Origin of the sequence: Leisingera sp. ANG59, assembly GCF_013317235.1 — a bacterium.
Classification (GTDB): Bacteria; Pseudomonadota; Alphaproteobacteria; order Rhodobacterales; family Rhodobacteraceae; genus Leisingera.
Genome location: NZ_WLCM01000011.1, coordinates 52512 through 107023 on the forward strand (window position 1 = coordinate 52512; position 54512 = coordinate 107023).

Annotated in this window: 59 protein-coding genes, 1 tRNA gene and 1 pseudogene (2 of these 61 cut by a window edge); 22 read left to right on the forward strand and 39 right to left on the reverse strand. The window is 63.8% G+C overall.

What is annotated here, in order from left to right; genetic code table 11:
* Window positions 1–305, forward strand: the 3' end of a protein-coding gene (locus GKC28_RS12060; RefSeq protein ID WP_174147144.1) for an L-malyl-CoA/beta-methylmalyl-CoA lyase. It extends 655 nt beyond the left edge of the window; the window shows 305 of its 960 coding nt (coding positions 656–960); its start codon lies beyond the left edge, outside the window; it ends in the stop codon at window positions 303–305.
* 66 nt (window positions 306–371) lie between these two features.
* Window positions 372–986: a hypothetical protein gene (locus GKC28_RS12065; RefSeq protein WP_174147146.1), complete on the forward strand. Its 615-nt coding sequence runs from the start codon at window positions 372–374 to the stop codon at window positions 984–986.
* Window positions 987–1467: 481 nt separating this feature from the next.
* Here GKC28_RS12065 and GKC28_RS12070 read toward each other — a convergent pair whose 3' ends face one another.
* A complete protein-coding gene (locus GKC28_RS12070; RefSeq protein WP_174147148.1) occupies window positions 1468–1920 on the reverse strand; it encodes an Lrp/AsnC family transcriptional regulator in 453 nt (150 codons plus the stop codon).
* Window positions 1921–1993: 73 nt separating this feature from the next.
* Here GKC28_RS12070 and GKC28_RS12075 point away from each other — a divergent pair, with 73 nt between their 5' ends.
* Entirely contained in the window at window positions 1994–2590 is a 597-nt protein-coding gene (locus GKC28_RS12075) for a LysE family translocator (RefSeq protein WP_174147149.1), read from the forward strand.
* Between the two features lie 30 nt (window positions 2591–2620).
* On the opposite strand, the gene GKC28_RS12080 is transcribed toward GKC28_RS12075, so the two are convergent.
* The gene (locus GKC28_RS12080) at window positions 2621–3454 is read right to left on the reverse strand and encodes a GyrI-like domain-containing protein (RefSeq protein WP_174147151.1); all 834 of its coding nucleotides are present in this window, start codon (window positions 3452–3454) and stop codon (window positions 2621–2623) included.
* A gap of 126 nt (window positions 3455–3580) precedes the next feature.
* On the opposite strand from GKC28_RS12080, the gene GKC28_RS12085 reads away from it, so the two are divergent.
* Window positions 3581–4543, forward strand: coding sequence for an acetyl-CoA carboxylase carboxyltransferase subunit alpha (locus GKC28_RS12085; RefSeq protein WP_174147152.1), 963 nt, complete (start codon window positions 3581–3583; stop codon window positions 4541–4543).
* A 248-nt stretch (window positions 4544–4791) separates the two neighbouring features.
* Here the strand turns inward: GKC28_RS12085 and GKC28_RS12090 are convergent.
* A tRNA-Ser gene (locus GKC28_RS12090) sits at window positions 4792–4881 on the reverse strand.
* 142 nt (window positions 4882–5023) lie between these two features.
* Here GKC28_RS12090 and GKC28_RS12095 point away from each other — a divergent pair.
* Window positions 5024–5407, forward strand: a complete 384-nt coding sequence (locus GKC28_RS12095; RefSeq protein WP_174147154.1) for a hypothetical protein — start codon at window positions 5024–5026, stop codon at window positions 5405–5407.
* A gap of 308 nt (window positions 5408–5715) precedes the next feature.
* Here the strand turns inward: GKC28_RS12095 and GKC28_RS12100 are convergent, their stop codons facing one another.
* From GKC28_RS12100 to GKC28_RS12110, 3 genes are all read right to left on the reverse strand, one after another.
* Window positions 5716–7014 (reverse strand): dicarboxylate/amino acid:cation symporter, encoded by a 1299-nt coding sequence (locus tag GKC28_RS12100; protein ID WP_174147156.1) that lies wholly within the window; start codon window positions 7012–7014, stop codon window positions 5716–5718.
* Window positions 7015–7181: 167 nt separating this feature from the next.
* Window positions 7182–8615, reverse strand: a complete 1434-nt coding sequence (locus GKC28_RS12105; protein WP_174147157.1) for an amino acid racemase — start codon at window positions 8613–8615, stop codon at window positions 7182–7184.
* A complete protein-coding gene (locus GKC28_RS12110; protein WP_174147159.1) occupies window positions 8615–10012 on the reverse strand; it encodes an aspartate ammonia-lyase in 1398 nt (465 codons plus the stop codon). The genes GKC28_RS12105 and GKC28_RS12110 overlap by 1 nt, the downstream gene beginning before the upstream one ends.
* Window positions 10013–10195: 183 nt before the next feature.
* Here GKC28_RS12110 and GKC28_RS12115 point away from each other — a divergent pair, with 183 nt between their 5' ends.
* On the forward strand, window positions 10196–11089 hold the full coding sequence (locus tag GKC28_RS12115) for a LysR family transcriptional regulator (RefSeq protein WP_174147160.1): 894 nt from the start codon (window positions 10196–10198) through the stop codon (window positions 11087–11089).
* Window positions 11090–11104: 15 nt separating this feature from the next.
* On the opposite strand, the gene GKC28_RS12120 is transcribed toward GKC28_RS12115, so the two are convergent.
* Window positions 11105–12013, reverse strand: a complete 909-nt coding sequence (locus GKC28_RS12120; protein WP_174147162.1) for a LysR substrate-binding domain-containing protein — start codon at window positions 12011–12013, stop codon at window positions 11105–11107.
* A 289-nt stretch (window positions 12014–12302) separates the two neighbouring features.
* Between GKC28_RS12120 and GKC28_RS12125 the strand changes: the two genes are divergently transcribed.
* From GKC28_RS12125 to GKC28_RS12140, 4 genes are read left to right on the forward strand one after another with little or no spacing between them, the layout of a single operon-like run.
* Window positions 12303–12920 carry a paraquat-inducible protein A gene (locus tag GKC28_RS12125; RefSeq protein WP_174147163.1) on the forward strand — a complete coding sequence of 206 codons (618 nt, stop codon included), beginning with the start codon at window positions 12303–12305 and terminating at the stop codon, window positions 12918–12920.
* Window positions 12887–13531 carry a paraquat-inducible protein A gene (locus GKC28_RS12130; protein WP_174147164.1) on the forward strand — a complete coding sequence of 215 codons (645 nt, stop codon included), beginning with the start codon at window positions 12887–12889 and terminating at the stop codon, window positions 13529–13531. The genes GKC28_RS12125 and GKC28_RS12130 overlap by 34 nt, the downstream gene beginning before the upstream one ends.
* Complete coding sequence (locus tag GKC28_RS12135; RefSeq protein WP_174147165.1) at window positions 13518–15602, forward strand: MlaD family protein; 2085 nt, start codon at window positions 13518–13520, stop codon at window positions 15600–15602. The genes GKC28_RS12130 and GKC28_RS12135 overlap by 14 nt, the downstream gene beginning before the upstream one ends.
* 1 nt (window position 15603) lies before the next feature.
* Complete coding sequence (locus tag GKC28_RS12140; protein ID WP_174147166.1) at window positions 15604–16161, forward strand: membrane integrity-associated transporter subunit PqiC; 558 nt, start codon at window positions 15604–15606, stop codon at window positions 16159–16161.
* 31 nt (window positions 16162–16192) lie between these two features.
* Here GKC28_RS12140 and GKC28_RS12145 read toward each other — a convergent pair whose 3' ends face one another.
* From GKC28_RS12145 to GKC28_RS12175, 8 genes and pseudogenes are all read right to left on the reverse strand, one after another.
* Window positions 16193–16531 (reverse strand): RidA family protein, encoded by a 339-nt coding sequence (locus GKC28_RS12145; RefSeq protein ID WP_174147167.1) that lies wholly within the window; start codon window positions 16529–16531, stop codon window positions 16193–16195.
* 9 nt (window positions 16532–16540) lie between these two features.
* A pseudogene (locus GKC28_RS26830) lies at window positions 16541–16690 on the reverse strand (FAD/NAD(P)-binding oxidoreductase); the annotation flags it as partial.
* Between the two features lie 12 nt (window positions 16691–16702).
* Complete coding sequence (locus GKC28_RS12150; RefSeq protein ID WP_368041115.1) at window positions 16703–17935, reverse strand: FAD-dependent oxidoreductase; 1233 nt, start codon at window positions 17933–17935, stop codon at window positions 16703–16705.
* Window positions 17922–18233 carry a (2Fe-2S)-binding protein gene (locus GKC28_RS12155; RefSeq protein WP_174147168.1) on the reverse strand — a complete coding sequence of 104 codons (312 nt, stop codon included), beginning with the start codon at window positions 18231–18233 and terminating at the stop codon, window positions 17922–17924. Before GKC28_RS12155 ends, GKC28_RS12150 begins: the two co-directional genes overlap by 14 nt.
* Window positions 18208–19308: an FAD-binding oxidoreductase gene (locus tag GKC28_RS12160; protein ID WP_174147169.1), complete on the reverse strand. Its 1101-nt coding sequence runs from the start codon at window positions 19306–19308 to the stop codon at window positions 18208–18210. Before GKC28_RS12160 ends, GKC28_RS12155 begins: the two co-directional genes overlap by 26 nt.
* A 69-nt stretch (window positions 19309–19377) precedes the next feature.
* Window positions 19378–20370 carry a TRAP transporter substrate-binding protein DctP gene (dctP, locus tag GKC28_RS12165; protein WP_174147170.1) on the reverse strand — a complete coding sequence of 331 codons (993 nt, stop codon included), beginning with the start codon at window positions 20368–20370 and terminating at the stop codon, window positions 19378–19380.
* Window positions 20371–20415: 45 nt separating this feature from the next.
* Complete coding sequence (locus GKC28_RS12170) at window positions 20416–21714, reverse strand: TRAP transporter large permease (protein WP_174147171.1); 1299 nt, start codon at window positions 21712–21714, stop codon at window positions 20416–20418.
* Complete coding sequence (locus GKC28_RS12175) at window positions 21711–22181, reverse strand: TRAP transporter small permease (protein ID WP_174147172.1); 471 nt, start codon at window positions 22179–22181, stop codon at window positions 21711–21713. Before GKC28_RS12175 ends, GKC28_RS12170 begins: the two co-directional genes overlap by 4 nt.
* A 112-nt stretch (window positions 22182–22293) precedes the next feature.
* Between GKC28_RS12175 and GKC28_RS12180 the strand changes: the two genes are divergently transcribed.
* The gene (locus GKC28_RS12180) at window positions 22294–23256 is read left to right on the forward strand and encodes a LysR family transcriptional regulator (RefSeq protein WP_174147173.1); all 963 of its coding nucleotides are present in this window, start codon (window positions 22294–22296) and stop codon (window positions 23254–23256) included.
* Between the two features lie 84 nt (window positions 23257–23340).
* Here GKC28_RS12180 and GKC28_RS12185 read toward each other — a convergent pair whose 3' ends face one another.
* From GKC28_RS12185 to GKC28_RS12195, 3 genes are all read right to left on the reverse strand, one after another.
* A complete protein-coding gene (locus tag GKC28_RS12185; RefSeq protein WP_174147174.1) occupies window positions 23341–24891 on the reverse strand; it encodes a TRAP transporter large permease subunit in 1551 nt (516 codons plus the stop codon).
* The gene (locus GKC28_RS12190; protein WP_174147176.1) at window positions 24888–25385 is read right to left on the reverse strand and encodes a TRAP transporter small permease subunit; all 498 of its coding nucleotides are present in this window, start codon (window positions 25383–25385) and stop codon (window positions 24888–24890) included. The genes GKC28_RS12185 and GKC28_RS12190 overlap by 4 nt, the downstream gene beginning before the upstream one ends.
* Before the next feature lie 66 nt (window positions 25386–25451).
* A complete protein-coding gene (locus GKC28_RS12195; RefSeq protein WP_174147177.1) occupies window positions 25452–26537 on the reverse strand; it encodes a TRAP transporter substrate-binding protein in 1086 nt (361 codons plus the stop codon).
* 198 nt (window positions 26538–26735) lie between these two features.
* On the opposite strand from GKC28_RS12195, the gene GKC28_RS12200 reads away from it, so the two are divergent.
* A complete protein-coding gene (locus tag GKC28_RS12200) occupies window positions 26736–27437 on the forward strand; it encodes a GntR family transcriptional regulator (protein ID WP_174147179.1) in 702 nt (233 codons plus the stop codon).
* Window positions 27438–27491: 54 nt separating this feature from the next.
* Here the strand turns inward: GKC28_RS12200 and GKC28_RS12205 are convergent, their stop codons facing one another.
* Entirely contained in the window at window positions 27492–28910 is a 1419-nt protein-coding gene (locus GKC28_RS12205) for a PLP-dependent aminotransferase family protein (RefSeq protein WP_174147181.1), read from the reverse strand.
* Between the two features lie 118 nt (window positions 28911–29028).
* On the opposite strand from GKC28_RS12205, the gene GKC28_RS12210 reads away from it, so the two are divergent.
* Complete coding sequence (locus GKC28_RS12210; protein ID WP_174147183.1) at window positions 29029–29889, forward strand: DMT family transporter; 861 nt, start codon at window positions 29029–29031, stop codon at window positions 29887–29889.
* Between the two features lie 23 nt (window positions 29890–29912).
* Here the strand turns inward: GKC28_RS12210 and GKC28_RS12215 are convergent, their stop codons facing one another.
* The 8 genes from GKC28_RS12215 to GKC28_RS12250 form a co-directional block, all read right to left on the reverse strand.
* Window positions 29913–30833 (reverse strand): nucleoside hydrolase, encoded by a 921-nt coding sequence (locus GKC28_RS12215; RefSeq protein ID WP_174147184.1) that lies wholly within the window; start codon window positions 30831–30833, stop codon window positions 29913–29915.
* Window positions 30834–30864: 31 nt separating this feature from the next.
* Window positions 30865–31548 (reverse strand): aminoacyl-tRNA hydrolase, encoded by a 684-nt coding sequence (pth, locus tag GKC28_RS12220; RefSeq protein WP_174147185.1) that lies wholly within the window; start codon window positions 31546–31548, stop codon window positions 30865–30867.
* A 76-nt stretch (window positions 31549–31624) separates the two neighbouring features.
* Window positions 31625–32866, reverse strand: coding sequence for an FAD-binding oxidoreductase (locus tag GKC28_RS12225; protein WP_174147186.1), 1242 nt, complete (start codon window positions 32864–32866; stop codon window positions 31625–31627).
* Between the two features lie 156 nt (window positions 32867–33022).
* The gene (locus GKC28_RS12230) at window positions 33023–33664 is read right to left on the reverse strand and encodes a 50S ribosomal protein L25/general stress protein Ctc (RefSeq protein WP_174147187.1); all 642 of its coding nucleotides are present in this window, start codon (window positions 33662–33664) and stop codon (window positions 33023–33025) included.
* A 147-nt stretch (window positions 33665–33811) separates the two neighbouring features.
* Window positions 33812–35554, reverse strand: coding sequence for a di-heme-cytochrome C peroxidase (locus tag GKC28_RS12235; RefSeq protein ID WP_174147188.1), 1743 nt, complete (start codon window positions 35552–35554; stop codon window positions 33812–33814).
* A 98-nt stretch (window positions 35555–35652) separates the two neighbouring features.
* On the reverse strand, window positions 35653–36819 hold the full coding sequence (locus GKC28_RS12240; RefSeq protein WP_174147190.1) for an alpha-hydroxy acid oxidase: 1167 nt from the start codon (window positions 36817–36819) through the stop codon (window positions 35653–35655).
* A 144-nt stretch (window positions 36820–36963) separates the two neighbouring features.
* Window positions 36964–37755 carry a tryptophan synthase subunit alpha gene (gene trpA, locus GKC28_RS12245; protein WP_174147192.1) on the reverse strand — a complete coding sequence of 264 codons (792 nt, stop codon included), beginning with the start codon at window positions 37753–37755 and terminating at the stop codon, window positions 36964–36966.
* Window positions 37756–37840: 85 nt separating this feature from the next.
* The gene (locus GKC28_RS12250) at window positions 37841–38338 is read right to left on the reverse strand and encodes an acyloxyacyl hydrolase (protein WP_174147194.1); all 498 of its coding nucleotides are present in this window, start codon (window positions 38336–38338) and stop codon (window positions 37841–37843) included.
* 221 nt (window positions 38339–38559) lie between these two features.
* Here GKC28_RS12250 and ychF point away from each other — a divergent pair, with 221 nt between their 5' ends.
* Together ychF and GKC28_RS12260 are read left to right on the forward strand one after the other, a co-directional pair.
* Complete coding sequence (gene ychF, locus GKC28_RS12255) at window positions 38560–39657, forward strand: redox-regulated ATPase YchF (RefSeq protein ID WP_174147196.1); 1098 nt, start codon at window positions 38560–38562, stop codon at window positions 39655–39657.
* Between the two features lie 151 nt (window positions 39658–39808).
* Complete coding sequence (locus GKC28_RS12260) at window positions 39809–40186, forward strand: DUF2237 family protein (RefSeq protein WP_174147197.1); 378 nt, start codon at window positions 39809–39811, stop codon at window positions 40184–40186.
* A 73-nt stretch (window positions 40187–40259) separates the two neighbouring features.
* Here GKC28_RS12260 and trpB read toward each other — a convergent pair whose 3' ends face one another.
* The 4 genes from trpB to ihfB all read right to left on the reverse strand — a co-directional run bounded on the left by trpB (window position 40260) and on the right by ihfB (window position 43358).
* The gene (gene trpB / locus GKC28_RS12265) at window positions 40260–41519 is read right to left on the reverse strand and encodes a tryptophan synthase subunit beta (RefSeq protein ID WP_174147199.1); all 1260 of its coding nucleotides are present in this window, start codon (window positions 41517–41519) and stop codon (window positions 40260–40262) included.
* 504 nt (window positions 41520–42023) lie between these two features.
* Window positions 42024–42677, reverse strand: coding sequence for a phosphoribosylanthranilate isomerase (locus GKC28_RS12270; RefSeq protein ID WP_174147200.1), 654 nt, complete (start codon window positions 42675–42677; stop codon window positions 42024–42026).
* A gap of 7 nt (window positions 42678–42684) precedes the next feature.
* Window positions 42685–43035 carry a lipopolysaccharide assembly protein LapA domain-containing protein gene (locus tag GKC28_RS12275; RefSeq protein WP_174147201.1) on the reverse strand — a complete coding sequence of 117 codons (351 nt, stop codon included), beginning with the start codon at window positions 43033–43035 and terminating at the stop codon, window positions 42685–42687.
* Window positions 43035–43358: an integration host factor subunit beta gene (ihfB, locus tag GKC28_RS12280; RefSeq protein ID WP_368041117.1), complete on the reverse strand. Its 324-nt coding sequence runs from the start codon at window positions 43356–43358 to the stop codon at window positions 43035–43037. The genes GKC28_RS12275 and ihfB overlap by 1 nt, the downstream gene beginning before the upstream one ends.
* A gap of 493 nt (window positions 43359–43851) precedes the next feature.
* On the opposite strand from ihfB, the gene GKC28_RS12285 reads away from it, so the two are divergent.
* From GKC28_RS12285 to GKC28_RS12295, 3 genes are all read left to right on the forward strand, one after another.
* Entirely contained in the window at window positions 43852–45213 is a 1362-nt protein-coding gene (locus GKC28_RS12285) for an ammonium transporter (RefSeq protein ID WP_254604214.1), read from the forward strand.
* Window positions 45214–45331: 118 nt separating this feature from the next.
* Window positions 45332–45529, forward strand: coding sequence for a hypothetical protein (locus tag GKC28_RS12290; protein WP_174147203.1), 198 nt, complete (start codon window positions 45332–45334; stop codon window positions 45527–45529).
* 229 nt (window positions 45530–45758) lie between these two features.
* Window positions 45759–46415 (forward strand): metal-binding protein ZinT, encoded by a 657-nt coding sequence (locus tag GKC28_RS12295; protein WP_174147204.1) that lies wholly within the window; start codon window positions 45759–45761, stop codon window positions 46413–46415.
* A gap of 33 nt (window positions 46416–46448) precedes the next feature.
* Here the strand turns inward: GKC28_RS12295 and GKC28_RS26385 are convergent, their stop codons facing one another.
* Entirely contained in the window at window positions 46449–46667 is a 219-nt protein-coding gene (locus GKC28_RS26385; protein WP_254604215.1) for a GDCCVxC domain-containing (seleno)protein, read from the reverse strand.
* Window positions 46668–46671: 4 nt separating this feature from the next.
* Window positions 46672–46995 carry a hypothetical protein gene (locus GKC28_RS12300; protein ID WP_174147205.1) on the reverse strand — a complete coding sequence of 108 codons (324 nt, stop codon included), beginning with the start codon at window positions 46993–46995 and terminating at the stop codon, window positions 46672–46674.
* Between the two features lie 86 nt (window positions 46996–47081).
* Here GKC28_RS12300 and GKC28_RS12305 point away from each other — a divergent pair, with 86 nt between their 5' ends.
* Window positions 47082–47471 carry a MerR family transcriptional regulator gene (locus GKC28_RS12305; RefSeq protein ID WP_174147206.1) on the forward strand — a complete coding sequence of 130 codons (390 nt, stop codon included), beginning with the start codon at window positions 47082–47084 and terminating at the stop codon, window positions 47469–47471.
* Window positions 47472–47558: 87 nt separating this feature from the next.
* Here GKC28_RS12305 and rpsA read toward each other — a convergent pair whose 3' ends face one another.
* The 3 genes from rpsA to GKC28_RS12320 all read right to left on the reverse strand — a co-directional run bounded on the left by rpsA (window position 47559) and on the right by GKC28_RS12320 (window position 50876).
* Window positions 47559–49238 (reverse strand): 30S ribosomal protein S1, encoded by a 1680-nt coding sequence (rpsA, locus tag GKC28_RS12310; RefSeq protein ID WP_065269590.1) that lies wholly within the window; start codon window positions 49236–49238, stop codon window positions 47559–47561.
* Between the two features lie 299 nt (window positions 49239–49537).
* A complete protein-coding gene (locus GKC28_RS12315; protein ID WP_174147207.1) occupies window positions 49538–50026 on the reverse strand; it encodes a hypothetical protein in 489 nt (162 codons plus the stop codon).
* A 208-nt stretch (window positions 50027–50234) separates the two neighbouring features.
* A complete protein-coding gene (locus GKC28_RS12320; RefSeq protein WP_174147208.1) occupies window positions 50235–50876 on the reverse strand; it encodes an NAD(P)H-dependent oxidoreductase in 642 nt (213 codons plus the stop codon).
* A gap of 124 nt (window positions 50877–51000) precedes the next feature.
* Between GKC28_RS12320 and GKC28_RS12325 the strand changes: the two genes are divergently transcribed.
* Window positions 51001–51378 carry a helix-turn-helix domain-containing protein gene (locus GKC28_RS12325; protein WP_174147209.1) on the forward strand — a complete coding sequence of 126 codons (378 nt, stop codon included), beginning with the start codon at window positions 51001–51003 and terminating at the stop codon, window positions 51376–51378.
* Window positions 51379–51396: 18 nt separating this feature from the next.
* Here the strand turns inward: GKC28_RS12325 and GKC28_RS12330 are convergent, their stop codons facing one another.
* Both GKC28_RS12330 and GKC28_RS12335 read right to left on the reverse strand, forming a co-directional pair.
* Window positions 51397–51666 (reverse strand): DUF6525 family protein, encoded by a 270-nt coding sequence (locus GKC28_RS12330; RefSeq protein ID WP_174147210.1) that lies wholly within the window; start codon window positions 51664–51666, stop codon window positions 51397–51399.
* Window positions 51659–52861: a GTP-binding protein gene (locus GKC28_RS12335; RefSeq protein ID WP_174147211.1), complete on the reverse strand. Its 1203-nt coding sequence runs from the start codon at window positions 52859–52861 to the stop codon at window positions 51659–51661. The genes GKC28_RS12330 and GKC28_RS12335 overlap by 8 nt, the downstream gene beginning before the upstream one ends.
* Window positions 52862–53188: 327 nt before the next feature.
* Between GKC28_RS12335 and GKC28_RS12340 the strand changes: the two genes are divergently transcribed.
* Together GKC28_RS12340 and GKC28_RS12345 are read left to right on the forward strand one after the other, a co-directional pair.
* A complete protein-coding gene (locus GKC28_RS12340; protein WP_254604216.1) occupies window positions 53189–54028 on the forward strand; it encodes a sulfatase-like hydrolase/transferase in 840 nt (279 codons plus the stop codon).
* Window positions 54029–54081: 53 nt separating this feature from the next.
* A complete protein-coding gene (locus GKC28_RS12345; protein WP_174147212.1) occupies window positions 54082–54474 on the forward strand; it encodes a hypothetical protein in 393 nt (130 codons plus the stop codon).
* Window positions 54475–54492: 18 nt separating this feature from the next.
* On the opposite strand, the gene GKC28_RS12350 is transcribed toward GKC28_RS12345, so the two are convergent.
* Window positions 54493–54512: the end of a reductive dehalogenase domain-containing protein gene (locus tag GKC28_RS12350; protein ID WP_174147213.1), read on the reverse strand. The gene runs 3178 nt beyond the window's last position; only the last 20 of its 3198 coding nucleotides appear in the window; the start codon falls outside the window, past its right edge; the stop codon is at window positions 54493–54495.

Sequence of the window (54512 nt, forward strand, 5' to 3'; positions counted from 1 at the left end):
CGGTCGACGGCCCGTTCGGCGACTTCTCCGACGAGGACGGCTATATCGCACAGGCGAAACGCTCCGCGACGCTGGGCATGGTCGGCAAATGGGCGATCCACCCCAGCCAGATCGCGCTGGCCAACCAGGTCTTCACCCCGTCGGATGAGGCCGTGGCAGAAGCCCGCGAGATCCTGGCGGCGATGGAAGAGGCCAAGGCCTCCGGCGCCGGCGCAACCGTGTACAAGGGGCGCCTTGTTGACATCGCCTCGATCAAGCAGGCGGAAGTAATTGTGGCACAGGCCGAGCTGATCGCGGGCAGCTGACGCCGGTCCGCGACGAGAGGTTCCAAGGGCGTCCCCAGGGGGCGCCCTTTTTGATTGGAGGAAGAGATGCCGGATTTGACCTTGCTGCATACGGCTGAGGTGCATGTGGAGACCTTCCGGGCGCTGGCGCCGGAGGCTGATCTGGACCAGCAGGTGCGCGCCGACTGGCTGGAACGGGCACAAAGCGGGATTGATGCCGCGCTTAAGGCCGAGATTGCCGAGGCAGTTGAGGCCGCGGACGGGCCGGTCTTGTGCACCTGTACCACCCTTGGCCCGGCGGCGGAGGAAGCGGGCGCCATCCGCATCGACTGGCCGATGATGCAGGAAGCGGCGCGCACCGGCGGGCCGGTTCTGATGGCCTATTGCCTAGAGAGCACCGCCGCGCCCTCGGAAGCGCTGCTGCGCCGCGCCTTCGGGGCGCGTGATCCGCAGCTCATCTGCCTGAAGCTGGGTCTGCACTGGCCGCTATTTGAGGCCGGGGACAGCGCCGGCTTTGCCGCGGGTATCGCCGGGAATGTCGCCGAAGCAATGGAGTCGACAGATTTTGCCTGCGTGGTGCTGGCACAGGCCTCGATGGCCGGGGCGGCTGAGCGGTTGCGCGGTCAGACAGAGGTCCCGGTACTGGCCTCGCCGGAGATTGCCATACAAGTCTTGCTCAAGGAACAAAAGGGCGGCGCCTGACCTTGGGGAGGCGAGCAGTGCCTTCCCGGCGGAAGGTCAGGCGCTGCCCGTGCCGCAAGCGGCACGGCATGTGTTTTTCCCGGCCAAGGCCCCTGCCCTGCCGGTGTATACGCTCCGTTTCTGCCTGTTTCCATATTCCGCTTCAGCGGAGGCATTAGGGACTGGCGGCGCCGCCAGAATGGCGGAGATGGACGGGCATATCCGCCCGCGTGCTGAACGTTGTCTCTGCACGGCCCCGCTGCCAGGCGGGAGTCCGGTTCCAGGGGGGCCGGGGAGCCAAGCCCCGGCGGGTGATCGCGACCGGGGCCAAGACTGCCACCGGCAGCTTAAGATCCGGTGAGGCCAGCGTACGCAGGATGCGCAACACCCTCAGCCGCGCGCCGGTGGATACCCTGGTGCAGTGAGTATTTTGACAAAGAAGAAGGGGCGGAACCTGTGCTTCTTCTTTGCCCAAATACTCAAATTCCAACCGGGCCGGGGATCACGCCCGCAGATCCTTGGGCGAGCCCATCACCACATAGGTGGTGATCGCCGTGACATAAGGCGAAGTGCCGAGGATATCGGTGTGGAACTTCTTGTAGCTTGGCAGATCGGCGCATTCGACTCGCAGCAGGTATTCGATTGTGCCGGTGATATTGTGGCATTCCACCACCTCCGGCGCCGCCTGCATGGCGCGCTCAAACGCCTCCTGCGCCTCCTTGGTGTGCTCGCCCAGGCCGACGCCGATATAGGTGGCAAAACCCACCCCCAGCTTCTGCCGGTCCAGAACCGCGCGGTAGCCGGTGATGACGCCTGCGCGCTCCAGCTCCTGCACCCGGCGCAGGCAGGCGGAGGGCGAGAGGCCCACGCGCTCCGCCAGTTCCAGATTGCTGATGCGGCCGTCGCGGGAAAGTTCCTGCAATATCTGCTGATTTATTTTGTCATTTTTCGCCATTAGTTGCGAAACTAAAGGCATCTGCTGGCAAAACGCAATTTCATTTGGCCGGTTTGGCGCAATGATTTTGCGCATGACCTATGAACTCCTCACCGCGCTGGCGCTTTTTGCCTTTGTCTCCTCGATCACCCCGGGGCCGAACAACCTGATGCTGATGGCCTCGGGCGCCAATTTCGGCTTCCGCCGCACTATCCCGCATATGCTGGGGGTGGCGCTGGGGTTCGTGTTCATGGTGCTGCTGGTCGGCGCCGGGCTGGTGCAGGTGTTTGATGCCTTCCCGGTCAGCTACACGGTGCTGAAGGCGGTCTCGGTTCTCTACCTGCTGTGGCTGGCCTGGAAGATCGCCAATGCGGCGCCGGTGCAGGCCAAGGGGGCTGAGGGGCGTCCTATGACCTTCTTGCAGGCGGCGGCATTTCAATGGGTGAACCCCAAGGCCTGGGCGATGGCCCTCACGGCGATCAGCGCCTACACGCCGGATCAGACCCTGACGGCAATCCTGCTGGTGGGGGTGATTTTCGGCGCCATCAACCTGCCCTCGGTCGGTTCCTGGACGGTGCTGGGCCAGCAGATGGCGCGGTTCCTGACCAGCCCGCGCCGCCTGGTGTTGTTCAACTGGACCATGGCGGTACTGCTGGTGGCCTCCCTCTACCCAGTGATCTGGCCGCAGTAATGCCGGGCATTCCCGCGGTGCGGAGGGGCGCTATTTCAGCGGCAAGCAGATCTCTGTCAGCAGGTCCTCCGGTGCCGTTTCGCGCGGGTTGTTGAGGTAAATCTCGTAGCAAGGCTGGTCGGCGGGCTCTTCGCCCGACTGCGGCAGCCAGTTGCCGAACAGACTGTGGTAGGCGGCGTGGATGCCGGAATACGGCCCCTTGTAGGTGAGGACCGCGGCGCGGCCGCCGGGCAGGCTTACTTCCTCCATTCCTTCCGGCAGCGCTTCACCCGCAAACTCCCCCCCGGCAAAGCTGCGCAGATCGGCCTCGGCCACCTCGTCGGGGCTGTCGAAATAGACCCCCAGCACCGCGCCCAGCTGCGGCCTCAGCTGGCGGGTTTCGCAGAGGGCGCCGAAGGCCTCGAAGCTTTTGCCGATTTCATGGTAGGCGCCCTTGTGCGGCAGGCCGGCCAGGCGGCGGGCGGGGTCGGTGCGGGTGATCACGTCATACATGGGATAGCTTCCTGTTCTGAGGGCTGGGTTGGGCAGCCGCACCTGGCCGTCGCGGCGGAAGGCCGCCGGGCTGCTGCCGTAAGCATCCGAGAACGCGCGGGAGAAGCTGTTCTGGTTCGGGTAGCCTGCGCGGGCGGCCACCTGAGCGATGGGCATGTCCGCCATCACCAGCCAGACCGCGGCGCGGTGCAGCCGGATCCGGCGCACGGCTTGCGCGCAGGTTTCACCGGTCAGAGCGCGGAACACCCGGTGCCAGTGGAACCGCGACATCGCCGCCACGTCCGCCAGCCTGTCCAGCGACAGGTCGCCATCCGTATTATCATGGATATAGGCCAGAACCCGCAGGATTCGGTCTTCGTAGCTGGCGGCCATTTGCGGCGTCTTCTTCGTGTCTCTCTGCTCTCAGGTGATGGCATAAGCCTAGATCACAAATCTTGCTGAGTTGCATCTTGGCGCAGCTAAGGCCATATAGCTGCAAACCTGCAGAGCAGAGGCAACATGACCCAGTATCTGGAATTCGAAAAACCGCTGGCCGAAATCGAGGGCAAGGCGGAGGAGCTGCGGGCGCTGGCGCGCGCGAATGAGGAAATGGATGTGGCGGATGAGGCCAAGGCGCTGGACGCCAAGGCCGCCCAGCTGCTGCAGGACCTCTACAAGAATCTGACGCCCTGGCGCAAATGCCAGGTGGCGCGCCATCCGGAGCGCCCGCATTGCAAGGATTACATCGAGGCGCTGTTCACTGAGTACACGCCGCTGGCCGGCGACCGGAACTTTGCCGATGATCTGGCGGTGATGGGAGGCCTTGCGCGCTTCAACGACCAGCCGGTGGTGGTGATCGGCCATGAGAAGGGCTCGGACACCAAGTCCCGGATCGAGCGCAACTTCGGCATGGCCCGCCCCGAGGGCTACCGCAAGGCGGTGCGGCTGATGGAGATGGCGGGCCGCTTCAAGCTGCCGGTGATCACCCTCGTCGATACCGCCGGCGCCTACCCCGGCAAGGGCGCCGAGGAGCGCGGCCAGTCCGAGGCGATCGCGCGCTCGACCGAGATGTGCCTGAAGATCGGCGTGCCGCTGATCTCGGTCATCATCGGCGAAGGCGGCTCCGGCGGCGCGGTGGCCTTCGCCACTGCCAACCGCGTGGCGATGCTGGAGCATTCGATCTACTCGGTGATCAGCCCTGAGGGCTGCGCCTCGATCCTGTGGAAGGACGCCGAGAAGATGCGCGAAGCGGCAGAAGCGCTGCGCCTGACCGCGCAGGACCTGAACAAGCTGGGAGTCAACGACCGGATCATCCCGGAGCCGCTGGGCGGCGCCCACCGCGACCCGAAGGCGGCGATCAAATCCGTCAGCGGCGCGATCCAGGAGATGCTCGACGAGCTGAAGGGCATGGACGCCGCCGCGCTGGTCCAGGACCGGCGCCAGAAGTTCCTGGATATCGGTTCCAAGGGGCTGGCGGCCTGAGCCTCAGCTTGCTCGAAAACAGGCAAACCCGGCTGCGAGGCCGGGTTTTTTGCATCTCTGCTTTTACATAGCTGATTTCAGAGGTTGTATCGGCGGAGACACTTCCGGGAGAAAGGGCTGCAAATTTCGCAGGATTGCGCCACCGCGCGTCACGGGCCGGGTGCCAAAGCAGATCGCCCAACCGTTGCCGAACAGCTTGGCAAGCAAGCCTTCCGTTGGCCAGCATCGCGGAAGAATTCAATGCATGATGGCGGAGACGATGGGATTCGAACCCACGAGACGGTTTCCCGCCTACTCCCTTAGCAGGGGAGCGCCTTCGACCACTCGGCCACGTCTCCGCTGACCCGTATATGTGCCGCAACCCAGAGAAACAAGGCGTTTTTTCAATTTTTTTCCGCGCCAGCAAAACAGGGAGTTTCCCCGGTTTTCCGAGAACTTTTGCGGAACTGCACGTTATGCACGTGCAGCCGTGTTCGCTTAATGTTCACAGTAACCGGCCTGAACTTGATTCCCCCTGCTCCGGCCGCAATGAGCGCCGCCGAATTACCATGCCGCATTCTAACGGCCGCACGTGAAGGCGAAAAACTATTCCCTCGCGGTATTGGAAATCGCATGCCGTCACTGCGCTTCGGCAGGAATCTGGAGCGCACCGGCACCGGTGAAGGCAAGCATGCCGACTGCGCGATTGCTGGCGGCCGACACGTGGAAATTTTGGAAGCTGGCCCGATTGGAGCCATGGCTTTATTGAAGCTCCCGGAGCGAGAGCCGGCGCTCGCCTGTGTCAACGACCCGGAACCGGCCGAGGTTCGTGACTCGCGAAACAAGGCATCAATATCAACGACGATGCTGTTGCCTGCTCTATGATCAGACAGAGGGGGGCCGAATTTCAGGGCCACACGCGGCAATTGCCGAGCGGAAAACCAAATATGTGATGCAAAAGTCTTTCCGGCTTCCTCATTGGCGGGAACTTTGCAAGCCGTTAGAAAACCTCTTTGACTGAGGGAAGCCCAGAAATGGGCTCGACAGCCAACGGCTGTTTGCAGAAGGCATTCCTGTTGCAGTGGGAACCCGAGGCAACCTGGCGTGGAGGACGGTTGTTCCGTCAATGCAGCTTTATCAGCGGAAATACCGGCCGCACCTTCCGGTGCGGCCGCAGTGATGCGCTTGGAGTGTTACGCCCGCGAAACGTCGGGAGTTTTCAGCACATGGGGAGTATCATAGGCCTCCAGATCAATTTGATTTTCTGACTTCGCAATAAGCACAGTGCAGGCTGCGTCTCCCGTCACATTGAGCGACGTGCGCGCCATGTCGAGAATGCGATCGATGCCTGCAATGATGGCAACACCTTCCAGAGGCAAGCCGACGGAGGTCAGAACCAGCGACAGCATCACGAGCCCGGCACCAGGAACGCCGGCGGTGCCGATAGAGGCAAGAGTCGATGTCAGAATAATTGTGACATACTCAGACATGCCCAGCTCTACCCCGAAGGCCTGCGCCACAAAGAGAGCGGCAACACCCTGATACATGGCGGTTCCGTCCATGTTGATCGTCGCGCCAAGGGGCAGAGTGAAACTCGCAACTGACCGGTTCACACCCAGGTTCTGCTGCACAGCAGTCATCGTGACCGGAAGTGTCCCGGAAGAGGACGTGCTGGTGAAAGCCACGATCTGCGGTTCAATGATGCCCTGGAAAAAGCGGACCGGGTTCAGGCGGGCGAAGACCGAAACTAGACCGCCATACACAATCAACGCATGCAGGACGCAGCCGATATAAAGCGCGGCAATGACGGTTCCCAACGGCAACAGAAGATCAAGCCCGTAGGTTCCGGCGACCCAGGCCATCAGCGCAAACACGCCATAAGGGGCAAAACTGATCACAATCTCCGTCAGCTTCAGGATAACTGAATTCAGGGCTTCAAAGAACTCCCGCACCGGCTTGCCTGCTTCGCCAACCAGGTTGATGGCCAGGCCGAACATGATTGCGAAAAAGATGATCTGCAGAACGTTTCCGTCTGCGGCGGCGGCAACCGGATTCTTCGGGACGATCCCGATGAGCTGCTGAATGAAGGGCGGAGCGGTCTTGGGTTCCATTGCGGCGGCGGTGCTCAGGTCGATGCCCGCGCCAGGTTGCATCAGCAATCCCAAAACCAGGCCGATCGTGATCGCAAATGCGGTGGTGCCCAGATAGAAAACGATCGACTTCAGGCCAATTCGCCCCATGCGCGCCATGTCGCTGACGGATGTCATGCCGCACACGAGCGACACGAAGATCAGCGGGACAATCAGCATTTTGATGAGCGACAGGAACAAGGTCCCGATGTTCTTGATCATGCCGGCAATTGCCTGGTTGCCGGTTGCGTTCAGCAGAACGCCTGTAATCACCCCAAGGACAAGTGCGATCACGATTTGCTTCCACAAAAGCATGTTTCTCCAAGGTGCCAAAAACCCTGTTTTTTGACTGGTATTCGCCATAAGGACCTCCCTTTCCAAGGCAGCCAACCGGATCGGGCTGCCGGCAGTCGCAGCATGGTACCAGTTCGATGACAGGCAGCGTCGCGCAAACATGGAAAGGGCGTTGCAAACTTTGCAACGCCCTTTCGGCTTCCAGGAAGAAACCGCTTTCAGCCAGGGTCAGGACCCTAGGCCTTTGCCAGGTGCACGCATTTACGGGCCAGCACATCGGTTGGGTCAACGGCCAGCACCCCCAGATCGCCGGCGCCCGCTGTCACAAGGATAGGGAGTTCCGTGCAGCCGAGAATGACCGCCTCGGCGCCGCGCCCAACCAGATGGGAAAAGGCCCTTGTTATCTGCTCCTTGCAAAGACCCTCGGTGTGCCCAGCCTTGACGCCGGCCGGGCCGTATATGCACTCCATGACCAAGTTTTGATGCTGCTCATCGGGAACGATATGGCAAAGGCCAGCCTCCTCAAGCGCCTGCTGATACAGGCCGCTTCGGATTGTTCCATCGGTGCCGAGAATCCCGACCGTGCGCGTCCCGGGAGAGTTTTCCCTGATGTGGTCAGTAGCCGCTGACAGAATACTAATGATCGGTATGCCTAGATGGCGCTGGATACGATCGACATAGGCGTGAGCAGTGTTGCAGGGGATGACCAGAATATCGGCCCCGCCGCGTTCCAGCTTCTTGCAGGTGGAATAGAGGGCGACCGTCGGATCGGTTCCTGATCCCACCAGGTTTTCAGTCCGGTCAGGGATTTGCGGATTTTGTTCGACCAGCACCTTGATGTGATCCTGATCGCAGGCGGCCTCTGTTCCCTTGACCAGTTTGGAAAGGAAATCCACCGTCGCGGCAGGTCCGACACCGCCAACCACCCCGACCTTGAACCGGCGGCGGCGGCCTGGATGCGTCTCCTTCAGCGCATGTTCTGCATAAACCGCCGCCGTGTCGATGGCTGTCATCCCGTCCGGCAGGTCAAGCTGATCAAGCAGCAGGGGCAATTCGGAAAGCCCGGGCACAAAAACCGCCGCCCCCTGCTCCGAAAGGCTGGCAAGGGCTGCGTTGATAGGTTGCAGCACCTCCTGCCTGCGGTTGCCTGTTTTGAAGCCGTTGCCGCCATAGACCGCCTCCATCACTGCGCTTTCCAAATCCGCGGCGGGATAGACAACCTGTACATCCTCGCCGAACAGGTTCTCGAACAGGCCGTTTTCCCTGACAAAAGGCGTTGCGATGACGCCAATTTTCTCCGGTTGGGGACTCAGTTTCGCGACGGCAGCTGTGATTGCCCCGGTCATGCTGATCAGCTTCAGCTCCAGCTCATCTTCCAGCTCATGCAGGAAACTATGCGTGACAAAACAAGGGAGCAGTGCCGCATCGCATCCATCCCGCTCCATACGTGACAGCGTATCAAATACGTAAAGCTTCCGGTGGGTGGGGATGTAGGCCGGCTCCTGGGGGGAGACAGGTTCGCGCAGCGGTTTCTGGTGGAATATCAGCTCCCGGTGATCCTCCTCCGACCTGACTGGGGTCATCTGCACAATTCTGTTCAGCAGGTCGGCCCCGGCGAGGGCGCCCAGGCCTCCGACAATTCCCAGGCGGAGAGACTGGTTTCTGTTCATCAGGCGTTCTCCGGTATCCTGCCCTGAAGATGTTTCAGGGCTGTCTCGGCCAATTCTTCCGGCAATGCCGGCAGTGCAGCGGATTGCAGACTCAGACCGTTTGCCTGCGCATATTTTGCAAGTTTGGTCGCCGCTTCATAGCCGATTACGGGGGCGAGCGCAGTTACTTGCACAAGACTATTACTCAGCAGAAACTGGCATCTTTCCTCATCTGCGACGATACCATCCACGCACCGGGTCCGCAGCACGTTCATTGCGCTGGTCAGAGATCCCATTGTTTCCAGCACCTTATGGATAATGACAGGTTCCATCGCGTTGAGCTGAAACTGGCCTGCCTCGGCGGCCATCGTGACAGTCAGATCATTGCCGATCGCCTGGTAGCAAACTTGATTGACCACTTCCGGAATGACCGGGTTCACCTTTCCAGGCATAATCGAAGACCCCGCCTGGACCGCCGGCAGAATGATTTCGCCAATCCCCGCCCGTGGCCCCGAGGACATGAGGCGCAAATCGTTGCAAATCTTGGACAGTTTGATGCCAACCCGCTTGAGCGTGCTGGAAAACATCACAAAGGCGCCCAGATCAGAGGAGGCCTCGATCAGGTCCGGGGCCAGTTGAAGCGGCTCCCCCGTTATTTCGCGCAGGTGCGCAACAGCTGCTTCGCCAAAGTGCGCAGGGGCATTGATGCCGGTGCCAATTGCCGTGCCGCCAAGGTTCACTTCTGTCAGAAGGCGGGAAAGGTCGCAGAGCCGGTCTGCGTCCTCGTTTATCGTCGTGGCATACCCCCGGAACTCGGCGCCAAGCGGCATCGGCACAGCATCCTGAAGCTGCGTGCGCCCGACTTTCGTGATATGTTGAAACTCGGATGCCTTGATGCCGAATGAGTTGGTCAGCCCATGCATTGCCTCAATGAGAGGGGTGATCCGCGAGAGGACGGCAAGCCGGATTGCGGTGGGATAAACATCGTTTGTGGATTGCGAGCGGTTCACGTCATCATTCGGGTGAAGCCGGCCGTAGGCGCCAAAATCCGCACCGAGCATCTTCAGCCCGAGATTCGCAATGACCTCGTTGACATTCATATTTGTCGATGTGCCAGCTCCGCCTTGCATGACATCGATAACAAACTGATCGTGATGGCGGCCGCCGATGATCTCATCGCAGATACCGGCAATGGCTGCCGCCTTCTCGGCGGGCAAGGCGCCGAGATCCCGGTTCGCCAGCGCACAGGCCTTTTTGACGGAGGCCAGGCCAGTGATCAATTCCGGATAATGGCTGATTGACACTCCGGTAATCGGGAAATTCTCCAGCGCCCGCTGGGTCTGACTGCCCCAAGCGGCTGCCAGCGGGATCTTCACCGGGCCAAGACTGTCGGACTCTGTTCGGAATTTGCTCATCATCTGGGACCTTTTTCTGCGGTCTTGCAGCCAGCAACTGGAAACGCGGAGCCGGGAGACCGTTATAGTGCAGGCCGGAACTTACTGCTGCCCATCCCATGCAGCCATGACAACTGGCGCAAGGATGTTGCAAACTTTGCAACCAATTCCTACCATTCAGGGACCCCTTTCAGATGGAGAAGACAGGTGGAAATCGACTGGCTGGAAGACTTCTTGGCCCTTTCGGCCGCGGGTGTGTTTGCCCGCGCCGCGGATGCGCGGAACATAAGCCAGTCAGCTTTTACGCGACGGATCAAAAACCTGGAAAACTGGACGGGGACACCATTGTTTGACAGGAGCGTGCACCCTGTCGAATTGACCGCGGCAGGCAAGGCTTTCAAGCAAACCGCCATCGACACAGTTGCGGCGCTGAAGCAATCCAAAAGCGATATCCGCAGCCTGTCCCGCCAGGAAGCTTCCGTGCTGGACTTCGTCGCGCTTCACACCCTGGCCATTTCCTTCTTTCCGGCGTGGCTCACGCGCATGTCCAGTCACCTTGGACCCATCAAATCCAGGCTGGTTGCGGAAAACTTCTCAGGCTGCGCGGAGGCCATACTGTGCGGAAGCGCAGACTTCATGCTGTGCTACTACCATCCCGCTGTCCCCACGATTTCTGATGAGAGCCGGTACCCGTCCTCGACGATTGCCAAAGACCGGATCATAGCTGTCAGCAGTGCCGATGCTGACGGGCGCGCCAAGTTCAGCTTGGAGGGCGATGACCCGGTGCCGCTACTATCCTATTCCCCCGACACCTTTTTGGGCCGGGTGTCCCAGGTTTGCCTGGAACGGGGACACTTAAGCGGCAAAGTGGAGCCCATCTACGAGAACTCGGTTGCTGAAGCGCTCAAATCCGCCTGTCTCGCCGGGCTGGGAATTGCTTTCCTGCCCGAAGGGGCCGCGGAGCGGGAGCTGAAAGACGGAACACTGCACAAAATCAGCCGGCCGGAATTCGAACTCGTCATTGACATAAAGCTTTACCGTTCAATCGAACGTTCCAGAGCAGAACTGGAACGCTTCTGGATGCTGGCCCAAAACCTTTGAAAACCGCAGCAGAGTTTACCGCGCTGCTGAGGCTGCGCTTTCTGCCAGCGTCCAAAACCGCTCCACGGACGGGCGGCTTCTTTCAATCGATCGGTACAGCTTGATGGTCATGCGGCGTTCAGAAGCGTCGTCGCTGATGCGCGCAAGCTTACCCTCATTAAGCATTGGCAGGATTGTCATCCTTGGCAGCCAGGCAATTCCCAGCCCTTCCGCACAGGCTGCTTTCTGAGCCTCAGCCACCGAGTTTTCGCAGCGGATCTCCAGTTTTTCTGCCACCCCCGCCCGCTTTATGGAAATCTCGCTCAGCCGCCCCAGAAAGCTCTCCGGGGAATACGCCAGAAACGGCAGTTTGCCTTCCTGATCGAAACGGTAGAGCGCGTTGCCGGAATTGTCGGTGCCGGACACGGCAACAAGCCTGTCCTCCGCGATCTTAACTGACGGGTAACGGTCATCTTTGGTCATAGTGGCGATGGACGGATGATCGTAACACAGCATGAAATCTGTTGTTCCGGCCATAAGCGTTTCTACACAGTCCGAAAAATTCTCAACCGCAAATTTGGTGTTGATCGGTCCGATGGCGGCAGAGAGGCTTTTTATCCACGCTGGGATGAAGGAAATCGCAAGTGTGTGCAAAGCGGAAATACTGATGACGTCCCCCTCCCGTCGTGCAAGCTGCTTCAAGTCCTGCCGGGCAAAACGGAGCGCATTCACGGTCTCATGGGCCGTCGGCCGGAAAGCCTCTCCGGCTGCCGTCAGAACCACCGGATGCACGCTTCTGTCAAACAGGGCAGCTCCCACCCAGTGTTCCAGATTCTTGATCCTGCGCGTGAATGCAGACTGGCTGATGTTCCTGGCGCTAGCGGCCTTAGCAAAGATTCCTGCTGAGGAAAGCGCGAGGAAATCCTCCAACCAATCAATTTCCATACCTGCTCTCCTTCGGGCGCAATTGACTGTAGCCGCGAACAAAGACTGAAGGCGTTGCAAACCTTGCAACTCCCTTGCAAATTACATGTGGAAGTCTGACATCAGTACCTGTGGGCCTGGATGGCTGCTAACGGGAAGTTCACCGCTCTGCCGCCGCAGTCCAGGCTCTGCGCGGCCGCGAAGCGCGCCATGTTCGCATTGATATGGCCCGCATTTTCGTCATCATAAGCACCAGCTGCCGCTCAAACACGCAGCATCTGGTCAGACGGCGAAAACGGACAGCGGAGACATGCATACAGATCAGCTCATTGCCTGCCCGACCTGCGACGTGCTGAACCGCGACCAGGACGTTAAGCCCCGTACGGTTGCCCGCTGCGCCCGCTGCGGCACGGTGCTGGCGGCGCCCAAGTCGGGCGCCATGACACGGATCGCGATGCTGTCGCTGACCGCGCTGATTCTACTGGCTGCCGCGGCCGGTTTCCCGTTCCTGGAGCTGAGAGCACAAGGCCTGTCGCATCAGGCGTCGGTCCTGGACGCTGTGCTGGCCTTTTCCAGCGGGCCGATGGCGCCCCTGTCCCTGGCGACCGGCCTGCTGATTGTGCTGCTGCCCGCGGCACGCTATTGCGCGCTGATCTATACTCTGGCGCCGATGGCCCTGGGCTGGCACCCCGCGCCGCACGCCGCCACGGCCTACCGCTGGGCAGAGCGGCTGAAACCCTGGGCCATGGCCGAGATCTTCATCATCGGCGTGGCGGTGGCCCTGGTCAAAGTCTCCGGCCTGGCGCGCGTCGGGCTAGGGCCGGCCTTCTGGGCCTTTGCCGCGCTCCTGGTGGTAACCATTCTGACCGACAACGCAATTTGCAGGCTGACCGTATGGAAAACTCTGAGAGCCCGCAGCGCTTCCTGACCGCGGCAGCCGCCGGGCTGGCTGGCTGCCGCGCCTGCGGGACCGCCAACCCTGGCGGTGCCCGGGCCTGCACTTGCTGCGGCAGCCCGCTGGCAGCTGCCGACCCCGCCAGCCTGCAGCGCGTCTGGGCATGGCTGGCGGCGGGGCTGATCGCCTATGTGCCCGCCAATGTCTACCCGATGCTGCGCACCACGACCTTTGGCCGCACGTCCGAGAACACGCTGATCGGCGGCATTGCCGAACTGTTCAGCCACGGCTCCTATGGCGTTGCTTTGATCGTTTTCTTCGCCAGTATCGTGATCCCGGTGGCCAAGTTCCTGGCCATCGCCTATCTGGCGGTATCCGTCCGCAGGCCGGCAGCCCTTGGCAGCCATGGCCGGCTGATGCTTTATGAGGTGGTCGAATTTATCGGGCGGTGGTCGATGATTGATGTCTTTGTGGTGGCAATCCTGACCGCCCTCGTCCAGCTTGATTTCGCCGCTGCCATCGCCCCCGGTATTGCAGCGGTCAGTTTTGCAATGTCGGTTGCCTTCACCATGCTGGCGGCCCAGAGTTTTGATCCGCGCCTGATCTGGAACGCGGAAAGCGAGAATTTGAATGACCACGCCTGATCCCGCCCGGATGAACATCACGGCCCGCCGCCCGTCGCCGTGGCGCAACCTGTCACTGGTCTGGCTGGTGCCGCTGGCGGCGCTGGCGGTTTCTCTCGGGGTGGCCTGGAAGGCCTATTCCGAGCGCGGCGCGCTGATCACCATCAGCTTTGAAAACGCCTCTGGCATTGCTGCCAATGAAACCACCGTGCGCTACCGCGACGTGGTGATCGGCCGGGTCGAGAAAGTCGGCTTTGCCGGCGACCTGAGCAAGGTCTCCGTCCAGGCCCGCATCGACAAGGACATCGCCCCCTACCTGGATGCAGACGCCGTCTTCTGGGTGGTCCGCCCGGAAGTGTCGGCACGCGGCATATCGGGGCTCAGCACTGTGCTATCCGGCGTCTATATAGAAGGCAGCTGGGACCAGAACCCAGGTTTCGCGCAAACCAGCTTCGAAGGTGCCGACCGGCCGCCGCTTGCGCAGCCCGGCCGCGGCGGCCGGCGGATCACCCTGCGCACCGATGACGGGCGGATGATCTCCGAAGGCGCACCAGTGCTGTTCCGCGGCATCGAGGTCGGCCGGCTGGAAAAGCCGCGCCTGACGGTCAGCGGCGACAGCATCGTCGTTGATGCCTTTATCGAAGCCCCCCACGACCGGCGCATCAACTCTGCCACCCGGTTCTGGGACAGCTCCGGCTTCTCGGTCTCGATCGGACCCGGCGGGCTGTCGCTCGACGTAGACAGCATTGCCTCGCTGGTGGCCGGCGGCATCGAATTCGGCTCCGTGTTCGACGGCGGGCAACCGGTCGGGCCGGGCACGGTCTTCGACGTCCACACCGACGAGGCCGCCGCCCGCCGCACCGCCTTTGCCCGCACCCTGTCCGGCGGAGTTGCTGTCTCAGTCGCCTTTGACGAGTCCGTGGCCGGACTTGCCAGCGGCGCCGCGGTCAACCTTCGCGGCGTCAAGGTCGGCGAAGTCAGCAGCCTCAATGCGGCCATTCAAAGCGGCAGCGACGAAGCCGAAGTGCAGCTGATCGCCAAGCTGCTGCTTGAACCCGCGCTGATGGGACTGCCGCCCGGATCCGGCGAGGCCGAGGCTCTCGATTTCCTGGAGCAGGCAGTGGAGGGAGGCCTGCGCGCCCGGCTGGCCTCCGCCAGCCTGTTCAGCTCTGAGCTGATCGTCGAACTGGTGACGCTGGAGAGCGCGGGGCCAGCGCAGTTTGCCCGCGAGGCCGAGCCGTTTCCGCAACTGCCCAGCGCGCCGTCAAACCTACCGGATTTCACCGCGACCGCCGAAGGCATGCTGGAACGCATCAGCGAACTGCCGGTCGAAGAGCTGATGGCACAGGTCATCGCGACGCTTGCCAGCATCGAAAGCCTGGCCTCTGCCGAAAGCACTCGCCAGACACCGGCGGCGGCCGTCGCCTTGCTGGAAGACGCCCGCGCCCTGGTGACCGACCCTGGCACCCGTGCCCTGCCGGGCGAGCTGCACGCTGCTATCGCGGACTTGCGCGCAATGGTGGCAGAGCTGCAGCAAGGCCGGGCAGCGGCCAATTTGGCCGCAGCACTGGAAAAGGGCAGCGAAGCCGCCGCCAGCCTGGCCGACGCCTCGGACGAACTGCCTGCGCTAGTCGCCGCCTTCAACGCCTTGGCCGCCAAGGCCAATTCGCTTGAGACCGAGGAGCTGATCCGCTCCGCCAGCCAGCTGATGAACAGCGCCGATGCGCTGATCGGCACCGCGGATGCCCGCGCCCTGCCCCCGGCGCTGACCGGCGCGCTGGAGGAAATGCGCGCCACGCTGGAGGAAATGCGCCAGGGCGGGCTGGTCGAAAACGCCAATGCCACCATGGCCTCGGCCCGCGGCGCCGCCGATGCGGTGGCCGCCGCTGCCGAAGGCCTGCCTGCGCTGTCTGCCCGGCTGGAGCGCCTCGTGGCCCGGTCCGAGGCGCTGATTGCCTCCTATGGCGCCCGCTCCAGCTTCAACTCCGAAACCCTGGACGCGCTGCGCGAAATCAGGACCGCCGCCCGTGCAGTGTCCCAGCTGGCGCGCAAGATCGAACGCGACCCCAATTCCCTGCTGTTTGGAAGATAAGATGATTAAAGTTCTGAAATTGCTGCTCCCCCTTGCTTTGCTGGCAGCCTGCGCCGGGGGCAACGATCCCCGCTATCTGATTTCTTCTGCCCCTGGCGAGACGGGGACCAGCCTGCGATCCCGCTCGATCGAGGTGCGGCTGGTGTCGCTGCCCTCCTACGCGGCCGCTGCCGACATCGTTGCCGAGGGCGAAGGCGGCGCACTTTACGAGCTGGGTGGCGCGCAATGGGCGGATGACCCGGCCCGCGGCATGACCGCCGCACTGGCCCGCGGGTTGAACGAGCGCACCGGCGCCGCCGCAGCCATCGAACCCTGGCCGCTGAACAGCGGCCCTGATGCGCGTCTGGATGTGCGGGTGGATCAGGTCTATGCCCGCGCTGACGGCCAGTTCGAGCTGTCCGGCCAGTTTGCGATCTCCTCACCCGGGGGCACGGTGCGGGAATTTGTGAAACGGTTTGATATCACCACGCCCGTCACCGGCACCGGCCCGTCCGCCACCGCCGATGCCCTGGCTGTGGCGCTGGCAGAGCTGGCCCGCCAGGTCTCACAGTCCCTGTAGACCGCCCGGTCGATGCCTTCCGGTGTGCCTGTCAGCAGGCGGCGGTCACGATGATTTCCACCTTCAGCTCCGGCCGCGCCAGCCTGGCCTCGCCGCAGGCCCGGGCCGGGGCGTGGCCCTCTGGCACCCAGGCATCCCAGACCGCGTTCATTTCGGCAAAATCCTTCATGTCGGCCAGCCAGACAATCGCCTGCAGGATCCGCTGCGGCGAGGAGCCTGCCTTTTCCAGCAGCGCTTCGACCCGGGACAGGCAGTCGCGGGTCTGTTCCGCGACATCGGCGCCGTCACCTACCTGGCCACAGAGATAGGCCACGCCGTTGTGCTTCACGATCTTGCTCATGCGGGGGCCGGTTTCAATCCGTTCGATCATCTCTTTCTCCTATTCGGCGGCAGTGGCGGATGGGTCTTCCATCGCTGCCAGTTCGCCCAGTGTCACGGGTTTTATCGGCGGACGGATGCGGTAGTAACCGGTCTCATCCGGGGTCTGCCCGTTGGCCTCCGCCAGCAGGGCAGTCACGGTCAGCCCGCAATAGCGGCCCTGTCACGGCCCCATACCCGCGCGCCCGAAGGCCTTGGCCTGGTTCGGGCCGAGGCAGCCGAGCCTGGCATAGCTGCGGATGTCGCCTGCGGTGACTTCCTCGCAGCGGCAGACGATGGTGCTGTCCGCGGGCCGCAGGGCTGCGCCGTAGGGCGGGTAGGCCGCATCCAGGAACGGGCGCACCGCGGTTTCCCGGCTGCGGCGGCTGAACAGCGGGGCGGCCAGGCGGTCGCGCTCCGTTGCGGTGATCCGGCCCAGCTCCTCTGCCGCTTTCAGTGCTGCAATCCGCCCGGCATATTCGGCGACCATGGCGCCACTGATGCCGGCGCCGTCCCCGGCGATCAGAACACCGTCCTTGCCGGTCTCGCCCCAGGGGCCGGTTTCAGGCACAAAGCATTGCTGCGCCTCGGACCAGAAATGCGGCACATTAATCGAGCGTGCGGTCTGGGTGTTCGGCACCACCCCGTGATGCAGCAGCACGGTATCGCAGGAGATGCGGTGGTCTTGCCCCTTGCAGCGGAAGGTCACCGCTTCGGCCCGGGTGCTGCCCGCCACCGCGATGTCCGTCGCGCCGGTATAGCGCGGCACGCCGGCGCGCTTGATCTCCGCCAGCATTTTCAGCCCCTTGGCCAGGTAACGCCAGCCTCGCAGCGCTCCGGGAAGGTGACGGCCAGCGGCCAGCGGGCTGGCCGCTGTCTGTGTTTCGACCAGCGCCAGCGGCGGCGTGCCCGCACGCACCATCTGCGCCGCGATCAGGTAGAGCAGCGGCCCGCTGCCGGCAAGCACCGCCTGGCGCGGCAGCACGCCGGACTGCTTCAGCAGGATCTGCGCGGCGCCTGCGGCCATCACCCCGGGCAGGGTCCAGCCGGGGATGGGCATCGGGCGCTCCAGCGCGCCGGTTGCCAGGATCACCCGCGCGGCCTCCAGCTGTTCACCGCGGCCAGCGCGGATGAAGGAGATGCGGAAGCCATCCTCGATGGCCCAGACAACGGCACCTGACAGATGCGTGATCCCAGCCTGGCCGAGGCCCGCCGTCAGGGTTGCCCCGTGCAGATACTCTTGCCCCAGAATGGCGCCGCGCGGGCCCGCGGCGCGGTCCACCTCGCGGTAGATCTGCCCGCCGGGGCGGTATTGTTCGTCCAGCAGGATAACGCTCAGCCCCTGTTGGGCTGCCTCGGCAGCGGCGGCCATGCCGGCCGGGCCGGCGCCGATGATGGCCAGATCACAGCGCTGCATCATTTGCCTCCGCTTCATGCGGGCGGGCTATTTTCATGCCCTCTTCCACTTCCAGCATACAGGCCTGCTGTACGCGGCCGCCGGTCTCTACCAGGCATTCGAAACAGGCGCCCATCATGCAGAACGGTGCCCGCGGCGCGCCGGAGACCGGCGTGTGGCGGAACACCTGCACGCCAGCGGCCAGCAGCGCGGCGGCCAGATTGGCGCCTGCAGGCAGGTCCAGCGGCTGGCCGTCGAACCAGACCCGCACGCGGGGGGCATCGTCCGCCAGCTCAAGAAACGGGGAATCGGTCTTCACTGAACACCTCCAGATCAGGGGCGGCGGCGGTGCCTTCCAGCCAGTCCGGCAGGAACAGCGCATGGGCCGCGGCCAGGGTGATGCCGCTGTGGCAGGTGACAAGGTAAGCGCCCGGCATCTCGGGGCTTTCCTGGTAGATCGGCAGGCCGTCGGGCGACAGGATGCGCAGCGCGCCCCAGCTGCGCACCAGCTGCGCGCGGGCCAACGCCGGATAGGCGGCGATGGCCTCAGCGGCCAAGCCGGACAGACCCGGCTGCGTCACCCCGTCGTCCAGCCCAACCTCCTCGTTGGTGGCGCCGATCTGAATGCCGCCCTCATCCACTTGGCGGGCAATCAGCGAAGGGCGGTTGATCAGTTTCGGCATCTTCTCAGTAATCAGCACCTGGCCGCGCTGCGGCCGCACCGGCGCCTTGAAGCCCAGCTTGGGGCCCAGCTCCATCGCGCCCAGGCCCGCAGAGAGCACAACCCTGTCAGCCGTGACCGTGGTGCCGTCGCTGCACTGGACCTCGAACGCATCCGGCTTGAAGACCCCAGTGACAGTCTTGCCATTCAGAACCGTGCCGCCCAGCCGCCGCACGTCGTCGGCCAGCGAGACCAGCAGGCGCAGCGGGTTTGCGTGGCCATCCTGATGATGCAGGATCGCGCCCGCCACCTTGGGGCCGATATGCGGCTCCTCGCGGCTCAGCGCATTGCGGCCCAGAACCTCGTAAGGGTAGTTGCCGCCCAGCTTGTCCTTCAGCGCATCGTACTGCGCGACGGTGGCATAGAGCGTCTCTTCGGAGAAATGCAGGTCATAGCCGCCGTTCTGCTGCAGCCCGACGGAGCGGCCGGTGCCGTCCTCCAGCTCGGCGGCAAATCCGGCCCAGGCGGCGGCGGACTGCTGGCTCCAGCTGGCATAGCGCGGCTGCTTCATGCCCTTGGACTGCACCCAGACCAAGCCGAAGTTGCCGCGGCTGGCGCGGAACGATCCATCATCGCCGTCCAGAACCGTCACGCGCTTGCCGCGCCGCAGCAACCCCCAGGCCACCGACAGGCCGACAACGCCGCCGCCGATCACTGCATAATCTGCTTCCATCCTGCCGTATCCCAAAGGTTGGCTGCGGTTGCGGGGCGGCGCGCGGCCGCCCCGGTCTGTCAAGCGGGATTACTTGCCGATCTGGTCAAGAATGCCCTGGCCCCAGTCGGCGCCAACGTCTTCCAGAACCACCGGCCAGACGTCCTCCCGCACCTTGGCAGCCATCGCCGCCAGTTCGTCGCCGCTCAGATCGACCACCTTGGCCCCCAGCTCATCAGCCAGGCGCTGTTCCCACTTGCCCTGGTCCTCTTCGGCCACGGTCCAGCGCTGCGCCTCGAAGTCAGCAGCGGCGGCTTTCAGCGCCTCCTGATCTTCGGCGTCCAGCTCAGCCAGCGAGCCGTTGGAGATGATCATGTACCAGACCTCAAAATGGGTGTTGGCGGGCACATAAGCCTTGGTCACATCGCGGAAGGACGCGTAATAACCCTCGGCGCCGGAGCCGATCACGCCGTCAACCACGCCTGTCTGGATCGCGGTGAACGCCTCGGAGAACGGGATCGGCGAGGGGATGTAGCCAAGCGCTTCGCCGGTCAGCTGGAAGCTTTTGATGCCGGGCACCCGCACCTTGATGCCGTTGGACTGCGACGGGTCGCCCGGGTTGACCGCATCGGTGTTCAGCGCAATGCCGCCGAAGTAGACCGGGTAGGCCGCCAGCATGGTGATGTCCTGCTTGGCATAAAGCTCTGCCATCACGTCGCGCACCGCACCGCCGGGGCCATAGATCTCGCGCGCCTCGGCCCAATTGTTGGCCAGGTAGGGGAAGGAGCTGATCTGCATCCGGCGGTCTGCCGCGGCTGCGGCCGGCTGGGTCGCCATGTCGATGGCGCCGACGCTGATGCGCTCCTGCACGGTGGTGTAGTCGCCGAGCGCAGAGGCCGGGAAGATGTTGATCGAAACGTCGCCGCCGGTGGACTCGTCCACCTGGGCTGCAAAGGCGCGCAGCTCCTTGTCGATGGTGGTGTCCTGCGGGCGCACGTGGCTCATCTTGAGGTCGGCGGCCGTGGCGAGGCCCGCCAGCGACATCAGGGCAGCAGCAGCGGTGCCGGTCAGAAAGTGTTTCATAGGTAGTCTCCTCCGTAGGGTGTCAGGGGTGTGTCAGGGATGGGGTCAGTAGCCGAAGAAACGCGGCAGAAAGAGCGACAGGTCGGGCCACAGTGAGGTCAGGAAGACCACCGGCACATAGCCTGTCAGGATCAGGATCATCGCGGGCGGGATCACCTTGGTGACCTTCACGTTGCCGATCCGCGCGCCAAGGTAGAGGATCGAGGCATAAGGCGGAGTGACGCCGCCCATCGCGGTATTGACGCCCATGATCGCGGCAAACTGGACCGGGGTGACGCCGATCGCCTGCATCAGCGGCAGCAAGAGCGGCGCGATCAGGATGATGGCGGTGACGTCGTTCACGACCATGCCGACCAGAAACAGCAGGATGTTGATGAAGATCAGCAGCAGCACCTTGTTCTCGGTGATCTCGAAGATCGCGCTGACCATCTTCTGCGGGATCGCCTCATAGACGAACATCTGGCTCAGGATCATCGAGAACAGGATCATCACCATGATCGCGCCGACGGCGGTCGCGGCTTCCTTGCCAGCCTCCAGAAAGCTGTTCCACTTGAGGCCCTTGTAGATGAAGAAGCCGACCGGCAGCGCATAAATCACCGACAGCGCGGCGGCTTCGGTCGGGGTCATGATGCCGCCGTAGATGCCGCCCAGGATGATCACCGGCATCAGCAGCGCCGGGGTGGCGTTGAAGCCTTTCTTGGCCACATCGCCCGCCAGCTGCGAGAAGCCGGGTGCGTCGTCCAGCACCAGGTTGAACTTGCGGCTCATCCACAGGTTCATGGCCGAGAAGTTGAACATGATCAGCAGGCCCGGCCCCAGGGTCGCCAGGAAACAGGCGAGGATCGAGGTGTCGGTGACCCAACCGTAGACGATCATGGTGACCGACGGCGGGATCAGCAGGCCCAGAATGGAGGAATTGGCAATCAGTGCAGTGGCGTATTCCCGAGGGTAGCCGCGCTTTTCCATCTCCGGGATCAGCAGCGGGCCGATCGCGGCGATGCCGGTCAGACCAGAACCCGAGATCGCGCCGATAATGGCACAGCTGACCGCGGCCACAACGCCCAGACCGCCGCGGATATGGCCGATGAAGGCATTGACAAAGTTCAGCAGCGAGGCGGCGATACCGCTGGCTGACATGATGGTGCCCGCCAGAACGAACAGCGGAATGGCCAGCAGCACCGGGTTGCCCAGCTGCTGGGACCCCCACAGCATCATGCCCTTCATGGTCACATCGCCCAGGAAATACATGATCATCAGGGCGGCGCCGAAACAGTAGGGCAGCGGCACACCCAGGGTCAGGGTCAGCACCAGAACGGCAATGGCAAGGAGTGCGATTTCAATCATTTTGCGGCTCCGGCGCGCAGGGCATTGATATGGCGCAGCAGATGCACCGCGGTGTAGAGCATCATCAGGGCCAGTCCGGCTGCCAGTGCTGCTTCGGAATAAAACGTGGGCAAGTAGAGCGTCGGGCTTTCCTTCCAGACCCGCCAGGCATAGAGGGTGTAGTCCCAGGCCCAGGTCAGCAGCCACAGGCCGACGGTCAGGCTGATGATTTCACCGATAATCGCCAGCACGGTGTGGTCGCGCTCTGTCTTGATGGCGATCTCCAGCACGTTGGCGCGGATGTGGGTGTCCTCGCGCGAGGCGTTCACGGCACCGAGGATGTAAAGCCAGATGGTCGGGTAGAGCATGGTCTCCTCCAGCCCCATCACCGGGATCTGCAGCAGGTAGCGGGTGACCACCTGGACGAACTGCCCAAGCGCCACCAGGCAGATCAGCCCGGTCAGCAGATATTTTGAAAATGTGTCCATCTGTCCTCCTTCCGGCGTCCCCGCACCGGGTTTGGCGGATTTGGCTGGACAAAGGGCATAAGATCAATTTCAAAATATCTGTGACTCCATAAACTGCTTTGATACCCCTGCCATGAACTTCTCGATCCGCCAGATCTTCACCTTCCGCGAGGTCATGCGCAGCGGCTCTATCTCCCAGGCCGCGCGCACCGTCGGACGCACCCAGCCCGCCGTCAGCACGATGATCTCCACGCTGGAGGGCGAACTGGGCTTCAGCCTGTTCGTGCGCGAGCAGGGCAAGCTGATCCCGACGCCGGAGGCCCGGTTCTTTCTGGAGGAATACGAGACCGTGCTGGAGCGCATCGAGCGGGTCGAGCGCACGGTGAGCAAGATCCGCAGCCACGAGTCGGGCAAGCTGCGCGTCGCCTGCCATCCGGCGGCGGCCGGGCTGTTCATGCCGCGGATTCTAACGGATTTTCTGCAGGGCAAGGATGAGCTTGAGGCGGCACTGATCATGCGCTCCTCGGACGTGATCGAGGACCTGATCGCGTCGCAGCAATTCGACATCGGCTTTGCCGAGACCCCTGCCCCGCGCCCCTCTGTCCGGCAGATGGATTTCGATCTGGAATGCGTCTGCGTCGTCCCCGCCAGCGACCCGCTGGCACAGGCCGCGGAAATCACCCCGCAGGATCTGGACGGCAAACCGATGGCGGTGCTGTTCGATCAGCACCCGCTGACAGTCCGGACTGAGGCCGCGTTTCACCGAAGCGGCTGCCGGTTCCGCAAGCGGCTGGAGCTGCGCACCTGGGCCCCCGGCCTGCAATTTGTTGCGGCAGGCATCTGCTACATGATCTGCGACATGATCACCGCCTACAGCTGCCTGCAGCAGCGCCAGACCACTGAGGATCTGGCGTTTCGCCGGTTCCGCCCGCGAATCGGAACCGGCGTGTCGATTCTGACACCGGGCTACGCCACGCAGTCACTGACCTCCAAGGCGTTCACCGCACAGCTGTGCAGCGCCATCGAGAACATGCAGGCGGAAATGGAAACCTGCCTTGGCCAGCAAGGGCAGGCCTCCCCCGCGCCTCCTCAGTAATGCGCACTGCGGCAGCGCGAATGCTGCGGACGGCGCGCGGGTTATTCTCCGCGCGGCCGCCCTGCCTTCAATCCGTTTCGCCTGTCAGAAAATTGCTGCCGGCAGCCAGGTGGCAAGACCGGGGATCAGCCAGACCAGCAGAACGCCCAGCGCCTGCAGCCCGATGAACGGCACTACCCCCTGGTAAATCTGGCGGGTGGTGACCTCCTTGGGCGCGGCACCGCGCAGGTAGAACAGCGAAAAGCCAAAGGGCGGCGTCAGGAAACTGGTCTGCAGGTTGATCGCAATCAGAATGCCCAGCCACACCGGGTCATGGCCCATCAGGATCAGGGCCGGCGTCACCAGCGGCAGCACGATCACCGAGATCTCGACGAAGTCGAGGAAGAAGCCCAGCACAAAGATGAACAGCATGCAGAACAGCAGCGCGCCGGTCGGACCGCCGGGCATGCTGCCCAGGAAATGCGCCACCCGCTCCTCGCCGCCCAGGCCGATGAACACCAGAGAGAACATCCCCGCGGCCAGGATGGTGGCAAAGATCATTGCCGTCATTGTCGTGGTCGAGGTCACGGCCTCGTGCAGGATGCGCTGTTTCAGCCCGCTGCGCAGGGCGGCGATCACCGCGATGGCTCCGGCTGCGGCCAGCAGCGCATAAAACAGCCCCGCCGCAAAATCGCCGCTGCTGAGGTCGCTGCGCTGCAGCCGGATGGGATGCAGGCCCGACAGGATGCCCAGCAGGATCAGCGCCGCGGCACCGAACAGGATCAGCCGGGCCGGGCCGCCGGCGCGGACGCCGGCCATCAGCAGGGCGCCGATGGCACCGACAGAGGCGGCTTCGGTGGGGGTGGCAACGCCGCCGAGGATGGCGCCGAGCACGGCAAAGATCAGCAGGATCGGCGGCACCACGGCGCGCACGACCTGACCGCGGCTGGGACGCGCCAGCCCGGACGGGGCAGAGGGCATATCCTGCGGGCGCAGGAACCCCCGGATCAGGATATAGAGCAGGTACAGGACCACCAGCACCAGCCCGGGCACCAGCGCCGCGGCAAAGAACTGGCCCACGGACAGCGCCTCGACCGAGAATTTGCCCTGTTCGTACTGCGCCTGCTGGTAGGCGTTGGACATCACGTCGGCAAGGATGATCAGCAGCGTCGACGGCGGGATGATCTGCCCCAGCGTGCCGGCCGTGCAGACGATGCCGGAAGCCACCCGCGGGTCGTAGCCCGCGCGCAGCATGGCGGGCAGGGCGATCATACCCATCGCCACCACCGTGGCGCCGACAATGCCGGTCGAGGCCGCCAGCAGCGCCCCCACCAGCACCACCGAGATGCCCAGTCCGCCCTTCAGCTGGCCGAACAGCCGCCCCATGGTGTCCAGCAGCTCTTCGGCGATGCGGCTCTTTTCCAGGATCGCGCCCATCAGCACAAACAGCGGAATGGCGATCAGCACCTGGTTGCTCAGCAGCCCGAAGGCGCGCTGGCCCAATGCCCCCAGCAGCGAGATGTCCATCACCCCCAGCGCCCAGCCGAGATAGGCGAACAGGATCGCAATGCCCGCAATGGAGAAGGCCACCGGGAACCCCATGAGGATCGCTGCCATCAGGGCCGCGAACATGACCAGGTCGAGATATTCCGTCATTGGGGGGCTCTTTCGGAGAACAGGCGGATCAGCAGGGCGATGGATTGCAGCATCACCAGCACGCAGAAGGCGGGGATCAGCGATTTCAGCAGGAACACGGCCTCAAGGCCGCCGACGGCGATCGGGCCTTCGAGGATGGCCCAGGAATTGCGCACCGAGGGCCAGGACCAGTAGAGCAGCGCCGCCATCGAGGGCAGCAGCAGCACCAGATGGCCGAAGATGTCGATGCGGCGCTGGGTGCGGGGGCTGAGGCCGGCATAGAACACATCCACCCGCACATGCTTGTCGACCAGCAGCGTGTAGCCGGCCGCCAGCATGAACAGGGCGGAATGCATGTAGAGGACGCTTTCCTGCGCGGCGATGGAGTTCACCCCGAACACGTAGCGCCCGACCACAATGGCAAATTGCGCCAGCACCATCAGCAGCGCCAGCCAGCGTATCCCCAGCGCCAGACCCCGGTTGAGGCCGTCCAGCGCCTCCGCAACCCGTAGCATCCTGCGTCTCTCCCCCATCAAAAAGCCGGCGCCCGGTCACCCGGATGCCGGCGGTCTTTGCAAAGCTCAGTAGCCCATCACCGAGGCACGGGCGTTCATCTGGCCGTTGTCGGCATAGGTCATGTAGCCGCCGACGCTGTCACGGTAGGCCAGGAAGCTTTCAGTGATGCGGCGCACCAGTTCATCTTCGTCCTCCTGCAGCTCTGCCACCACCTCCTTGGCAGCCGCACCCATCGCCGCGATCACATCCTCGGGGAACATCTTCACCAGCACGCCGTCCTCATCGACCATCTTCTTGAGGGCCAGCGCATGCTTGGTGGTGTATTCGGTCCAGACCGGGTTGTAGAGGCTCTCGCAGGCCAGCGACACCACCTGCTGCAGGTCTTCCGGCAGTTCCGCGAACACACTTGCATTGACGCCGCATTCCTCGGCCGAGGACGGCTCACCAACACCGGGCCAGTAGTAGTTCTTAGCCACCTGGTAATAGCCAAGCGCGCTGTCGGTCCAGGGGCCGATGAATTCGCCGGCATCCAGCGCGCCGGTCTGCAGGCCCTGGAACATCGCCGGGCCGCTGGTCGCCTCCGCCGCCATGCCCAGTTTCGAGGCCATTTCCGAGGCCAAGCCGGTAGTGCGGAACTTCAGCCCCTTCAGGTCCTCGGCGGAGTTGATCTCGGTCTTGAACCAGCCGCCCCACTGCGGGCCGGAGTTGCCGCACAGGAACGGCTTGATGCCGAAGCGGCCGTACATCTCGTCATAAAGCGCTTGGCCGCCGCCGTGGTACAGCCAGCCAAACTGCTCATCCGCGCGCAGGCCGAACGGCTGCGAGCCGAACAGCAGGATGCCCTTGGACTTGGAGCCCCAGTAAGCCGGGACCGCATGGTACAGCTCGGCGGTGCCTTCGGAGACGGCATCGAACACGCCGCGGCCCGGCACCAGTTCACCGGCCGCAAACAGCTTCACCTCGATCCGGCCGCCCGACAGGGTGGTGATCCGGTCGGCCAGCATCTGCGCTGCAACACCCGGCCCGGGCAGGTTCTTGGGCCAGGCGGTGACCATCTTCCACTGCATCTTGCCCTGGGCAATGGCCGGGCTGGCCAGCGTGGCCGCCGCTGCGCCCATTGCGCCGGCTTTCAAGAATGCGCGTCTTTCCATGTCTCCAGTCCTCCGTCTGTCGGTGCATCTGCAGCAGGCCGCTGGCGGCCGCGCAGACTCGATTTTTGTACGCGCTTTACATTAATATGTAGCTACATATTATTGTCAATCACGGTTGCGCGGTTCGAAATCGCCTTTCCGCGCAGAATGCAATATGGACCGGCTGAGCGCATTTTCCCGTTTGGCCTGGGGAGGACGATGACGGACAAGCAGCGGCATTCCTGGGTGAGCATCCGGGACAGCATCCGGGAGATGATCCTGAACTCCACCTACGGGCCGGGGGACAAGCTGCCGCGGGACGAGGAGTTTGCCGCCAGCTTCGGCTGCGCCCGCTCCACCGTTCACCGGGCCATGCGCGACCTCGCCCAAAGCGGGCTGGTGGAACGGCGCCGCAAGGGCGGCACCATGGTGCGGCGCGATCCGGTAACGCGGGCAACGCTCAACATTCCGATCACCCGGCTTGAGGTTGAACAGAAGGGCAGCACCTACGGCTATCAGCTGATCCGCCAGTCAGTGCAGCCCTCCAGCCCGGCCATCATGGCCAACTTCGATCTGCCGGAGGCCCGGCCGATGCTGCGCGTCGAGGCGCTGCACCTGGCCGACAGCCGCCCCTACATTTTCGAGGACCGCTGGATCTGCCTGGAAACCGTGCCGGAGATCACATCAGTTGACCTGACCCGCGAAAGCGCAAATGAATGGCTGGTCCGAAACCGCCCCTACAGCCGCTGCGACCTGCGCCTCTATGCCCGCCCCGGCACTCCCATCGACAGCGAAGTCCTCCAGAGCACGCCCGGCGACGCGCTGTTTGTCATGGAACGCACCACCTGGATCGGCGAGGCCCCGATCACCAGCCTCTGCGCGGTTGCCCATCCGGGTTACCAGCTGTTCACCCAGGGCTGACGGGTAACCTTTCCAGCAGGCTCCAGGCTTACAAAATCAGGACTTGGCCCAAACCTAGCCCGCGTCCTGCGGGCCAACTGCCGAACCGGCCCCGGTTTCCAGCAGCCGCGCCAGGGCCTGCCAGCAGGCGCCGTCCTGCATCTGGCTCACGTTGAAGCGCATGAACGGCGCCCTGCCCTGCGACACGCTGAACACATTGCCTGGCGCCAGAACCAGCCCCTCCTGCAGTGCGCCGCGCGCAAGCACCGCCGCATCCATCCCGCCCGGCAGCTCGCACCACAGGTAGAAGCCGCCGCGCGGCTGCACCCAGGGCCGGATCCCGAGCTCCGCAAGCTGCGCCTGCGCCTCCGCCCGGCAGCGGCCCAGCCGGTGGCGCAGGGCCTCCAGGTGCTTGCGGTAGCTGCCGTCCGTCAGCACCGCATGCAGCAGCTCCGCGACCATCGGGCTGGGGCCGCTGAAGTTCACCGCAACCTGCAGATCGGTCAGCGCCTCGATCCAGCTGCCGCGGGCCGCGATATAACCGCAGCGCAGCGAGGCCGACAGGGTCTTGGAAAAACTGCCGGTCCGCACCACCCGCTCCAGCCCGTCCAGCGTTGCCAGCCGCGGGGATACATCAGGCTCGAAGGCGGCAAAGATGTCATCCTCGACAATGATCAGATCATGCTGCGCAGCCAGCGCCAGAACCCGGTGCGCCACCGGCGCCGAAATCGTCGCCCCGGTCGGGTTGTGCAGCGCCGAGTTGGTCAGGTAGAGCCGCGGATGGCGTTCGCCCAGGGCGGCTTCGAAACGGTCGAGATCCGGGCCATCCGGTGTGTAGGGCACCCCGACGATGCGGATCTGATGCGCCCGCAGCAGCGCCTGGAAATTGAAGTAGCAGGGATCATCGACCAGCACCGTGTCGCCCGGGCGCAGCAGCATCCGGCAGACCAGATCCAGCGCCTGCGAACCGGAGCCGGTCAGCAGCACCTGATCCGGCGGGCAGGCCAGTCCCTGGTCGAACAGCTGGCGGCTGATATGGCGCCGCAGCCCGGCGGCGCCTTTGGAACTGCCATAGTCGGTCAGAACCGCCTCCGGCGCCGCTGCCAGCGCCCGCATCGCCCGGCGCAGCGAGGCCACCGGCATCCAGTCCTCCGGCAGCCAGCCGCAGCCGGGCTTCGCCGCGCCGGTGCCGGAATCAAGCGACTGCCGCGCCACCCACAACGGGTCCACCTCCCGCGCCAGCTGCGGCCCGGTCTCCGACACCGCAAAGGGCTGCGGCTTGGCGGCCACATAAAACCCCGCGCCCCGCCGGGCCTGGATCACGCCTTCGGCGGCCAGCACATCATAGGCCTCAGCCACGGTCGACGGCGACACGCCCAGCTTGGCCGCGCAGCCCCGGACCGATGGCAGCTTGTCGCCCGCCACCAGCGCCCGCGAGGTGATGCGCCGCCGGATGTCATTGATGACCATCATACGGCGGGAAGGCTGCGCCATGGGGGACCTCGCTGTACTGCTCCATACACCAGTACAGTTTGTCAAAACTGTATGGCTTTGTATCTGTCTATTGCATCACGGCGCCCCTAGAAACCCCCAAAAGCACAGGAGAGAGACCATGCAGACGTCGTTTTCAGGCTGGGGCAGCGGGCTGCTGGGGGTTGTGATCTTCAGCGGCTCGCTGCCCGCAACCCGCATTGCAGTCGGCATGCTGGACCCGCTGTTCCTGACTTCGGCCCGCGCTGCCATTGCCGCCCTGCTCGGCGCCGCGCTGCTGCTGGTGCTGCGCCAGCCCCTGCCGCGGCGGCAGGACCTGCCCTCGATCGCGGTGACCGCCGCGGGGGTTGTGATCGGCTTTCCGCTGCTGTCCGCGATGGCGCTGCAGCACATCACCGCGGCACATTCGACGGTCTTCATCGGCCTGCTGCCGCTGGCAACCGCCGTTTTCGGCGTGCTGCGCGGCGGCGAGCGGCCCGGCCCGCTGTTCTGGCTGTTTTCCATCCTTGGCAGCCTGGCGGTGGCAGGATTTGCCCTGTCGCAGAATGCGGAGGTGTCGTTGACAGGCGATGCGCTGATGCTGGCGGCCATTACGTTATGCGGTCTGGGCTATGCCGAGGGCGCACAGCTGTCGCGGCGGCTGGGCGGCTGGCAGGTGATTTCCTGGGCGCTGGCGCTGGCGCTGCCGGTAATGGCGCTGACTGCGCTGGCCGCCCGGCCCGAAACCCTTGCGGGGCTCAGCCTGCCAGTCTGGATCAGCCTGGGCTATGTCTCGATGTTCTCGATGCTGATCGGCTTTGTGTTCTGGTACCGCGGCCTGGCGCTTGGCGGCACCGCCGGGGTCGGGCAGCTGCAGCTCTTGCAGCCGTTCCTGGGCCTGATCCTGGCAGCCTGGCTGCTGTCAGAGCCGGTGGCCCCCGCCATGCTGGGCGCCACGGCCCTTGTGGTGCTCTGCGTCGCCGGGGCCAAGCGGTATGCCTGACGGCCCGCAGGTCGCCCGGCGGGTTACGGCAGCAGCGCCAGCCGCTTGAGGAACAGCGCCTTCACCGCCTCCGCATCCACCGTCATGCAGACCTTGACCGGGTCTCGCCCGCTGTCCGGCGCGGCCAGGGTGGCGCCGCAGGTGCCGCCCTCGCAGGACACCTCAAGCGGCACATCGCGCAGCCCGAACAGCTCCGGGTTGGTGCAGGCGATCACCGCCGCCGGGTCATGCAGCGAGCAGCCGTTCTTGCCCGCGACCTCCAGATAGAACTTCAGGTAGAAATACGACATCTCCTGCAGCATGCCGCCGAGCTCCGGCGACTTGGCGGCAATCGCCTTGAAATCCTCCGCCAGGCACAGGATGCGGTGGGTGACGTCCAGTCCGACAAACACCACCTTGCTGCCGCCTTGGCAGACCACGTCCGCCGCATGCGGGTCGTGATAGATATTGGCCTCCGCGTGCGGCGTGATATTGCCGCCTTCTTCCAAAGAGCCGCCCATCACCACGATGGATTTGACGTTCTGGATGAACTTCGGGTCGCGCTGCATCGCCAGCGCGATATTGGTCAGCGGGCCGATCGGGCAGACCACCAGCTCGCCCTTGTGTTCACGCGCCATGCGGCAGAGGAAATCCGCGGCATCCTCCTCCAGCGGCTGGCCCTTGGGCTCTGCCGCGGGGATGTCGCCAAAACCTTCCTCGCCGTGCACATGGGACGAGGGCTTGAACGGCGGCAGCACCAGCGGCGCAGTGGCACCCGAGGCCACCGGCACGTCCAGCTCTGCCGCTTCCAGCAGGCGCAGCGCGTTCCGGGTGGCGGTAGCAGTGGTCACATTGCCGAAGATCGTGGTCAGCCCCAAGAGGTCGATGTCCGGATCCGCGGCGGCATAGAAGATCGCCATGGCATCGTCGATGCCCGGATCGGTGTCGATAATCAGTTTCACCATCTGCCTGTCTCTTCCTTTTTTCAGCCTGAGCTTACTTGAACTTGTCCATCAGTTTTTCCAGCGGCGAGCGGGTGTCCGGCGCCGCCTCTTCCCTGGGTGCCTTCTCCGCCTTTGCTTCTGCCTTGGGCTTGGTGGTGGAGCTGCGCGGCGGCGCCACCCGCAGGGCCACCGCATTCATGAACTTGCCGCCGTCGCCCCTGGCCAGTTCCGCCGCACCGTCGGAGATGCCGCGCATCAGGTCGTCCAGCCAGCCCTCGTCCGCCTTGGGGAAGTCGCGCAGCACATAGCCCGCCACCGCGTCCTTATGGCCCGGATGGCCGATCCCCAGCCGCACCCGCGCGTAGTCGGCGCCGATATGGGAATGGATCGAGCGCAGCCCGTTGTGGCCGGCATGGCCGCCGCCCTGCTTGATGCGCGCCTTGCCCGGCGCCAGATCCAGCTCGTCATGCAGCACCACCACATCGGCCGGCGTCAGCTTGTAGAACCGCATCGCCTCCCCCACCGACTGGCCGGAAAGGTTCATGAAGGTCTGCGGCTTCAGCAGCAGCACCTTCTCGCCGCCAAGATTGCCCTCGCAGATCTGCGCCTGGAACTTGGATTTCCAGGGGCTGAACCCGTGATCGCCGGCAATCCGGTCCAGCGCCATGAAGCCGATGTTATGGCGGTTGCGCTCATATTTCGGGCCGGGATTGCCAAGGCCGACAAAGAGTTTCATGGACGGAGCTCAATCTGCGTTTCAAGGAAACCGAGTGATGCCCTATTTGGCGCCCGGAATCCAGAGCCGCGCAGCTTCAGACATAGCTGCGGCCGGCCGCATAGGGCGTCAGATCGACATTCGGCTGGCGGCCCTCCGCCAGATCCGCGATCAAGCGCCCGGTGATGCCGCCCAGGGTCAGCCCGATGTGCTGATGGCCAAAGGCATAAAGCACCCGCTCCGACTGCGGGCTGCGGCCGATGACCGGCAGCGAGTCCGGCATCGTCGGGCGGTAGCCCAGCCATTCGCTGCCGGGTGCAGGCAGGTCCCCCAGCATCTCCGCCCCCTTGCGCGCGATATAGGCTAAACGCCGCGTGTTCATGGGCGCATCCAGCGCCGCGATCTCCACCGTGCCGGTCAGCCGCAACCCCTTTGCATGGGGCACCGCGTAAAACCCGGCCTCGCCCCAGCCCACGGGCCGCGTCACCCGATGCGCCTCGCCTTCATACATCACGTGGTAGCCGCGCTCGGTGCCCAGGGGCAGACGCTCCGCCCCTGCCCCCGCGATCTGCTTGGAGAATGCACCGCTGGCAATCACTGCATGGCCCGCGGTAAGGCTTTGGCCGCCGGCCTGCACTTCCACGCCCGTGTCTGAAACACTCACCGCGTCGGCGCTGGCGCGCAGGGTGGTGCCGCCCAGGTCCTTGAACGCCTTGTGCATCCGGGTGATGAATTCCAGCGGATCGCGCAGGCTGCGGGCGGCGTGAAAATGCACCGCGCGCTTTATGGGCAGCTGCAGCCCCGGCTCCATCTCCAGCGCTTCGTCAGGACCCACCTCCCGCCAGGGCACGCCCAGGGCGCGGCGGCGCTCCAGCCCAGCCGTTGCGGCCTTGGCGGCCTTCGCTGTCGACCAGACCGACAGCTGGCCGCGCTCGACCACCAGATCCTGCGCGCCCGCGGCCTCGATCAGCGGATTGATCCCGGCATCGGCGTGCGACAGCAGATCAGCCAGATGGCCCGCGATCCGGCGAGAGGCCGCGGGTCGGCAGTTGGCGAGGAAAGACAGCATCCAGCCCGGATTGCGCAGCGCATGGGCGTAGGACAGCGACAACGGGCTGTCCTTGGAAAACATCAGGCTGGGCAGCGAGCTCAGCACCGAGGGATCATTCACCGGCAGGCAGGCATAGGTGGCCAGGGTGCAGGCATTGCCATAGCTGGTGCCCGACCCCGGGTCCTCCGGGTCGATCAGCAGCACCCTGTGGCCGCGCATCTGCGCCCACAGCGCGCAGCTCATTCCCACGATGCCTGCCCCCGCGACGGCAATATCGTAATCCGCCATGCCCGATCCTCCCATCCTTTGGCGGAACTGGGACAGCGGGCCAGGCAAAAGTCAATCGTTTGCAGAATGAATGGGGCCTAGCCCCCGCCTGCCGCACAAAAGAAAACGGGCCCCCGTTTGGGAGCCCGTGAAACCTTTGCCCTTTGGACGCGGCTCTTATTCTTCTGCAGCGGCTTCCACTGCTTCGCCTTCTTCGCCTTCGCCCTCTTCGTCGTCGGAGGAACCGAGGCCGGCCGGTGCTGCAATGTTCGCAATCACGAAGTCGCGGTCGATGGTCGGCTTGGCGCCTGCGGGCAGGTCCACGGAAGAGATGGTGACCACGTCACCGATGTTCAGGCCTTCCAGATCCACAACGATCTTCTCCGGGATATCGCCGGCGGTGACGCTCAGCTCGACTTCCGGACGCACGACGGTCAGCATGCCGCCTTTCTTGATACCGGGGGCCTTGTCCTCGTTGATGAACTCAACGTGGATGAACAGGTTGATCTTCGAGGTGCGGCGCAGGCGCATCAGGTCGAGGTGGGTCGGCAGGTCCTTCACCACATCGCGCTGAACGTCGCGGCAGATCACGCGCACGTCGTCGTGGCCTTCCACTTTCAGGTTCCACAGGGTGGACTTGAACTGGCCGGCTTTCAGCTTTTTCAGCAGCTCGTTGAACGGAACCTGGATTGCCAGCGGCTCTGCGTCGCCACCGTAAACCACACCCGGAACCATACCTGCGCGGCGCGCAGCGCGAGCGGCGCCCTTGCCCGTCCCCGCACGTTCCTGGACCACGAGATCAGGAATCTCTTTTGCCATCTTAATTCTCCAATATGACTGCCGGGGTGCCTCCAAGGCTGTCACCCCGCGTGAAGCCGTGCCTATAGACCCGTTCAGCCGGTTTGGAAAGGGGTTTCGTGCCGCCGCAGCCGGTGCAAACAGGGCTGCGGCGGCATTTCGAGCTGCTCAGATCGACTTCAGGTACTCCAGCAGCGCCTTTTTGTCCGCCTCCGGCAGGCTGGTGCCGTAAACGTGGCCGCAGCGGCTGTTGCCCGAATCAAGCTGATCGCAGCCGGTGGTCTCGATCACATGGTCAAAAGCGGTCTGCTCCGCCGCCATGCCCACGGCCTCGATATCGTAGTTCGGGCCGGGCTTGAACGCCGCCGGGCGGTCTTCGGGTGCGGTCAGCAGGTCGCGCAGCGTCGGCACCGATCCATTGTGCAGATAAGGCGCCGCAGCCCAGATACCGTCCAGCACCCGCGCCTCGTATTTGCAGCCCGGTTCCGCCGCGGATTTCAGCATCCCTGCATTGTCGCCGGTGGGGAAGGCCTTGCGCAGATCCTCGAACTGCGACAGCGCGGCGCGGTCGTCGGCATTGCCCGGCGTCGCCTCCGCCGCTTTCGCCGTGTTGACGAAATCCTCGCCGAAGGCGCCCAGAGAATGCTGCACGATGGCGCCGATCACCGACACCGCCAGCACGTCGAACGCCTTGGCCTCCGCGCCCAGCGTGGTGCCGGTAAGCGGGATCGACGCGCCGTCCAGCACCCCGGTTTTCACCATGCGCGTCAGCACCCCGCATTCCCGCGTGTCGGTGCCCGCATCCAGAATCGGCGTTTCCCATGTGGTGTGGAAGATCGAGCGGAACTTGCCCTTCTTCTTGCCGTGGCAGGACACGCAGCCGCCCTCGGCTGCGGTGCGGTTGAACACCGCCTCTCCTTGCGCGGCAAGATCGTGATCCAGCTCCCACGGCCATTCCGGCGCGCCAATGTCCCAGATCCATTGCTCCAGTTCTTTCAGCCCGTCCCAATTGGCAGAGTTCTGCGCGATGTAGTCGCGGTTGAACAGCAGCCCGGACTGCGGCAGCGGGCGGAAGTCGGCAAAGACGCCGTAGACCTCGCCCAGGTTGCGCGACAGCCCCAGCAGGTCGTTGCCGTTGGCGGAGAACCCCGGCCATTGGGTGAAATCCTGCCGCGCCGCATTCCACAGGAAAGGGTAGCGGGTCGGCGCATCGGCCACCGCGATGTTTTCCGGGATCAGGTAGTCATCCGCAGCCTCGCCGATATCCAGCCCCGCCAGGCGGTTGAAGATCATCGACACCGCATCCAGCCGCGCAGGCCCCCAGGCCGGGTCCGGCAGCGAGCGATCGATCAGGGTGTGGAACCGGTTGCTCCAGACTTCCACCTCCGCCTTCAGCGCGCTGCGTTCAGAGACTGACCCGCCGCTGCCCAGAACCTTATCCGCAAAGATGTCAAAGGCGTCCGCATCCGCCAGCACCGCCAGCACGGCCTCGTCCAGATCCTTCAGGAAGCTCTGGAAATCAACAATGCCGGGGCCGCCGTCGATCCGGTAGGCGGTGCCGCTGACCTCGATCTGGCGGGTGTGGCAGGCGGAACAGGTCATCCCGACCGCCATATCCGCACCAATTCCGTTGGTGGTGAAGCCCGCGGGCAAGTCCGCCTCCGGCCGCCCGGCCATCGGCAGGTAGCCGTAGCGCGCCAGCGCATCATGCAGGAACGCCTCGCCGTCCGGCAAAGTCAGCGCCCGCATCCAGCTGATGGGCATGATGCGGGCGCCCTGGTCCTGGGTATAGAACTGATGGCGCAGGCCGGGCGTCCAGTCGCTGCCCTGATTGACATACACCGTCTGCGCCGCCGCCGGCGCCGCCATCGCTGCCGCGCCAATTGCGCAGGTTGCTAAAAACGTCCGCATCAAATCCTCCCGATGCCAAGTGATACAACTTAAGGTTGCGCACATACGGGAAGCTTGGACAGCAAAAACTCCGTTCGATTGTCGTTATTTCGCTGGCTTCACGCTTGCCAGCGGCCGCCGAAGTCCTCCGGGATCAGCAGATTGTGGCGCCCCAGCGCCTCCACCGAGCGTTCGCCGCACAGCGCCATGGTGGTGTCCAGCTCCTTCTGGATCACTTCCAGCGCCGTGGTGACGCCCTTCTGCCCCATGGCCCCCAGGCCATAGACAAAGGCGCGTCCGATCATGGTGCCCTTGGCCCCAAGCGCCAGCGCCTTCAGCACGTCCTGACCGGAGCGGATGCCGCTGTCCAGATGCACTTCCACATCGCCGCCGACAGCATCCATGATCTCAGGCAGCATACGGATCGAGCTGAGGGCCCCATCCAGCTGCCGCCCGCCGTGGTTCGACACCACGATGGCATCAGCGCCCAGCTTGGCGGCCATTTTCGCATCTTCAGCGTCCAGAATGCCCTTCAGGATCACCTTGCCGCCCCACATCTCCATCAGCTTTCCGATCTTGCCCCAGTCGAGGGCCGGATCGAACTGCTCCGCCGTCCAGACCCCCAGCTGCGAGGTGTCGGAGACCCCCTGCGCATGGCCGACGATATTGCCGAAATTGCGCCGCTTGGCGCCCAGCATTTCGATGCCCCAGGCCCATTTGGTCATCAGGTTGGCAATGGTTTTGGGTGTCAGCTTGGGCGGCGCCGACAGCCCGTTCTTCAGGTCCTTGTGCCGCTGGCCCAGGATCTGCAGATCCAGCGTGATCACCAGCGCCGAGCATTTTGCGTCCTTGGCGCGCTGGATCAGGCGGCGGACATAATCCTCGTCCCGCATATAGTACAGCTGGAACCAGAACGGCTTGGAGGTCGCCTCGGCCACCTCCTCGATCGAGTTGATCGACATCGTCGACAGCGTGAACGGCACCCCGAAGTCTTCCGCCGCGCGGGCCGCCTTGATCTCGCCGTCGGCGTGCTGCATCCCCGTCAGCCCCACCGGCGCCAGGGCCACCGGCATCGCCACGTCCTGGCCGATCATTTGGCTGGCGGTGCTGCGTCCGGTCATGTCCACCGCCACCCGCTGGCGCAGGCGGATCTGCTCGAAATCCGAGGTGTTCTCGCGGAAGGTCTGCTCGGTCCAGCTGCCGCTCTCGGCATAGTCGTAGAACATCCGCGGCACGCGGCGTTCATAGATGCGCTTCAGGTCGTTGATATTGGTGATCACCGGCACCGGACTCTCTCCCGCTTCAATTTGGTAAAATTTCTTTACCAATTCAAAACAGCAAAAGCAACGCCCCGTTTGCCGCACCCCTGGAAACGCAAAAACCGCGCCCGGAGGCGCGGCTTTTCAATCCTGACTGTGTAAGTAAGGGCGTCACCCCTTGTGGGCGCCGTCCGCCAGCGATTTCACAAAGGCCAGCACCTCGGCCGGGGATTTGCCCGCGCCGATCTGGCTGACGATAGCGCTGCCCACCACTGCGCCGTCCGAAATAGACGCGATGTTCTGCGCCTTCTCCGGCGTGTTGATGCCAAAGCCCACGATGATGGGCAGATCGGTCGCCGCCTTGATGCGTGCGACCTCAGGGCCAACATCGCCGGCCTCGGCCTCAGCAGCGCCGGTGATGCCGGTGATCGAGACATAATAGACAAAGCCGGAAGTGTTCTGCAGCACCTTGGGCAGGCGCGCATCATCGGTGGTGGGGGTCGCCAGGCGGATGAAGTTCAGCCCCGCCTTCTGCGCCGGGATGCACAGTTCGTCATCCTCTTCGGGCGGCAGGTCCACCACGATCAGCCCGTCGATGCCGGCGGCCTTGGCGTCTTCCAGGAACTTGTCCACGCCGCGGCTGTAGATCGGGTTGTAATAGCCCATCAGCACGATCGGAGTGGTGTCGTCGCCCTTGCGGAAGTCAGCGGCCAGCTGCAGCGTCTTTTCCAGGGTCATGCCGCCGTCAAGCGCACGCTGGCCTGCCAGCTGGATGGTCGGCCCGTCAGCCATCGGGTCGGTGAACGGCAGGCCCAGCTCGATGATGTCGACACCGGCGCCCGGCAGCCCCTTCACCACCTCCAGCGAGGTGTCATAATCGGGGTCGCCCGCCATCACGTAGGTGACAAAGGCTTTCTTGCCGGCGGCGTTCAGTTCGGCGAATTTGGCATCGATACGGGTCATGGGCGGGCCTTTTGAAATCTGTCCGCCCCGGTGTGCCGAATGTTGCGCGGGAAATCAATCCCGCGCGAGGCGCCGGCAGCCCGGCTCAGCTGCCCAGCGGAATATGCCAGCGCAGGGTCAGCGAGTTCACGCCCGGGTTTTCATCCGCGGTCGAGGCGTTGGATTTGTGGCTGATGGCCAGCGACACCGCCTTGCCGTTCTGGAACCGCTTGCCCACCGCCAGCAGGCTGCGGATCTCGAAGGCGGACCCCAGATCGTTCTCCGGCGAGCTTTCGTGGTAGGCGCCGGGCATCACGCTGGTTTCAATGAACCAGTCGTTGTTCAGGTCGATCAGGCCGCTGATGCCGATACCGGCAAAAACGTCGCCGGTCTCCACCACCTGCAGGGTGCCGCCAAAGCGCGCCGACAGCCGCCCTTTTTCATAAAACGGCATATGCAGGTATTCGGCAGCAAACAAGGCACCGTTTTCCGCCGTCTCCCGGTGGTAGTCGGAATACCCCAGCCCCAGTGTCACTTCCTGCGCTGCTGCAGGCGCCGCCATGGCTGCCGAAACCGCAGCCGCCAGCAGAGTTGTCTTTTTCATTTCCAGCCCCTCGGAAAATAATGACTTTTGGCCAAGCTTTTTTCAGGAGTGTTCTAAAACTCCCTAAACATTTGCCAAGGGCCTTATGGAAAATCAGTGTGCATACTGTCTGTGAACCGACACACAGTTCGCAACTGTGGCAGTTCTGCCAGACAGACTTGGCTTGCACGGGCGTGCAATGCTGCCTAGAAGCAGCTCCCAAATGGCATCAGGAGGCCGCAATGGGCTTTAAAATGGGAATCGTCGGCCTGCCCAACGTGGGCAAATCGACGCTGTTCAACGCGCTGACCAAAACCGCCTCGGCGCAGGCGGCCAACTTTCCGTTCTGCACCATCGAACCCAACGTGGGTGAGGTCGGCGTGCCGGACGCACGGCTGGACAAGCTGGCGGCGATTGCGAAGTCCAAGCAGATCATCCCGACCCGGATGACATTTGTCGACATTGCGGGCCTGGTGAAGGGCGCCTCCAAGGGCGAAGGCCTGGGCAACCAATTCCTGGCCAACATCCGCGAAACCGATGCGATTGCCCATGTGCTGCGCTGCTTTGAAGACGGCGACGTGACCCATGTGGACGGCCGTGTCGACCCGGTGGCCGATGCCGAGGTGATCGAGACCGAGCTGATGCTGGCCGACCTCGAAAGCATCGAGAAGCGCCGCGCCAACCTGGTGCGCAAGCTGAAGGGCAACGACAAGGAAGCCCAGCAGCAGGACCGCCTGCTGGCCGCCGCCCAGGCGATGCTGGAAGACGGCAAGCCCGCCCGCCTGGTCGAGGTCGATGCCGAAGACGCCAAGGCCTGGAAGATGCTGCAGCTCTTGACAACCAAGCCGGTTCTATACGTCTGCAACGTGGGCGAGTCGGAATCGGTCGAGGGCAATGCCCATTCCGCCAAGGTCGCGGAAATGGCCGCGGCGCAGGGCAACAGCCATGTGATCATCTCCGCCCAGATCGAGGAAGAGATCAGCCAGCTGGAAGCCGATGAAGCCCAGATGTTCCTGGAGGAAATGGGCCTGGAAGAAGCCGGCCTCGACCGTCTGATCCGCGCAGGCTACGAGCTTCTGCACCTGGAAACCTATTTCACCGTCGGCCCCAAGGAGGCCCGCGCCTGGACCATCCGCACCGGCACCGCCGCGCCGCAGGCGGCAGGTGTCATTCACGGCGATTTCGAAAAGGGCTTCATCCGCGCCGAAACCATCGCCTATGACGATTTCATCGCCTGCAACGGCGAACAGGGCGCCAAGGAAGCCGGCAAGATGCGGGCCGAAGGCAAGAGTTATGTCGTCAAGGACGGCGACGTTCTGCACTTCCTGTTCAACACCTGATCAGCTTGTCCCGGATAGTTTTCCGCCGCCCGTCAGCCCCGCTGGCGGGCGGTTTTCGTTTGACGGCCCAGTCCCCGGCACGGGAAATACCGGGACGGGACGCGGAATTGCGCTACCATTATTCTCAACCGTATCAGGGACGGGGCACCCCATGGACAAAGACAACAGCATCAACGTATTGGGCGGCCCGCTTGCGCCCTGCTCCAAAGCGCCGGTGACCGGGTTCTTCCGCGATGGCCATTGCAACACCTGCGCCGAGGATCAGGGCAGCCACACGGTCTGCGTGGTGACCACGGCGGAGTTTCTGGCGTTTTCCAAATATGTCGGCAACGACCTGTCGACGCCGCGTCCCGAGTTCAGCTTTACGGGCTTGCAGCCCGGCGACCGCTGGTGCCTGTGCGCCGCCCGTTTCCTGCAGGCCGCGGACGAGGGCTGCGCGCCCAAGGTCCTGCTGGAGGCCACCCACATGCGCGCGCTCGACATCGTGCCGCTGAGCGTGCTGCAAAGCTACGCCGCCGACCCGGCCTGAGGCCGCCCGCAGAAGGGCTGCAACAAAAAGGGCGCCCCCGCGGGGCGCCTGTTCGTTTGTCCTGCGTGTCCGCTCACTCCTCGAAGGTGCGGCCTTCCTCGGTGTCGGACATGTCAAAGCCCAGATGCTTGGCGACGGTGAACACGTCCTTGTCGCCGCGGCCGCACATGTTCATCACGATGATGTGGTCCTTGGGCAGCTCCGGCGCGATCTTCATCACATGGGCCAGCGCATGGCTGGGCTCCAGCGCCGGGATGATGCCCTCGGTGCGGCAGCTGACCTGGAAGGCTTCCAGCGCTTCCTTGTCGGTGATCGAGACATATTGTGCACGCCCCGTGTCATGCAGCCAGGAATGCTCCGGCCCGATGCCCGGGTAGTCGAGGCCCGCGGAGATTGAGAAGCCTTCCTGGATCTGGCCGTCCTCGTCCTGCAGCAGGTAGGTGCGGTTGCCATGCAGCACGCCGGGGCGGCCGCCGGTCAGCGACGCGCAGTGCTGCATCCGGTCATCCACGCCCTTGCCGCCGGCCTCAACGCCGATGATGTTCACCGACGGGTCATCCAGGAACGGGTAGAACAGGCCGATGGCATTGGAGCCGCCGCCGATCGCGGCAATCACGGTGTCCGGCAGGCGGCCTTCGCCTTCCTGCTCGGCCAGCTGCCAGCGGACTTCCTTGCCGATGATCGACTGGAAATCACGCACCATCGCCGGATAGGGGTGCGGGCCGGCGGCGGTGCCGATGCAGTAGAAGGTGTCGCGCACGTTGGTCACCCAGTCGCGCAGCGCATCGTTCATCGCGTCCTTCAGGGTGCCGCGGCCAGAGGTCACCGGGATCACCTCGGCGCCCAGCAGGCGCATGCGGAACACGTTCGGCGCCTGCCGCTTCACGTCGTGGGCGCCCATGTAGACGATGCACTTGAGGCCGAATTTGGCGCAGACGGTGGCAGTTGCGACGCCGTGCTGGCCGGCCCCGGTTTCGGCGATGATGCGGGTCTTGCCCATGCGGCGCGCCAGCAGGATCTGGCCCAGCACGTTGTTCACCTTATGCGCGCCTGTGTGGTTCAGCTCGTCGCGCTTCATGTAGATCTTGGCGCCACCCAGTTCCGCCGTCAGGCGCTCCGCGTGATAGAGCGGGCTGGGGCGGCCAACATAGTGTTTCCACAAGCTCTCCATCTCGGCCCAGAAAGAGGGGTCGTCCTTGGCTTTGTTGTATTCTTCCTCAAGGCTCAGGATCAGCGGCATCAGGGTTTCGGACACGAAACGCCCGCCAAAGATGCCAAAGCGGCCCTGTTCGTCCGGACCGTTCATGAAGCTGTTGAAAAGATCGTCGGCCATGGTTCTTCCCTCACTTTCGCAGCGCCCGCCATGACTATAGCGCGGCAGCGCCATGGTAAAGGGAGATTGCGCAACCGGTTTGATCCGGCCAAGGCCCCTGCCCTGCCGGTGTATTCCTGTATTGCTATGGTCTGCTGCCTGTCCTTCAGGCTGGAAGGTGCAGATTGGCGGCGCCGCCTAGGGGCGGAGGCGGGACGGGAGGTTCCTCCCGCACGCTGAACGTTGTCTCTGCGCGCCCTTGCCAAAGGGCCCTGTTCCTGGGTGCCGGGAGTGTCAGGCCCGGCAATGACCGCGATCAGGGGAGAGCATGGCATATGCGGTTTAAGATGCGGTGACAGGGGAGTGCGCAGGGTGCGCAACACCCCGGCCGGTGCGCCTTGGAGCAGCAGCTGCGCAGTGAGCATTTATGCAAAGAAGAAGAAACAGGATGCCGCTTCTTCTTTGTCCAAATACTCGACTCCCGCACTGTGCAAGCCAGGCTGAAGGGGGCGGCGGTGCGAGCCGTCAGCCGCGGGCGCCGTGGGCGGCCTTCGTGAAGGCGTCGACCAGGCCCGCATCCTTTTCGCCCGGCGCGCTTTCGACGCCGGAAGACACATCAACCTGGCGCGCTCCGGTCATGCGGATGGCTTCGGCCACGTTTTCAGGCGTCAGCCCGCCGGCCAGCATCCAGGGTTTCTGCCAGTACTTCCGCCCGGCCAGCAGCCGCCAGTCGAAGGCGAGGCCGTTGCCGCCGGGCAGTTCTGCCTCCTTGGGCGGCTTGGCATCGATCAAGAGCTGGTCGGCCACCTGTTCATAAAGCGCGATCTGGGGAATGTCGGCGGCATCGGCAATGCCCACCGCCTTCATCACCGGCAGGCCGTAGCGGGCGCGCACCTCGGCCACCCGCTCCGGGCTTTCCTTGCCATGGAGCTGCAGCATGTCGAGCGGCACCGCGCCGGTGATGGCGTCCAGATCATCGTTGGAGGCATTCACCGTCAGCGCCACCTTGCACAGCCCGATGGGCGCCTCGACCGCCAGCGCGGCGGCCTGGGCGATAGAAACGTTGCGCGGCGATTTCGGGAAGAACACAAAACCCGCATAGGCCGCCCCGGCCGCGGCCACGGCTGCCACATCCTGCGGGGTGCTGAGCCCGCAGATCTTGACCCGGATGTCACTCATGGCTGGCTCAGTTCGCGTCTTCGAGAAGCGCCAGGACCTCGTCCTTGCCTTCGTTTTTCCGCTTCTTGAGCCGGGTCACTTCGCGGTTCAGCTTACGCGCCTCGCGGGCCTTCTGGGCCGCCTCGCTGCGGTGCTTGTGCTCGCGGATCCATTCCCACAGGAAGCCGATCACCAGCCCGGCGCCAACGCCGCCCAGCACCACCACGAACAGCGGCAGCGCGATGCTGTAGTTGAAGCCGGCCAGTTCAGCAAAGGCCGCCGGCATCAGTTTCAGCTCAACCACCGTGCTGTTGGCCAGACAGACGGACACCAGCACGATGGCCAGCATCCCAAGAACCGCGTAGCGAATGTAACGCATCAGGCTTTCCCGTTCAGGCGGTCCCTCAAGAGTTTACCCGTCTTGAAGAACGGCACATGTTTCTCTTCGACTTCGACCGTCTCGCCGGTGCGAGGGTTGCGGCCGGTGCGCGCGTCCCGTTTCTTGACCGAAAAGGCACCGAAGCCGCGCAGCTCAACCCGGTCGCCGCGGGCCATGGCGTCGGTCACTTCCTCGAACACCGTGTTCACGATCCTCTCTACATCCCGCTGATACAGGTGCGGGTTTTCGTCTGCAATCTTCTGAATCAACTCAGAGCGGATCATATTCGCTTTCCTCCCAGGGTGCCGGTGTGTTTTGGCTATTATTCTGAGAGTATAGGAAAATTTCGAGCGCGGGGGAACAAAATGCCGCAGGTTTGACGGGCAAATCGGCGGCTCTTCACCACCTTTTCAGGCCGCAAAGCCCCAATCCCGGGCAGCAAAGCGCCGCCGCAGCGCGGCATCGGCTCTGCAGAGTGCGCCGCAGTCCGGTTTGATTCGGGGGGCCGAAAGCCGGTTCCGGGGATGCCCCGAAACCGGCACTTTCCCTGCTTAGCAGCGCGGGATGCGGCATCTGCCGCCCCCACATGCCGCATATGAAACTATATTTCCGCAAGGGAAAATTTTTTATTGTAAAGCGCCCGGCATCGCCCATGCTTTCCTGACCAGGCGCGTCAGAACAACTGACCGGATCTGGCCCCTATCGATCCGGCGCACCCGCCTATTGGCGGCAACAGGCGCCGGCCTGTCAAAGCCGGTGGCAAACAACCGGCAGGACGGCAAACCAACTTGGAGAGAACTGGAAATGCCATTGGACATGAGCACGATACATGTGCAGCAAGTCACCCTGAACTCCCTGGTGCAGAACATTCTTTACGCATCGGGCATCGTCGGCGCCATCCTGGTCGTTGTCGGCCTGCTGCTGATCGACGCGGGCACCGCGCGGCGCAGGAACCTGTTCAACTCGACCATCGAGAAGACGCTGGGGTTCTTCCTCGGCTTTGCCACCTACTACGTCATCGGATTCGGCCTGTGGGCCGGGCAGTATTACATCATGGAAGGCGCGACCATGATGGATTCCATCAGGGACTGGTGGCTGGGCGGCGCCATGACAAACGCTCTGGCGCATCACACCGACCCGGCGACCTTTCCGGGGCTGAACACCTTCCAGATCTTTGTCTTCTTCCTGGCGGTGTTTGCCGGCATCATCAACATCCTGCTGCATTTCGCGGTGTCGGAGCGCATGAAGGCCTCAGCCTATTTCATCACCTGCATCGTGGCCGCGGTGGTGTCCTCGGCGCTCAGCTGGGCAACCTGGGGCTCGGTCGGGCCGCTGACCAATGCCGGTTTCCACGACTTCTTCGGCGTCGGTTTCGTCTATCTGTTCCCGGCCGGCATGGCGCTGGTGTTCACCCCCAAGCTGGGCGCCCGCCCCGGCATGATGGAACCGCACCCGCGGATCTCGGCCTATCTGGCTCCCAGCATCGGCCTCTGCGCGCCGGGCCTGCTGCTGATCTTCGCCGGCCTGCCGATGGTGATCCTGTCCTGCCTGTTCTTCTTTGACCCCGAAGCGCTTGCGGTCAGCATCACCATGGCTGACACCAGTGTCGGCGTTGCAATCAACAACTACGCCCTGGTCTGGGCAGGCGGCGCGGTGACCGGTCTGGTGATCGCCTATGCCACCGGTAAATACGCCTATACCCTGCTGGGGCCGCTGGCAGGCTACGTCGCGGGCGCCTCCGGCTTTGATGTCTACCTGCCCTGGCAGGCCTTCATCGTCGGCCTGGTGGCACCTTTTGCGGCCTTCGCGGTTTACGAGTTCACCCTGAAACGCGGTGTTGACGAGCACAAGCTGTTCCCGCTGTTCCTGGGCTCCGGCACCCTCGGTCTGGTGCTGCTGGGCCTGTTCAAGGCAGGCACCCCGCGCGGCGGCTACTTTGGCGTCGAGGAAGGCGCGTATGCCTTCCAGCACGGCGAGATCTCGCTGGTGATGCAGCTCGTAGGCACCGCCGCCTGTATCGGCACCGGTGTTGTCACCGCACTGATCCTGTCGTTCCTGCTGGAGCGCACCGTGGGGCTGAAGGTGTCCGAGGAGGACCAGATCGACGGGCTGGACGGCAAGAACTGGGATCTGGAGCCGGATGTTGTCACCCATGCGGACAGTGCCCAGCGCGCCTGATCCCGCCTAACGCACTCTGAAGAGGCCCCAGCAGACGCCGGGGCCTTTTTTCGTGCCCGCAGGCCTGAAGACCCGAGAATCGGCTATAGTCGGTGTCATCAACAGAGAGGAGACGACCATGCTGTACCCGCTTGCTTCGCTTGAGGCCGACAAACTGGACGCGATCAAGAGCCTGGAAAAGGACATCGGCAGCCCGGTGGTGGCGCTGGCAGGCGTAGAGGCAAACACCGCCGCCCTGCCGGAGGAGCAGCTGAAGAAGCTGCAGGAACTGGAACAGGAACTGGGTGTTGTTCTGGTGGCAGTTCGGCCGAACTAGGCAGGGCGACCGTTACAGTCTGCGCGGTATCCGGGCAGGCCATCCTGACAGGGGAGAACGCCCGTCCGGCGCCACAGGCAGCAGCCGGGCGCAGGCGGATATCGCCCGGCCAGGCCGCCGCCGTGCATGTCCCCCCGCCAACTTCGGACCAGCCGCCCTTGCAGGGACCGGGCAAAACCTTTAGCCAGCGTTAGTTATGTTATCACATATCTATCAACGAGAGAATCCAATGACCAAGACCAAACTGATCTCCCTCCCTGCTCTTGCGGCCGGAGCGCTGCTGCTTTCGGCGGCGCTGCCTGCGGCTGCCGCCAGCACGCACAATCACAGTCACGAGCAGACCGAGGCGGCAAAGCGCATCTACAAGGGGTACTTCGAGGACTGCGAGATCCAGCCGCGCCCCTTGTCCGACTGGGAAGGCGACTGGCAGTCGGTGTTCCCCTACCTGGAGAACGGCACACTGGACCCCGTGCTGGAAGACCGCGCCGCCCATGGCAGCAAAACCGTTGAGCAATACCGCGCCTATTACACAACGGGCTATGGCACCGAAACGGACAGCATCCGCATCGACGGGCAGACGGTAAGCTTCACCACGGATGCAAGCACCGTCAGCGGAACCTACGTTTCCGACGGCCACGAGATCCTGACCTACGACAAGGGCAACCGCGGCGTGCGCTATATCTTCAGGAAGGAAAGCGGCGACGCGGCGGCCCCCGGTTACATCCAGTTCAGCGACCACCGCATCGCGCCCGAAAAGGTCAGCCATTACCATCTGTACTGGGGCGATGAACGCACCGAGGTTCTGAAAGAGCTGACCAACTGGCCGACTTACTACCCCGCCTCGATGAGCGGCGAAGACATCGTGCACGAAATGCTGGCGCACTGATTCCACAGGGCTGATCCGGGCCAGCGTCCGCGGTCAGCCACAGCAGCCGCCGACCCGTTGCACCGGCGGGCACGGGACGGTGGCGTAAGAGCAGAACACGCAGCAATCGCCGGGCTGCGGCTTCAGAACGATGCCGCAGGATCTGCATTCATAGAACCACTGGCAGGTCTCCGTTGGCATGGTCTCCGTCTCTCTATGGCCGCACTCCGGGCAGGTCAGGATGGTTTGCAATTCTATCGGCTGGTCAGTCATCGGCTCACATCTGCATAATAAGATAATCGTTTATCCGGCTCTCGTTCAGCGCGATCAGCCAGGCCACGGCGGTCAGCGCGGCACTGCCGGCAAGCCACCACCTGAAACGGGCCAGCGCCCCCCGCCTGAGCGACAGCCAACCGGCGACCAGCAGCAGCGCTGTTGACAGGAACAGCACGTGATAGCTGGCGGCAGCGATCAGGCCAAATACCGCAAGTCCGCTGCCGCCGATCCCCAGAAGCATCAGCATCATGGGCAAAACACAGCAGGCCGCCGCCAGCAGCGCCGACGCGGATCCAAGGTAACTCAGTCTCAGGTATTTCTGCATCTGCCGCCTTTCAGCGCGGGTTTGCCGCAAGGTCCGGCCGCAGGTATACCTCCTGTAGCGACTACAGGATCAAGCAGGAAAAACAGATGATCCCCATCGGAGAAGCCTCCCGCCGGAGCGGCGTCGGGATCGAGACCATCCGCTATTATGAGCGCGAGGGCATCGTGCCCAAGCCTGCGCGGGCGTCGAACAACCGGCGGCTGTACTCCGCCGGCGACGTCGGGCGGCTGCGGCTTCTGAAGAAGTGCCGCGCGCTGGGATTCCCGCTGGCGGATGCAAAGGCGCTGCTGGACCTGTCGGAGGAAGGCAGCACCGATTGCCAATCGGTCAAGGCGCTGGCAGAGCAGCACATCGCCAATGTGCGCAGCAAAATCGCCGAGCTGGAACGCCTGGACGCAGCCTTGCATGAGCTGAGCGGGAACTGTGACAGCGGCAATGTTTCCTGCCCGATGCTGACCCGGCTGCAAGACGGCTGAGGCGGAGGCGCGGGCTGGCTGCCCGGACAAAAAAAGCCCCGCAGTTTCCTGCGGGGCTTAGTTTTGTCAGCCGTGAGGCCGGGGAGCTTAGTCGCCCGACTTCAGTGCGGCGCCCAGGATGTCGCCCAGCGATGCGCCGGAGTCCGAGGAGCCATACTGCTCGACTGCTTCTTTTTCTTCCGCGATCTCGCGCGCCTTGATGGACAGGCCCAGGCGGCGGGTCTTGGAGTCGACGTTGGTGACGCGCACGTCGACCTTGTCGCCAACCGAGAAACGCTCGGGGCGCTGGTCGGCACGGTCGCGGGACAGGTCGGAGCGGCGGATGAAGGACTTCATACCTTCGTATTCCACTTCGATGCCGCCGTCTTCGATTGCGGTCACTTCCACGGTCACGATCGAGCCGCGCTTCACGCCGCCCACGGCTTCAGCGAACTTGTCGCCGCCCAGGGCTTTGATCGACAGCGAGATACGCTCTTTCTCAACGTCCACTTCGGAGACAACGGCCGAAACCATGTCGCCTTTGCGGTAGTTCTGGATCGCGTCTTCGCCGCGCTCGTCCCAGGACAGGTCGGACAGGTGAACCATGCCGTCGATGTCGCCGTCGAGGCCGATGAACAGACCGAATTCGGTGATGTTCTTGACTTCGCCTTCGACCTGGGTGCCTTCCGGGTGGGTCTCAGCAAAGACTTCCCACGGGTTGCGCATGGTCTGCTTGAGGCCCAGTGACACGCGGCGCTTGGCACCGTCGATTTCCAGAACCATGACGTCGACTTCCTGGGAAGTGGAGACGATTTTGCCCGGGTGGACGTTTTTCTTGGTCCAGGACATCTCGGAGACGTGAACCAGGCCTTCGACGCCCGGCTCCAGCTCAACAAATGCACCGTAATCGGTGATGTTGGTGACGCGGCCCTTGTGCACGGAGGACAGCGGGTACTTGGCGCCAACCAGATCCCACGGATCTTCCTGCAGCTGCTTCATGCCGAGAGAGATGCGGTGGGTCTCTTTGTTGATCTTGATGACCTGAACCTTGACGGTTTCGCCGATCGACAGGATCTCGGAGGGGTGGTTCACACGGCGCCATGCCATGTCGGTGACGTGCAGCAGGCCGTCAACGCCGCCAAGGTCAACAAACGCACCGTATTCGGTGATGTTCTTGACGACACCGTCGACTGCCTGGCCTTCGGACAGGTTGCCGATGACTTCGGCGCGCTGCTCGGCGCGGGACTCTTCGAGGATCGCGCGGCGGGAGACGACGATGTTGCCGCGGCGGCGGTCCATCTTCAGGATCTGGAACGGCTGCTTCAGACCCATCAGCGGGCCGGCGTCGCGCACGGGGCGCACGTCAACCTGCGAGCCGGGCAGGAAGGCAACAGCCCCGCCCAGGTCGACGGTGAAGCCGCCTTTGACGCGGCCGAAGATCGCGCCTTCGACGCGCTGATCGTCTGCGTAGGCTTTTTCCAAGCGGTCCCAGGCTTCTTCGCGGCGGGCCATCTCGCGGGAGATGACAGCTTCGCCACGGGCGTTTTCAGCGGCGCGCAGGAAGACTTCCACTTCGTCGCCGACTGCGATTTCAGCCGCTTCGCCGGGGTTTGCGAATTCTTTCAGATCAACGCGGCCTTCCATTTTGTAGCCGACGTCGATGATGGCCTGGCCGGCTTCGATCGCCAGCACTTTGCCTTTGACAACCGAACCTTCGTCCGGGGTGTCCATTTCGAAGCTTTCGTTCAGGAGGGCTTCGAATTCCTCCATCGATGCGTTTTGAGCCATGAGGTCTCAGGTTTCCTTTACTAAGTGTTTCTGGCCATGCGGTTGTCTCCGCCGGTCTTGGTTAAGCCAGTCCAGATCGTGGCCCGGCGCATATCTGATCAAACAAACACAAAGGGCCGAGGTGTTCCCCAGCCCTGCTCAGATATGCCGCCCGGACGTTCGCCGCCCATGTTCTGACAGCGCGCGATATAGGCGGATTCCCGGATGCGCGCAAGGGAAAAGCCCTGCGGGGCAAGGGGCAAAGGGATTTGCAGCGGTCGGCGGAGCAATCTGCGGCGCTGCAACTTGCCCTATCCAAGTCAGCGTGCCTTGCGGCTGTACTCCTCCGCCAGCAGGACGACACCCACAAGCACATAGTCAACCGACACCCCCTCGCCCAGCAGCGGCAGATAGATTTCAGCGGTGCTGCGGTATTCCGGCAGCGGGCCGATATAGGGCAGCGCGGCCAGCAATGGCCGGGAGCTGGAGGCGACTTCGTGGAAACAGCTCCATATCATCGATCCGGGTCCAAAACCGGGATGCTCGGATAGCCGGGTGCCAACATACTTGCGGCTCAGCGTGTTGATGATCTTGTTGCGGATATACAGCGCCTTGAAGTCGGCAGGTTCACCGGTTTGCGTCCGCTCAATTTCAAAGACGGACAAGATGTTCGGTGCCGGGCGGGCATTTGGAAGTTCGAATTGGGTGAGCCGCGGCAATTTCCCGTCTTCGGAAGCGTTCCGCCAGTGGAAGAAAACCTGCTTCAGCTCCGGCTGCAATTCGCCTGCAGAGAAATCGGACGTAAACACTCTTTGGCTGTCCCCGGCACAAACACATCACACTGCGGCACTTTGGAAGCGGCAGGAGCCGTGCCCAAAAAAGTAACACACAGCTGTTAATGTAGCCTGAAATCAGCGCATTAAAGGGTTCAGTTCAAATTGATTGCCCGTTTAGTCCTGCAAGGGGCTGCAGGCAGGCGGCCGCAAATGCCGCCTGCTGCCATCATGCGGGAAAACCTCAGGCGATCTCAGTCACGATGGTTTCACGGGACTTGCGGATCTTTTTCATCGGCAGCAGCCAGTCGCCGTCCTCCTGGCGGTAGCCAAGCGGCAGCAGGAGGACCGAGCGCAGGCCCTTCTCGCGAAGCTCTAGGATTTCGTCGATTTTCTCCGGCGTGAAACCTTCCATCGGGGTGCTGTCCACCTCCAGCTCCGCCGCGGCGGCCAGGGCAAAGCCCAGTGCGATATAGGCCTGGCGGGCGGCGTGGTCGTGGTTGGTGCGCTCCTCGCGCGGCAGGTAGCTGGCCTTGAGATTATCGTAATACTGCTTCAGCATCGGGATCTCGCCGCGCTCCTCAGTCATCTGGCGGGTCACCGCGTCGATGCGGTCTTCGGAGTAGTTGTCCCAGGCGGCAAAGACGATGAGATGCGAGCCGTCGGTGATCTGGGCCTGGTCCCAGGCGTGCGGGCGGATCTGCGCGCGGATTTTCGGGCTGGTGATCACGAAGACCTCAAACGGCTGGGTGCCGGAGGAGGTCGGCGCCATGCGGATTGCCTCGATAATCTGGTCGACCTTTTCCTGCGGGACCGCCCTGGAGGGGTCCATTTTCTTGGTGGCGTAGCGCCAGTTCAGCTTCTCGATCAGGGAGCTCTTGCTCATGTGCCCGGTCCTTTCGCGGCATTGTGTGATGGGTGGTATAAATTTGTAACCGGCTATATAAGAGGTACCAAAAAGGGCACAAGAAGGCACATTTCTGAGCCCCGGTTACACGGAAGGAACCACCATGGCAGAGGCGCAATGCCCGGAATGCGGGCGCATCAATGAGGTGCTGTCGCGGGTCGGCGACCGCTGGAGCGTGCTGATCGTGATCTCATTGGCGCAATACGGCGTGCTGCGGTTCAATGAGCTGAAGCGGCATCTGGGGATTTCCCAGCGGATGCTGAGCCTTACCCTGCGCGAGCTGGAGCGCGACGGGCTGGTGAGCCGCACCTATCACCCGAGAATCCCGCCCAAGGTGGAATACGCGCTGACGCCGCTGGGGGAATCGTTCCGCGAACCGGTCAAGGCGCTGGGGCTGTGGGCGCTGGAGCATCTGCCGGTGATTGATGCGGCGCGGGCGGAATATGATGCCGCCGCGGAGGCGGAGAAGAAGACCGCCTGATACGGCGGGCCGCGGCGGCTAGTCCCGGAACGCCCAGACGCGCGCGTCCCGTTTCAGCATCGCCTGTTCAGCGGCATCCAGCCGGGCGGCCGCGGCAGCGGGGTCGCGGCTGCCGCCCGCCCTGGTCCAGATCCTGAGCGCCGAGGCCGGGCTCCAGGGCAGGCAGGCGGAGGCCAGCCACTGCCGCAGCCCCGGCGGCAGCGCGTCATAGGCCTGCATCGGGTCCCCTGCCCTGCGCCGCCGTTTCAGGCGGGAGTTCAGGTTGCGGCGCGCCCGACGGTCAGCCATTGCGGCGCCAGCTCGGGAAGGGGTCCTCCAGGGAGGCCCAGGCCGGATCGAATCCATTTGCCGTTTCCGGCATCAGGCAGGCATCAAGGCGGGCGGTGGTGGCTTCCTTGTCGAGACCTGCACCGATGAAGACCAGTTCCTGGCGCCGGTCGCCCCAGGTCTCGTCCCAGTTCTGCAGGAATTCGCGCCGGGCCTCGGGGTGCGTGGGCCAGCGTTCCGTTGGCACCGCCGCCCACCACAGGCCCAGCGGGCGGACCGAGGAGATGGCGCCGGCCAGCGAGAATTCAGCGGCCCATTCCGGGCGGGTGGCCAGCCAGAAATGGCCCTTGGCGCGGATCACGCCGGGCAGGTCGCCATTCAGCAACGCGTGGATTTTGGCAGGGTCAAAGGGGCGTTTGGCCCGATAGACGAAGGAGGAAATACCGTATTCCTCGGTTTCCGGCACGTGGTGCTCGAAGCCGTAGAGCTCCTTGGCCCAGAGCGGATGTTCGTGCGCACGGTCGAAATCGAAGCGGCCGGTGTCGAAGATGCGGTCTCCGTCAACTTCGGAAAAGTCGGTCTGTATCACCTCGGCATCCGGGTTCAGCGCCTTGATCACCAGCATCGCTGCTTCGGTCTGGGCCGGGCCGGCCTCAGTCACCTTGTTCAGAATGATAACGTTGGAAAATTCGATCTGATCGGTCAGCAGATTGACCAGGGTGCGGTCGTCCTCCTCACCCAGGCTTTCGCCGCGGTCGCTGAGGAAATCATGGCTGGAGAAATCCCGTAGCAGGTTCACGGCATCGACCACGGTCACCATGGTGTCGAGGCGGGCAACGTCCGAAAGGCTCTGTCCTTCGGCATCGCGGAAATCGAAGGTCGCGGCCACCGGCAGCGGCTCGGCAATGCCGGTGCTTTCGATCAGCAGGTAATCGAACCGCCCTTCACCGGCGAGGCGGCGCACCTCCTGCAGCAGGTCGTCGCGCAGGGTGCAGCAGATGCAGCCGTTGGTCATCTCCACCAGCTTCTCGTCCTGCCGCGACAGCTCCGTTCCGCCGCGCACCAGGCCGGCGTCGATGTTCACTTCGCTCATATCGTTGACGATCACCGCAACCCGGCGGCCCGCGCGGTTGTTCAGGACGTGGTTCAAAAGAGTCGTCTTGCCCACCCCTAGGAAGCCCGAGAGCACGGTTACCGGCAGCCTGCTGTCTGTCATGTGCGAATCCCTTTATGTTATATCATAACATTACCTGAAGCGGAGATAGCAGCCGTTTCCGCAGCCTGCAACCCTGCAAACAGCAGTAAGCAAAAGCGTAAAGGGGCGCCCCGCCTCCCTATGTCTCGGCGGCGGAACTGGCCGGTGATGTGGGTAACGGGCCCAGCACCTATACCGACTATGATTTAGCCATCACCGAAGCGGCAGAAGCCTGGCTGGCGATCCCAAGCGGCAGCAGCAGCCCTGGGCGGCCTTTGTTTTCCTGGTCGGCCCGCATTCCCCCTCATCTGCCCCGAGGAATGGTACAACCTGTACGACCCGGCAGAGATGGCCCTGCCGGTGGGCTATGGCGAAGGACTGCCGGACCATGAGGAGCTGCGCAACATCGCGGGTTTCTTCAACTGCGATGCTTACTTCGACGAACAGAAGATGCGCGCGGCCAAGGCCCCCTATTACGGGCTGACGTCCTTCATGGACCATTGCGCGGGCCGGGTGATCCGGGCGCTGGAGGCCAGCGGACAGCTGGAGAACACGGTGGTCCTCTATGTGTCGGATCATGGCGACGTGATGGGGGACCAGGGATTCTGGACCAAGCAGGTGATGTATGAGCAATCCGCCGGGGTGCCGATGATCGCCGCCGGGCCGGGGATTCCGGCGGCGCAAAAGGTGGCGACCTGCACCAGCCAGACCGACATCGCCGCCACCACGCGCGAGGTTTGCGGCGTGGCGGAGGATGCGGGGCTGCCGGGTGTGTCGCTGCGCGCGATTGCCAATGCCCCCTCTGACGAGAGCCGCACCGGGTTCAGCGAATACCATGACGGCGGCTCCAGAACCGGCGCCTTCATGGTGCGCTGGGGGCGGTGGAAATATGTCCACTTCGCCGGAATGCCGCCGCAGCTGTTCGACCTGGAGGGTGATCCGCATGAGCAGGCGGACCGGGCAATGGACGGGGGGAAAGACTCGCAGATCAAAGCAGCCCTGGCGGAGGGGGAACGGCGTCGGCGGGCGATCTGCGATCCCGAAAAAGTGAACGCCCGCGCTTTTGCCGATCAGCGCCGCAGGATTGCGGAACTGGGCGGCGAGGAGGCCTGCCGCACGGCTTACGTGTTCAACCACACGCCGACGCCGGACGAGCAGGACAAGATGCGCGAGGGCTCTCCGTTGTAGCTCTTGCAGCCCGCCCTGCCCTTGCCTAGGGTCGCGGGCGGGAGGGCCGTGCCATGACACTGGAAGAGGCAATTGCAACCCAGCCGCTATGGGTGCAGGTCTGGGTCAACATCCTGTTTCTGGGCGCCTTTGTCCTGCCGCTGGCGCTGCTGATCTGGAAGCCCAGCCGGATCGCGGGGCTGGTGACGGTGGCAGCCAGCATCTTGGCGGGCGGCGGGGTCTACTGGATCTACGGGCAGCTTGGCTATGTGCGCCTGCTCGGGCTGCCGCATATCCTTTTCTGGACACCGCTGATTTTCTGGCTGCGGCACCAGCAGGCGCGCCCGGATATGCCAGTCTGGCCGCGGCGGATCATTCTGACGGTGTGCGCGGTAATCGTGGTCTCACTGGCATTCGATTACGCGGATGCGGTGCGCTACCTGCTCGGCGAACGGCAGCCGTTCTGAGCTGCTGCTGCCTGCCGCTTAGAGATCGATTTCCAGCA

Coding starts and splice junctions, on each gene's coding strand:
- GKC28_RS12080 (WP_174147151.1), bottom strand. CDS start 3,454: ATGGCCGCCAGCTACGAAGACCGAATCCTGCGGGTTCTGGCCTATATC.
- GKC28_RS26385 (WP_254604215.1), bottom strand. CDS start 46,667: ATGACTGACCAGCCGATAGAATTGCAAACCATCCTGACCTGCCCGGAG.
- GKC28_RS12210 (WP_174147183.1), top strand. CDS start 29,029: ATGCAGACGTCGTTTTCAGGCTGGGGCAGCGGGCTGCTGGGGGTTGTG.
- GKC28_RS12195 (WP_174147177.1), bottom strand. CDS start 26,537: ATGGAAAGACGCGCATTCTTGAAAGCCGGCGCAATGGGCGCAGCGGCG.
- GKC28_RS12305 (WP_174147206.1), top strand. CDS start 47,082: ATGATCCCCATCGGAGAAGCCTCCCGCCGGAGCGGCGTCGGGATCGAG.
- GKC28_RS12330 (WP_174147210.1), bottom strand. CDS start 51,666: ATGGCTGACCGTCGGGCGCGCCGCAACCTGAACTCCCGCCTGAAACGG.
- GKC28_RS12295 (WP_174147204.1), top strand. CDS start 45,759: ATGACCAAGACCAAACTGATCTCCCTCCCTGCTCTTGCGGCCGGAGCG.
- ychF (WP_174147196.1), top strand. CDS start 38,560: ATGGGCTTTAAAATGGGAATCGTCGGCCTGCCCAACGTGGGCAAATCG.
- trpA (WP_174147192.1), bottom strand. CDS start 37,755: ATGACCCGTATCGATGCCAAATTCGCCGAACTGAACGCCGCCGGCAAG.
- GKC28_RS12290 (WP_174147203.1), top strand. CDS start 45,332: ATGCTGTACCCGCTTGCTTCGCTTGAGGCCGACAAACTGGACGCGATC.
- GKC28_RS12105 (WP_174147157.1), bottom strand. CDS start 8,615: ATGAACAGAAACCAGTCTCTCCGCCTGGGAATTGTCGGAGGCCTGGGC.
- GKC28_RS12120 (WP_174147162.1), bottom strand. CDS start 12,013: ATGGAAATTGATTGGTTGGAGGATTTCCTCGCGCTTTCCTCAGCAGGA.
- GKC28_RS12140 (WP_174147166.1), top strand. CDS start 15,604: ATGATTAAAGTTCTGAAATTGCTGCTCCCCCTTGCTTTGCTGGCAGCC.
- GKC28_RS12300 (WP_174147205.1), bottom strand. CDS start 46,995: ATGCAGAAATACCTGAGACTGAGTTACCTTGGATCCGCGTCGGCGCTG.
- GKC28_RS12110 (WP_174147159.1), bottom strand. CDS start 10,012: ATGATGAGCAAATTCCGAACAGAGTCCGACAGTCTTGGCCCGGTGAAG.
- rpsA (WP_065269590.1), bottom strand. CDS start 49,238: ATGGCTCAAAACGCATCGATGGAGGAATTCGAAGCCCTCCTGAACGAA.
- GKC28_RS12145 (WP_174147167.1), bottom strand. CDS start 16,531: ATGATCGAACGGATTGAAACCGGCCCCCGCATGAGCAAGATCGTGAAG.
- pth (WP_174147185.1), bottom strand. CDS start 31,548: ATGAAACTCTTTGTCGGCCTTGGCAATCCCGGCCCGAAATATGAGCGC.
- GKC28_RS12275 (WP_174147201.1), bottom strand. CDS start 43,035: ATGCGTTACATTCGCTACGCGGTTCTTGGGATGCTGGCCATCGTGCTG.
- GKC28_RS12190 (WP_174147176.1), bottom strand. CDS start 25,385: ATGCTACGGGTTGCGGAGGCGCTGGACGGCCTCAACCGGGGTCTGGCG.
- GKC28_RS12215 (WP_174147184.1), bottom strand. CDS start 30,833: ATGGTGAAACTGATTATCGACACCGATCCGGGCATCGACGATGCCATG.
- GKC28_RS12200 (WP_174147179.1), top strand. CDS start 26,736: ATGACGGACAAGCAGCGGCATTCCTGGGTGAGCATCCGGGACAGCATC.
- GKC28_RS12225 (WP_174147186.1), bottom strand. CDS start 32,866: ATGGCGGATTACGATATTGCCGTCGCGGGGGCAGGCATCGTGGGAATG.
- GKC28_RS12180 (WP_174147173.1), top strand. CDS start 22,294: ATGAACTTCTCGATCCGCCAGATCTTCACCTTCCGCGAGGTCATGCGC.
- GKC28_RS12235 (WP_174147188.1), bottom strand. CDS start 35,554: ATGCGGACGTTTTTAGCAACCTGCGCAATTGGCGCGGCAGCGATGGCG.
- GKC28_RS12340 (WP_254604216.1), top strand. CDS start 53,189: ATGGCCCTGCCGGTGGGCTATGGCGAAGGACTGCCGGACCATGAGGAG.
- GKC28_RS12135 (WP_174147165.1), top strand. CDS start 13,518: ATGACCACGCCTGATCCCGCCCGGATGAACATCACGGCCCGCCGCCCG.
- GKC28_RS12185 (WP_174147174.1), bottom strand. CDS start 24,891: ATGACGGAATATCTCGACCTGGTCATGTTCGCGGCCCTGATGGCAGCG.
- GKC28_RS12065 (WP_174147146.1), top strand. CDS start 372: ATGCCGGATTTGACCTTGCTGCATACGGCTGAGGTGCATGTGGAGACC.
- GKC28_RS12325 (WP_174147209.1), top strand. CDS start 51,001: ATGGCAGAGGCGCAATGCCCGGAATGCGGGCGCATCAATGAGGTGCTG.
- GKC28_RS12250 (WP_174147194.1), bottom strand. CDS start 38,338: ATGAAAAAGACAACTCTGCTGGCGGCTGCGGTTTCGGCAGCCATGGCG.
- GKC28_RS12075 (WP_174147149.1), top strand. CDS start 1,994: ATGACCTATGAACTCCTCACCGCGCTGGCGCTTTTTGCCTTTGTCTCC.
- GKC28_RS12160 (WP_174147169.1), bottom strand. CDS start 19,308: ATGGAAGCAGATTATGCAGTGATCGGCGGCGGCGTTGTCGGCCTGTCG.
- GKC28_RS12335 (WP_174147211.1), bottom strand. CDS start 52,861: ATGACAGACAGCAGGCTGCCGGTAACCGTGCTCTCGGGCTTCCTAGGG.
- GKC28_RS12170 (WP_174147171.1), bottom strand. CDS start 21,714: ATGATTGAAATCGCACTCCTTGCCATTGCCGTTCTGGTGCTGACCCTG.
- GKC28_RS12205 (WP_174147181.1), bottom strand. CDS start 28,910: ATGGCGCAGCCTTCCCGCCGTATGATGGTCATCAATGACATCCGGCGG.
- GKC28_RS12125 (WP_174147163.1), top strand. CDS start 12,303: ATGCATACAGATCAGCTCATTGCCTGCCCGACCTGCGACGTGCTGAAC.
- GKC28_RS12285 (WP_254604214.1), top strand. CDS start 43,852: ATGAGCACGATACATGTGCAGCAAGTCACCCTGAACTCCCTGGTGCAG.
- GKC28_RS12230 (WP_174147187.1), bottom strand. CDS start 33,664: ATGGCAAAAGAGATTCCTGATCTCGTGGTCCAGGAACGTGCGGGGACG.
- dctP (WP_174147170.1), bottom strand. CDS start 20,370: ATGAAACACTTTCTGACCGGCACCGCTGCTGCTGCCCTGATGTCGCTG.
- GKC28_RS12260 (WP_174147197.1), top strand. CDS start 39,809: ATGGACAAAGACAACAGCATCAACGTATTGGGCGGCCCGCTTGCGCCC.
- GKC28_RS12070 (WP_174147148.1), bottom strand. CDS start 1,920: ATGGCGAAAAATGACAAAATAAATCAGCAGATATTGCAGGAACTTTCC.
- GKC28_RS12270 (WP_174147200.1), bottom strand. CDS start 42,677: ATGAGTGACATCCGGGTCAAGATCTGCGGGCTCAGCACCCCGCAGGAT.
- GKC28_RS12100 (WP_174147156.1), bottom strand. CDS start 7,014: ATGGCGAATACCAGTCAAAAAACAGGGTTTTTGGCACCTTGGAGAAAC.
- GKC28_RS12085 (WP_174147152.1), top strand. CDS start 3,581: ATGACCCAGTATCTGGAATTCGAAAAACCGCTGGCCGAAATCGAGGGC.
- GKC28_RS12175 (WP_174147172.1), bottom strand. CDS start 22,181: ATGGACACATTTTCAAAATATCTGCTGACCGGGCTGATCTGCCTGGTG.
- GKC28_RS12150 (WP_368041115.1), bottom strand. CDS start 17,935: ATGCAGCGCTGTGATCTGGCCATCATCGGCGCCGGCCCGGCCGGCATG.
- GKC28_RS12130 (WP_174147164.1), top strand. CDS start 12,887: ATGGAAAACTCTGAGAGCCCGCAGCGCTTCCTGACCGCGGCAGCCGCC.
- GKC28_RS12345 (WP_174147212.1), top strand. CDS start 54,082: ATGACACTGGAAGAGGCAATTGCAACCCAGCCGCTATGGGTGCAGGTC.
- GKC28_RS12320 (WP_174147208.1), bottom strand. CDS start 50,876: ATGAGCAAGAGCTCCCTGATCGAGAAGCTGAACTGGCGCTACGCCACC.
- GKC28_RS12095 (WP_174147154.1), top strand. CDS start 5,024: ATGTTCACAGTAACCGGCCTGAACTTGATTCCCCCTGCTCCGGCCGCA.
- trpB (WP_174147199.1), bottom strand. CDS start 41,519: ATGGCCGACGATCTTTTCAACAGCTTCATGAACGGTCCGGACGAACAG.